This window comes from Stenotrophomonas sp. YJH_SMC_127 (assembly GCF_059372445.1).
Genome location: NZ_JCAFVO010000008.1, coordinates 111207 through 166170, shown reverse-complemented (window position 1 = coordinate 166170; position 54964 = coordinate 111207). Strand labels below are relative to the sequence as shown.

Annotated in this window: 57 protein-coding genes and 1 tRNA gene (1 of these 58 running past the window's edge); 14 read left to right on the top strand and 44 right to left on the bottom strand. The window is 65.9% G+C overall.

All coding sequences use genetic code 11. The annotated features are described in order from the left end of the window. Both AC5QAB_RS17260 and AC5QAB_RS17255 read right to left on the bottom strand, forming a co-directional pair. On the bottom strand, positions 1-287 hold the start of the coding sequence (locus AC5QAB_RS17260; protein ID WP_032956229.1) for a sensor histidine kinase. The gene continues 937 nt to the left of window position 1, outside the view; 287 of the gene's 1224 nt are visible here — the first part of the coding sequence; its start codon is at positions 285-287; its stop codon lies beyond the left edge, outside the window. Beyond that, on the bottom strand, positions 284-412 hold the full coding sequence (locus AC5QAB_RS17255; RefSeq protein WP_257473236.1) for a hypothetical protein: 129 nt from the start codon (positions 410-412) through the stop codon (positions 284-286). Before AC5QAB_RS17255 ends, AC5QAB_RS17260 begins: the two co-directional genes overlap by 4 nt. A 202-nt stretch (positions 413-614) precedes the next feature. On the opposite strand from AC5QAB_RS17255, the gene AC5QAB_RS17250 reads away from it, so the two are divergent. The 4 genes from AC5QAB_RS17250 to AC5QAB_RS17235 all read left to right on the top strand — a co-directional run bounded on the left by AC5QAB_RS17250 (position 615) and on the right by AC5QAB_RS17235 (position 5162). Next, entirely contained in the window at positions 615-1862 is a 1248-nt protein-coding gene (locus tag AC5QAB_RS17250) for an efflux RND transporter periplasmic adaptor subunit (protein ID WP_053495704.1), read from the top strand. A gap of 102 nt (positions 1863-1964) precedes the next feature. Continuing rightward, positions 1965-2654, top strand: coding sequence for an ABC transporter ATP-binding protein (locus AC5QAB_RS17245; protein ID WP_004137569.1), 690 nt, complete (start codon positions 1965-1967; stop codon positions 2652-2654). A gap of 14 nt (positions 2655-2668) precedes the next feature. Further along, the gene (locus AC5QAB_RS17240) at positions 2669-3826 is read left to right on the top strand and encodes an ABC transporter permease (RefSeq protein WP_014035671.1); all 1158 of its coding nucleotides are present in this window, start codon (positions 2669-2671) and stop codon (positions 3824-3826) included. Between the two features lie 13 nt (positions 3827-3839). After that, positions 3840-5162 (top strand): ABC transporter permease, encoded by a 1323-nt coding sequence (locus AC5QAB_RS17235; RefSeq protein WP_032956233.1) that lies wholly within the window; start codon positions 3840-3842, stop codon positions 5160-5162. Positions 5163-5258: 96 nt separating this feature from the next. Here the strand turns inward: AC5QAB_RS17235 and AC5QAB_RS17230 are convergent, their stop codons facing one another. Continuing rightward, positions 5259-5537: a YrhB domain-containing protein gene (locus AC5QAB_RS17230; protein WP_019661820.1), complete on the bottom strand. Its 279-nt coding sequence runs from the start codon at positions 5535-5537 to the stop codon at positions 5259-5261. 359 nt (positions 5538-5896) lie between these two features. On the opposite strand from AC5QAB_RS17230, the gene AC5QAB_RS17225 reads away from it, so the two are divergent. Continuing rightward, positions 5897-8722 carry a TonB-dependent receptor domain-containing protein gene (locus AC5QAB_RS17225; RefSeq protein WP_197561947.1) on the top strand — a complete coding sequence of 942 codons (2826 nt, stop codon included), beginning with the start codon at positions 5897-5899 and terminating at the stop codon, positions 8720-8722. A 207-nt stretch (positions 8723-8929) separates the two neighbouring features. On the opposite strand, the gene rarD is transcribed toward AC5QAB_RS17225, so the two are convergent. After that, entirely contained in the window at positions 8930-9826 is an 897-nt protein-coding gene (gene rarD / locus AC5QAB_RS17220) for an EamA family transporter RarD (protein ID WP_014645638.1), read from the bottom strand. After that, positions 9823-10728: a drug/metabolite exporter YedA gene (gene yedA / locus AC5QAB_RS17215; RefSeq protein ID WP_032956239.1), complete on the bottom strand. Its 906-nt coding sequence runs from the start codon at positions 10726-10728 to the stop codon at positions 9823-9825. The genes rarD and yedA overlap by 4 nt, the downstream gene beginning before the upstream one ends. Before the next feature lie 223 nt (positions 10729-10951). On the opposite strand from yedA, the gene AC5QAB_RS17210 reads away from it, so the two are divergent. After that, positions 10952-12286: an MFS transporter gene (locus tag AC5QAB_RS17210; RefSeq protein ID WP_014645636.1), complete on the top strand. Its 1335-nt coding sequence runs from the start codon at positions 10952-10954 to the stop codon at positions 12284-12286. Positions 12287-12353: 67 nt separating this feature from the next. After that, a complete protein-coding gene (locus AC5QAB_RS17205) occupies positions 12354-12650 on the top strand; it encodes a hypothetical protein (protein WP_014645635.1) in 297 nt (98 codons plus the stop codon). Between the two features lie 127 nt (positions 12651-12777). On the opposite strand, the gene AC5QAB_RS17200 is transcribed toward AC5QAB_RS17205, so the two are convergent. From AC5QAB_RS17200 to AC5QAB_RS17185, 4 genes are all read right to left on the bottom strand, one after another. Further along, positions 12778-14430 (bottom strand): M28 family metallopeptidase, encoded by a 1653-nt coding sequence (locus AC5QAB_RS17200; protein WP_014645634.1) that lies wholly within the window; start codon positions 14428-14430, stop codon positions 12778-12780. Positions 14431-14535: 105 nt separating this feature from the next. Continuing rightward, entirely contained in the window at positions 14536-15468 is a 933-nt protein-coding gene (locus AC5QAB_RS17195) for an MBL fold metallo-hydrolase (protein WP_197562204.1), read from the bottom strand. 150 nt (positions 15469-15618) lie between these two features. Beyond that, the gene (locus tag AC5QAB_RS17190; RefSeq protein WP_014645632.1) at positions 15619-15915 is read right to left on the bottom strand and encodes a hypothetical protein; all 297 of its coding nucleotides are present in this window, start codon (positions 15913-15915) and stop codon (positions 15619-15621) included. 204 nt (positions 15916-16119) lie between these two features. After that, on the bottom strand, positions 16120-17415 hold the full coding sequence (locus AC5QAB_RS17185) for a tryptophan--tRNA ligase (RefSeq protein WP_014645631.1): 1296 nt from the start codon (positions 17413-17415) through the stop codon (positions 16120-16122). A 108-nt stretch (positions 17416-17523) separates the two neighbouring features. Here AC5QAB_RS17185 and AC5QAB_RS17180 point away from each other — a divergent pair, with 108 nt between their 5' ends. Continuing rightward, complete coding sequence (locus AC5QAB_RS17180) at positions 17524-18330, top strand: hypothetical protein (RefSeq protein ID WP_142235561.1); 807 nt, start codon at positions 17524-17526, stop codon at positions 18328-18330. A gap of 72 nt (positions 18331-18402) precedes the next feature. On the opposite strand, the gene AC5QAB_RS17175 is transcribed toward AC5QAB_RS17180, so the two are convergent. The 3 genes from AC5QAB_RS17175 to rocF form a co-directional block, all read right to left on the bottom strand. Then, positions 18403-18624 (bottom strand): CsbD family protein, encoded by a 222-nt coding sequence (locus AC5QAB_RS17175; protein ID WP_004153772.1) that lies wholly within the window; start codon positions 18622-18624, stop codon positions 18403-18405. A gap of 203 nt (positions 18625-18827) precedes the next feature. After that, positions 18828-18965 carry an entericidin A/B family lipoprotein gene (locus tag AC5QAB_RS17170; protein ID WP_014035659.1) on the bottom strand — a complete coding sequence of 46 codons (138 nt, stop codon included), beginning with the start codon at positions 18963-18965 and terminating at the stop codon, positions 18828-18830. A gap of 160 nt (positions 18966-19125) precedes the next feature. Beyond that, complete coding sequence (rocF, locus tag AC5QAB_RS17165) at positions 19126-20046, bottom strand: arginase (RefSeq protein WP_032956249.1); 921 nt, start codon at positions 20044-20046, stop codon at positions 19126-19128. 274 nt (positions 20047-20320) lie between these two features. Here rocF and AC5QAB_RS17160 point away from each other — a divergent pair, with 274 nt between their 5' ends. After that, positions 20321-20770: a hypothetical protein gene (locus AC5QAB_RS17160; RefSeq protein ID WP_129407568.1), complete on the top strand. Its 450-nt coding sequence runs from the start codon at positions 20321-20323 to the stop codon at positions 20768-20770. A gap of 74 nt (positions 20771-20844) precedes the next feature. On the opposite strand, the gene AC5QAB_RS17155 is transcribed toward AC5QAB_RS17160, so the two are convergent. Next, complete coding sequence (locus tag AC5QAB_RS17155) at positions 20845-21615, bottom strand: DUF3011 domain-containing protein (RefSeq protein ID WP_197561970.1); 771 nt, start codon at positions 21613-21615, stop codon at positions 20845-20847. A gap of 607 nt (positions 21616-22222) precedes the next feature. Between AC5QAB_RS17155 and AC5QAB_RS17150 the strand changes: the two genes are divergently transcribed. Then, positions 22223-22624 carry a hypothetical protein gene (locus tag AC5QAB_RS17150; protein ID WP_197561969.1) on the top strand — a complete coding sequence of 134 codons (402 nt, stop codon included), beginning with the start codon at positions 22223-22225 and terminating at the stop codon, positions 22622-22624. Positions 22625-22796: 172 nt separating this feature from the next. Here AC5QAB_RS17150 and AC5QAB_RS17145 read toward each other — a convergent pair whose 3' ends face one another. After that, positions 22797-23099 carry an addiction module antidote protein gene (locus tag AC5QAB_RS17145; protein ID WP_032956253.1) on the bottom strand — a complete coding sequence of 101 codons (303 nt, stop codon included), beginning with the start codon at positions 23097-23099 and terminating at the stop codon, positions 22797-22799. Between the two features lie 58 nt (positions 23100-23157). After that, entirely contained in the window at positions 23158-23445 is a 288-nt protein-coding gene (locus AC5QAB_RS17140) for a type II toxin-antitoxin system RelE/ParE family toxin (RefSeq protein ID WP_129407413.1), read from the bottom strand. A gap of 231 nt (positions 23446-23676) precedes the next feature. On the opposite strand from AC5QAB_RS17140, the gene AC5QAB_RS17135 reads away from it, so the two are divergent. Together AC5QAB_RS17135 and AC5QAB_RS17130 are read left to right on the top strand one after the other, a co-directional pair. Beyond that, positions 23677-24276, top strand: coding sequence for a hypothetical protein (locus tag AC5QAB_RS17135; RefSeq protein WP_141098883.1), 600 nt, complete (start codon positions 23677-23679; stop codon positions 24274-24276). A gap of 22 nt (positions 24277-24298) precedes the next feature. Further along, the gene (locus AC5QAB_RS17130) at positions 24299-25423 is read left to right on the top strand and encodes an XVIPCD domain-containing protein (RefSeq protein ID WP_495233512.1); all 1125 of its coding nucleotides are present in this window, start codon (positions 24299-24301) and stop codon (positions 25421-25423) included. Positions 25424-25507: 84 nt separating this feature from the next. Here AC5QAB_RS17130 and AC5QAB_RS17125 read toward each other — a convergent pair. The 4 genes from AC5QAB_RS17125 to birA all read right to left on the bottom strand — a co-directional run bounded on the left by AC5QAB_RS17125 (position 25508) and on the right by birA (position 28184). Then, a tRNA-Thr gene (locus AC5QAB_RS17125) sits at positions 25508-25583 on the bottom strand. 40 nt (positions 25584-25623) lie between these two features. After that, positions 25624-26478, bottom strand: a complete 855-nt coding sequence (locus AC5QAB_RS17120) for an SPOR domain-containing protein (RefSeq protein WP_049441837.1) — start codon at positions 26476-26478, stop codon at positions 25624-25626. Between the two features lie 9 nt (positions 26479-26487). Continuing rightward, positions 26488-27219: a type III pantothenate kinase gene (locus AC5QAB_RS17115; RefSeq protein WP_049441835.1), complete on the bottom strand. Its 732-nt coding sequence runs from the start codon at positions 27217-27219 to the stop codon at positions 26488-26490. Further along, positions 27216-28184 carry a bifunctional biotin--[acetyl-CoA-carboxylase] ligase/biotin operon repressor BirA gene (birA, locus tag AC5QAB_RS17110; RefSeq protein WP_046428093.1) on the bottom strand — a complete coding sequence of 323 codons (969 nt, stop codon included), beginning with the start codon at positions 28182-28184 and terminating at the stop codon, positions 27216-27218. Before birA ends, AC5QAB_RS17115 begins: the two co-directional genes overlap by 4 nt. Before the next feature lie 144 nt (positions 28185-28328). On the opposite strand from birA, the gene AC5QAB_RS17105 reads away from it, so the two are divergent. Together AC5QAB_RS17105 and AC5QAB_RS17100 are read left to right on the top strand one after the other, a co-directional pair. Continuing rightward, the gene (locus AC5QAB_RS17105; protein WP_014645622.1) at positions 28329-28613 is read left to right on the top strand and encodes a hypothetical protein; all 285 of its coding nucleotides are present in this window, start codon (positions 28329-28331) and stop codon (positions 28611-28613) included. Further along, complete coding sequence (locus tag AC5QAB_RS17100) at positions 28580-29371, top strand: M90 family metallopeptidase (RefSeq protein WP_195840011.1); 792 nt, start codon at positions 28580-28582, stop codon at positions 29369-29371. Before AC5QAB_RS17105 ends, AC5QAB_RS17100 begins: the two co-directional genes overlap by 34 nt. A gap of 85 nt (positions 29372-29456) precedes the next feature. On the opposite strand, the gene AC5QAB_RS17095 is transcribed toward AC5QAB_RS17100, so the two are convergent. The 25 genes from AC5QAB_RS17095 to AC5QAB_RS16975 all read right to left on the bottom strand — a co-directional run bounded on the left by AC5QAB_RS17095 (position 29457) and on the right by AC5QAB_RS16975 (position 54592). Continuing rightward, positions 29457-30881, bottom strand: a complete 1425-nt coding sequence (locus AC5QAB_RS17095; RefSeq protein WP_014645620.1) for an ATP-binding protein — start codon at positions 30879-30881, stop codon at positions 29457-29459. A 25-nt stretch (positions 30882-30906) separates the two neighbouring features. Next, positions 30907-31590 (bottom strand): response regulator transcription factor, encoded by a 684-nt coding sequence (locus tag AC5QAB_RS17090; protein WP_004136763.1) that lies wholly within the window; start codon positions 31588-31590, stop codon positions 30907-30909. Between the two features lie 73 nt (positions 31591-31663). Beyond that, the gene (locus tag AC5QAB_RS17085) at positions 31664-32038 is read right to left on the bottom strand and encodes a hypothetical protein (protein ID WP_014645619.1); all 375 of its coding nucleotides are present in this window, start codon (positions 32036-32038) and stop codon (positions 31664-31666) included. 213 nt (positions 32039-32251) lie between these two features. Beyond that, positions 32252-33283 carry a tRNA dihydrouridine(20/20a) synthase DusA gene (dusA, locus tag AC5QAB_RS17080; RefSeq protein WP_049441831.1) on the bottom strand — a complete coding sequence of 344 codons (1032 nt, stop codon included), beginning with the start codon at positions 33281-33283 and terminating at the stop codon, positions 32252-32254. A 94-nt stretch (positions 33284-33377) separates the two neighbouring features. After that, complete coding sequence (locus AC5QAB_RS17075; RefSeq protein WP_197561473.1) at positions 33378-35768, bottom strand: VgrG-related protein; 2391 nt, start codon at positions 35766-35768, stop codon at positions 33378-33380. Positions 35769-35793: 25 nt separating this feature from the next. Further along, positions 35794-36150, bottom strand: a complete 357-nt coding sequence (locus AC5QAB_RS17070) for a lysozyme inhibitor LprI family protein (protein WP_065428057.1) — start codon at positions 36148-36150, stop codon at positions 35794-35796. A gap of 833 nt (positions 36151-36983) precedes the next feature. Continuing rightward, the gene (locus AC5QAB_RS17065) at positions 36984-37694 is read right to left on the bottom strand and encodes a hypothetical protein (RefSeq protein WP_197561474.1); all 711 of its coding nucleotides are present in this window, start codon (positions 37692-37694) and stop codon (positions 36984-36986) included. Beyond that, positions 37694-38023 carry a hypothetical protein gene (locus tag AC5QAB_RS17060; RefSeq protein ID WP_197561475.1) on the bottom strand — a complete coding sequence of 110 codons (330 nt, stop codon included), beginning with the start codon at positions 38021-38023 and terminating at the stop codon, positions 37694-37696. The genes AC5QAB_RS17065 and AC5QAB_RS17060 overlap by 1 nt, the downstream gene beginning before the upstream one ends. Then, complete coding sequence (locus AC5QAB_RS17055) at positions 38023-41511, bottom strand: TipJ family phage tail tip protein (RefSeq protein WP_197561476.1); 3489 nt, start codon at positions 41509-41511, stop codon at positions 38023-38025. The genes AC5QAB_RS17060 and AC5QAB_RS17055 overlap by 1 nt, the downstream gene beginning before the upstream one ends. Next, complete coding sequence (locus AC5QAB_RS17050) at positions 41508-42101, bottom strand: tail assembly protein (RefSeq protein ID WP_049405454.1); 594 nt, start codon at positions 42099-42101, stop codon at positions 41508-41510. Before AC5QAB_RS17050 ends, AC5QAB_RS17055 begins: the two co-directional genes overlap by 4 nt. Then, positions 42094-42834, bottom strand: coding sequence for a C40 family peptidase (locus AC5QAB_RS17045; RefSeq protein ID WP_014645609.1), 741 nt, complete (start codon positions 42832-42834; stop codon positions 42094-42096). Before AC5QAB_RS17045 ends, AC5QAB_RS17050 begins: the two co-directional genes overlap by 8 nt. A 62-nt stretch (positions 42835-42896) precedes the next feature. Next, on the bottom strand, positions 42897-43592 hold the full coding sequence (locus tag AC5QAB_RS17040) for a phage minor tail protein L (protein WP_014645608.1): 696 nt from the start codon (positions 43590-43592) through the stop codon (positions 42897-42899). After that, positions 43589-43909: a hypothetical protein gene (locus AC5QAB_RS17035; RefSeq protein ID WP_495202841.1), complete on the bottom strand. Its 321-nt coding sequence runs from the start codon at positions 43907-43909 to the stop codon at positions 43589-43591. The genes AC5QAB_RS17040 and AC5QAB_RS17035 overlap by 4 nt, the downstream gene beginning before the upstream one ends. Before the next feature lie 121 nt (positions 43910-44030). Then, entirely contained in the window at positions 44031-45143 is a 1113-nt protein-coding gene (locus AC5QAB_RS17030; RefSeq protein WP_495233511.1) for a hypothetical protein, read from the bottom strand. 202 nt (positions 45144-45345) lie between these two features. After that, positions 45346-46482 carry a hypothetical protein gene (locus AC5QAB_RS17025; protein WP_495233510.1) on the bottom strand — a complete coding sequence of 379 codons (1137 nt, stop codon included), beginning with the start codon at positions 46480-46482 and terminating at the stop codon, positions 45346-45348. Positions 46483-46513: 31 nt separating this feature from the next. Then, positions 46514-47665: a hypothetical protein gene (locus AC5QAB_RS17020; RefSeq protein ID WP_050483466.1), complete on the bottom strand. Its 1152-nt coding sequence runs from the start codon at positions 47663-47665 to the stop codon at positions 46514-46516. A gap of 117 nt (positions 47666-47782) precedes the next feature. Further along, positions 47783-48955 (bottom strand): hypothetical protein, encoded by a 1173-nt coding sequence (locus tag AC5QAB_RS17015; RefSeq protein ID WP_032956273.1) that lies wholly within the window; start codon positions 48953-48955, stop codon positions 47783-47785. 2 nt (positions 48956-48957) lie between these two features. Next, complete coding sequence (locus tag AC5QAB_RS17010; RefSeq protein ID WP_032956275.1) at positions 48958-49287, bottom strand: phage tail protein; 330 nt, start codon at positions 49285-49287, stop codon at positions 48958-48960. Beyond that, positions 49284-51941, bottom strand: a complete 2658-nt coding sequence (locus AC5QAB_RS17005) for a phage tail tape measure protein (RefSeq protein ID WP_495233509.1) — start codon at positions 51939-51941, stop codon at positions 49284-49286. Before AC5QAB_RS17005 ends, AC5QAB_RS17010 begins: the two co-directional genes overlap by 4 nt. A gap of 64 nt (positions 51942-52005) precedes the next feature. Beyond that, a complete protein-coding gene (locus AC5QAB_RS17000) occupies positions 52006-52317 on the bottom strand; it encodes a DUF1799 domain-containing protein (protein WP_219634491.1) in 312 nt (103 codons plus the stop codon). After that, positions 52314-52622 carry a phage tail assembly chaperone gene (locus AC5QAB_RS16995; protein WP_032956277.1) on the bottom strand — a complete coding sequence of 103 codons (309 nt, stop codon included), beginning with the start codon at positions 52620-52622 and terminating at the stop codon, positions 52314-52316. Before AC5QAB_RS16995 ends, AC5QAB_RS17000 begins: the two co-directional genes overlap by 4 nt. After that, positions 52622-53281, bottom strand: coding sequence for a phage tail protein (locus tag AC5QAB_RS16990; protein WP_495233508.1), 660 nt, complete (start codon positions 53279-53281; stop codon positions 52622-52624). Before AC5QAB_RS16990 ends, AC5QAB_RS16995 begins: the two co-directional genes overlap by 1 nt. A gap of 71 nt (positions 53282-53352) precedes the next feature. After that, on the bottom strand, positions 53353-53709 hold the full coding sequence (gene gp17, locus AC5QAB_RS16985) for a tail completion protein gp17 (RefSeq protein WP_014645597.1): 357 nt from the start codon (positions 53707-53709) through the stop codon (positions 53353-53355). 23 nt (positions 53710-53732) lie between these two features. Continuing rightward, positions 53733-54083, bottom strand: a complete 351-nt coding sequence (locus AC5QAB_RS16980; protein ID WP_014645596.1) for a head-tail adaptor protein — start codon at positions 54081-54083, stop codon at positions 53733-53735. Further along, positions 54080-54592: a head-tail connector protein gene (locus AC5QAB_RS16975; protein ID WP_014645595.1), complete on the bottom strand. Its 513-nt coding sequence runs from the start codon at positions 54590-54592 to the stop codon at positions 54080-54082. The genes AC5QAB_RS16980 and AC5QAB_RS16975 overlap by 4 nt, the downstream gene beginning before the upstream one ends. Positions 54593-54964 lie beyond the last annotated feature (372 nt).

Genomic DNA, 54964 nt, shown 5'->3' with positions numbered 1-54964 from the left:
TAGCGCGGAGCGTGATGGCGCGGCGCCACCATCACCTTGGCGTACAGCAGCAGGAACACCGGATAGCTGGCCAGCGTCAGCAGCAGCCAGCGCAGGGTGAAGCCGTGGCCAAGCAAGGGCGTCAGGAAGATCCACACCGACCACAGCAGGTGGACTGCCTCGCTCCAGGGCGATTTTCCCCGGCGCAGCGTATCGGCCACCGCCGAGTCCGGCGCGGGGCGCAGCAGCGAGGCAAGCCATGTCGACGGCACGGGCGGTTCCAGGCGGGGACGATCGCCGCCGATCATGCCAGTTCAGCCGCCTGCGCGCAGGCGCCACCACCGGCCGGGCGGCACCGGCGCAACCGAGCGCGGATCACGGTACGCTTGGCGGCGCGGCTGTGGCGGGCCAGCGACGGGGTGATCGGATCCATGGGCGGTACCGGTAGCGGGGACGTTGCCATCCTGTGCCGCCGTGGTCACGTTTCGCAGTTGCCGCCGTCAGTGTCATCGGGTGACAGCTGTCACTGCCGTCATCGCTGTGCCTGCCTGCATGCTGTGCCGCACGCTCCACCGCCGGAACCGCCGCCGTCCGCCCTTCCGGCCACACCCGCCCAAACGCCTGTGATGGACCGAATGAACGCTTCTGCCGAGCTGTTGAAGGAACTCCGTATCGACCGCAAATCGCCGCCGCCCGCCTCCGGCGGCAGTGGCGGTGGCCGCCGCTGGCTGTGGATCGCGATCATCGTGGTCGTGTTGTTGCTGGCCGCTGTCGGCTTCGCCCTGTTCGGGCGTACGCCGGCAGTGGACGTGGAAACCGCCCCCGCCGTGGCCATCCAGCAGGGCAGCGCCAGCAGTTCGGTGCTCGATGCCAGTGGCTACGTGGTCGCCCGGCGCATGGCCACGGTATCGGCCAAGATCACCGGCAAGGTGCGCGAGGTGATGATCGAGGAAGGCATGCGCGTGGAACAGGGCCAGATCATGGCCACGCTGGACCCGATCGATGCCGACGCGCAGCGCAGCCTGTATGCCTCGCAGCTGCAGGCCGCACGCAGCCAGGTGGCCGGGCTGGAAGCGCAGCAGAGGCAGGCGGCCGCTGAAGCCAGCCGCCTGCAGGCACTGGTCGGCCAGCAGCTGGTGTCGCGCTCGCAGTACGACCAGGCGGTGGCCCAGCGTGACAGCCTGCGTGCACAGCTGGACACCGCACAGCGCAACGTCAAGGTGGCCAACGACCAGCTGGCCATCGCCGATCTGGGCGTGGACAACAACATCGTGCGCGCGCCGTTCTCCGGCGTGGTCACTGCCAAGGCCGCGCAGCCCGGCGAAATCGTCTCGCCGCTGTCGGCGGGCGGTGGGTTCACCCGTACCGGCATCGGCACCATCGTCGACATGGACTCGCTGGAGATCGAAGTCGAGGTCGGCGAGGCCTTCATCGGCCGCGTGCAGCCGAAGATGCCGGTCGAAGCCACGCTCAACGCCTATCCGGAGTGGAAGATTCCGGGCGAGGTGATCGCCATCATCCCCACCGCCGACCGCGGCAAGGCCACGGTGAAGGTGCGCGTGGCGCTGAAGGTGAAGGACCCGCGCATCGTGCCGGAGATGGGCGTGCGCGTCAGCTTCCTGGAGCAGGCGCAGCCGCAGGCGGCCGCCAAACCGCAGGGCGTGCGCGTGCCGGCGGGCGCCGTGGTCCAGCGCGAGGGCGCCTCGGTTGCCTTCGTGCTGGGTGACGAAAGCCGCGTGCAGCAGCGCACGGTCGAGGCCGGCCAGGCGATGGGCAAGGACCGCCAGATCCTCAAGGGCGTGAGCGCAGGTGAATCGGTGGTGCTGAACCCGCCGGACAGCCTGCGCGATGGCGCCAAGGTGCAACAGAAACAAGCGCAGTAGCGGCCTGGCGCCCACGGGCGCCGCCGGCAGCACCGCTCGACGCACGCCTGCGGCCCCTGCCGTGGCGCTTCCCCGTTTCCCGCCTTCCGTGGAGAACCACCCATGTCGACCCTGGTTTCACTGCGCAACATCACCAAGACCTACCAGCGTGGCCCCGAGAAAGTGCAGGTGCTGCACGGCATCGACCTGGACATCGCCAGCGGCGACTTCGTCGCGCTGATGGGCCCGTCCGGCTCGGGCAAGACCACCCTGCTCAACCTGATCGGCGGCCTGGACAACCCCAGCGGCGGCGAGATCAGCATCGAGGGCGAGCGCATCGACCAGATGAGCGGCGGCCAGCTGTCGACCTGGCGCAGCCACCACGTCGGCTTCGTGTTCCAGTTCTACAACCTGATGCCGATGCTGACCGCGCAGAAGAACGTGGAACTGCCGCTGCTGCTGACCCACCTCAATGCGGCGCAGCGCCGCCGCAACGCCGAGATCGCGCTGACCCTGGTCGGCCTGGCCGACCGCCGCAGCCACCGCCCGAATGAACTGTCCGGCGGCCAGCAGCAGCGCGTGGCAATCGCCCGGGCGATCGTCTCCGACCCGACCTTCCTGATCTGCGACGAACCGACCGGCGACCTCGACCGCCAGTCCGCCGAGGAGATCCTCGGCCTGCTGCAGCAGCTCAACCGGGAGCATGGCAAGACCATCATCATGGTCACCCATGACCCGAAGGCCGCCGAGTACGCCACGCACACGGTGCACCTGGACAAGGGCGAGCTGGCCGACGCGCCGCTGGCCCACTGACGGAGGCCACGGCGATGAAATACTTCTCGTTGGTGTGGGCGCAGCTGTTCCGCAGCCGTACCCGCACGTTGCTGACCCTGCTCTCCGTGGTGGCCGCGTTCCTGCTGTTCGGCATGCTCGATTCGGTGCGCGTGGCATTCACCTCCGGCGGCAGCGTGGAAGGCGCCAACCGCCTGGTGGTCGCATCGCGGCTGTCGATCACCCAGTCGCTGCCGATCCGCCTGGAAGCCCAGGTGCGGCAGGTGGCCGGCGTGCGCGACGTGGCCTATGGCATGTGGTTCGGCGGCATCTACCAGGACCCGAAGAACTTCTTCCCGAACTTCTCGGTGTCCCCCAACTACTTCGATGTCTACCGCGAGCTGCAGATCGACCCGGCACAGCTGGAAGACTGGAAGCAGACCCGTACCGGCGCCATCGTCGGCGAAACCCTGGCCAAGCAGTTCGGCTGGAAGATCGGCGACACCATCCCGCTGCAGGCCACGATCTTCCCGCGTGGCGGCAGCAACGACTGGCCGCTGGTGCTCAAGGGCATCTACCGTTCCAAGGACCGTGCGCTGGCCGCCAACGAAGAACGCCAGTTGATGATGAACTGGAAGTACTTCGATGAATCCAACGACTACATCAAGAACCAGGTGAGCTGGTACACGGTAACGCTGGACAACCCGGACCACTCTTCGCGGGTGGCGCAGGCGATCGACGCGATCTCGGCCAACTCCGACCACGAGACCAAGACCCAGACCGAATCGGCGTTCCAGCAGGCCTTCGTCAAGCAGTTCGCGGATATCGGCATGATCGTCACCTCGATCATGGGCGCGGTGTTCTTCACCCTGCTGCTGTTGACCGGCAACACCATGGCGCAGGCCGTGCGCGAGCGCGTGCCGGAGCTGGCCACGCTGAAGACGCTGGGCTTCAAGGACAGCACCGTGCTGACCCTGGTGATGGTGGAATCGGTGCTGCTGATCGGCCTGGGCGGCCTGATCGGCATGGGCCTGGCCGCCCTGATCCTGCCGGCCATCGGCCCGAAGAGCATGGGCATGCTGCCGCCGCACGTGCCGACGCCAACCTGGCTGATGGGGCTGGGCCTGATCGTGGTGATCGGCATCATCGTCGGCCTGTTGCCGGCGCTGCGTGCCAAGCGCCTGAAGATCGTCGACGCACTGGCCGGTCGCTGAGGAGAACACAGACATGTTCAAGAGCAAACTCAAGAAGTGGCTGGGCAACGGCGTGACGGTGCTGCTGCTGGCGGTCGGCCTGGTGCTGTGGATCAGCCTGCCGTGGACCGGCGTGCTGGCCGTGACCGTGCTGGTGGCCCTGTGGCTTCTGCTGACCCGCGGGGGGCGACTGGCGCTGGCCGCCACCCGTATCGGCGTGGCCAGCCTGCCGCAGCGCTGGGGCGCGTCCTCGGTGATCGTGGTCGGCATCGCCGGCGTGGTCGGCGTGCTGGTGGCAATGCTGGCGATGGGCGAAGGCTTCCAGGCCACGCTCAACAACACCGGCGATGACACCACTGCCATCGTGCTGCGCGGTGGCTCGCAGGCCGAGACCAACTCGGTGATCACCCGCGAGCAGGTACCGATGCTGTCCACCCTGCCCGGCATCAGCCGCGATGCGCAGGGCCGGCCGCTGCTGTCGCCGGAGCTGTCGCAGGTGGTCAACCTGGTGTCGAAGTCCGATGGCACCGACGTCAACGCGCAGTTCCGCGGCGTGGGCCCGCAGGCATGGGCGGTGCATGACAAGGTCAGGATCGTCGAGGGGCGCAAGTTCGCCACTGGCCTGCGCGAGATCGTGGTCGGCCAGGGCGCCAAGGGCCAGTTCCGCGACATGGAGGTGGGCAGGACACTGACCCTGGGCAACCAGACCTGGACCGTGGTGGGTGTGTTCGCCACCGGCGATGCGCATGATTCGGAACTGTGGACCGACGCCGATACGCTGGCCACCACCTACCAGCGCAGCGCCTGGCAGTCGATCAGCGTGCGCACCGAGGGCAAGGCAGGCTTCGATCAGTTCAAGGCCGCCGTCGCCGCCGACCCGCGCCTGAAACTGGACGTGGAAACCACCCGCGTGTACTACAGCAAGCAGGGCGGCGGGCTGACCAAGTTGATCGACATCCTTGGCAAGGTGATCGGCACGATCATGGCGGTCGGTGCGGTGTTTGGCGCGCTCAACACCATGTATGCGGCCGTCGCCACGCGCGCCCGCGAAATCGCCACCATGCGTGCGATCGGCTTCCGCGGCCTGCCGGTGGTGACGGCAGTGATGCTGGAGACGATGCTGCTGGCGCTGCTCGGTGGCCTGCTCGGCTGTGCGGTGGCGTGGCTGCTGTTCAATGGCTACAGCGTGTCCACCATCGGCAGCAACTTCAGCGCAGTGGTGTTCAAGTTCCATGTGTCGCCGGAACTGCTGTGGACCGGCCTGAAATGGGCACTGGGCATCGGCCTGGTCGGCGGCCTGTTCCCGGCCCTGCGCGCGGCACGTTTGCCGATCACCACGGCGCTGCGCGAAACCTGAGCATCGCGCAGCGGTGGACTGCGCATCACGCAAGGGGACGGAGCGAAGGCTCCGTCCCTTTCACGTTGCCGAACTCAGAAATCCGCCGCCGCAGCATCAGACGGCGGGGCCGCGCGCGGCCAGATGCTGGCGAAGGACCTCCTCGGGCGGATACGCCGTGCCCAGCGCGTGCTGCTCGCCTGTGTGCCGGTCGACGAAGATCGGCCCATTGCCGGCCAATGCATCCGAGATTTCGCCGGATTGCAGGTAGCGCAGCGACTGGAAGCAGAACAGCCAGCCTTCGACCACTTCGTGCTCATGCGTGATGGCAACCGGCTCATCGTCGCTGGCAAGTGCAGCCTCCACGCGACGGCGTGCTTCTTCAAGCTGGATCATTCCTTCCTCTCCTGCCTTCGATGACAAGGCGAAGAGCATTTCATGCGGGCAGGTGCATCACAACGGCTGCGCGCCTGCATACAAGCGCGTACTGCGACGCGTTGTCGCAACCACTCAAGCGTGCCAGCTTCGTGCCGCTATCGATGCCTCTGCCCATCGCAAACGCAGCGCGCGTGACGCTGCGCACAGCGCATCTGTGGATTGTTGGTTGCGATTCATTTTCGCGCACGTCCAGCGGCGCCGAGACAAACAGTTACGAATGGAAACATTCTAGAATCGCGCCCCCCCACGTTGGTTTGCAGCACCCCACGCGCCCATAGAACGGGCGCTTGTTTTTACTGAAACACGAGATTTCACGGATGTCCCTGAAAACCAATCCGCTGCGCAACGCGATCGTCATCGCGCTGGCCGCCAGTTGCACCACCCCCGCCTTCGCACAGAGCGCCGGCGATACCCCGACCAACCTCGACCGCATCGAAATCACCGGCTCGCGCATCCGCCAGGCCAGTGTCGAAACCGCACAGCCGGTGGTCGCGCTCAACCGCGCCGAGATCGAGAAGAAGGGCTACGTCAACGTCGCTGACATCCTGCAGGACATTCCTGCCGCCGGTGCGCCGAGCATGAGCCGCGCCTCGTCGCTGACCTCCTCGCGCGACTTCGGCGGCATGTACGTCAGCCTGCGCAACCTGGGCCCGGAACGCAGCCTGGTGCTGATCGACGGCCGCCGCATGGGCGTCAGCGCCGGCGGTTACTCCGACCTGGCCTCGATCCCGTCGTCCATCGTCGAGCGCGTGGAAGTGCTGACCGACGGCGCCTCCGCGCTGTACGGCTCCGATGCCATCGCCGGCGTGGTCAACATCATCACCCGCAAGAATTTCGATGGTGGCGAAGCCAGCGTCTATGCCGGCCAGTACGGCCAGGGTGACGGCCAGAAGCGCGCCTACAGCGCGACCTTCGGCAAGACCTTCGAGCGCGGCTGGTTCAGCGTGGGTGCCGAGCGCACCAAGGAAGATGAGGTGCTGGGCAAGGACCGCGCGTTCAGCCGTTACACCAACGGCCCGCGCCACCCCAACGATGGCCTCAATGGCAACACCCCGTGGGGCTACGTCACCGTCGGTGGCAAGAACCTGACGGTGGGCCCGGGCGGCGACCCGGGCAAGGCCGGCAATTTCCATGCGCCGGACCCGGCTGATGGTGCAAACACCAAGTCGAACATGAGCCTGCTGACAGGCCTGGAACGCACCTCGGTGTTCGCCAACGGTGGCTTCTCGATCACCGACAACCTGCGCATCGTCGCCGACGCGTTGTACAGCAAGCGCGAGTCGACCAAGCACCTGGCCGGTTACCCGTACTCGGTCAGCGCCGCACAGGCCCGCAATGGCAGCCGTGCCGCCCTGTCCAAGGACAGCGCGTTCAACCTGTGGGGCCAGGATGCGCTGTTCGCGCACCGTACCGAGGAACTGCCGCGCGGCACCGAGAACAACCTGGAAACCAAGCGCGCCAGCATTGGTCTGGAAGGCAGCTTCGAAACCGGTTCGCGGTACTGGGACTGGAACGTCAACTACATGTACAACCGCAACGAAGGCGAGCGCATCGGTACCGGCAGCATGTACCAGCCGCACGTCAACCTGGCCGTCGGCCCGTCCTTCATGGACGGCAACGTGGCCCGCTGCGGTGCGCCGGGCGCGGTGATCGCCGGCTGCGTGCCGTGGAACCCGGCCGCCCCGATGGGTTACACCGGCCCCGGCTCGCTGAGCAACCAGGACGTGCAGGACTACCTGTTCACCCGCTTCGTCGACAAGATGCAGAGCACCACCAAGGTCGCCAGCGGCAACATCTCCGGCTCGCTGCTCACCCTGCCGGCCGGCGACATCCTGGCCGCGATGGGCTTCGAGCACCGCAGCGAAGAAGCCAGCTACACTCCGGACACGATGGTGCAGAAGGGCGAGATCGCCGGCACCAGCGGCCAGCCGACCCGCGGCAACTACTCGCTCAACGAGGTCTACCTGGAGCTGCAGGTGCCGCTGCTGGCCGACCTGCCGTTCGCCCGCGAACTGTCGCTGGACATGGCCGGCCGCTACTCGGACTACAACAACTTCGGTTCGACCACCAACAGCAAGTTCGGCCTGAAGTGGAAGCCGATCGACAGCCTGCTGGTGCGCGCCACCTACGGCACCGGCTTCCGTGCGCCGACCGTGGATGACCTGTACGGCGGCACCGTCAGCAGCCGCGACTCGTTCACCGATCCGTGCGATACCTCCTTCGGTACCGCCGCCACCAGCCCGACCGTCGCTGCCCGCTGCCAGGCGCTGAAGGTGCCGGCCAACTTCCGCCAGCTCAACAGCGATGGCAGCGTGGCCACCAAGCCCGGCCAGCAGGCCACCACCGATTTCAGCTCGGGTTCCAACCCGGGCCTGAAGCCGGAAACCGCCAAGACCTGGACCGTCGGCCTGGTCTACAGCCCGGACTTCGTGCAGGGCCTGGACGTCAGCCTGGACTGGTGGAAGATCCGCATCGACAACGCCATCGTCGGTGAGTCGGCCACCAACATCCTGGAACAGTGCTACGTGCAGGGTTCGGATGCCGCCTGCGGCCGCTTCACCCGTGGCAGCAACGGCCAGGTCAACTCGCTGGACCGCTCGCTGGTCAACGCGGGCTACCGCGAAACCGCCGGCTATGACATCAACGTGCGCTACCGCCTGCCGGAAACCGCGTTCGGCAAGTTCGCCGTCAACTGGAACACCACCTACACCGACTACCTGGAGCAGCGCAACGACAGCGCCGCCACCACCCCGGTGGAACAGCGTACCGGTTGGGCCGGCGACTTCCGCGTGCGCTCCACCTTCAACCTGGATTGGCAGTACGGCGACCTCGGCATCGGCTGGACCGCGCGCTACTACTCCAGCATGAAGGAGAAGTGCTCGTACATGGATGAGTGCAACCTGCCGGGCTTCAACTCGTCGTACACCAGCGCGTCGCCGACCAACAAGGTGGGCTCCAACACCTTCCACGACCTGCAGGTGCGTTACAGCCTGCCGTGGGATGGCACCGTGTCGCTGGGCGTGAACAACGTGTTCAACCACCAGGGTCCGATCATGTACAGCCAGCCGAACAGCAGCTTCACCTACTACGGTGGCTTCGACATCGGCCGCTTCATGTACATGAAGTACCAGCAGCGCTTCTAAGCCTGCAACCGCGTTCCCGCCACGGCCATCCCTCTCTCCTGGCCGTGGACGGAAGCAGAACGGCGCCCCTCGGGGCGCCGTTCTTTTTTGGGTGGAAGCGGGTCGGATCCCTTCGCCCTGCGAAGGGCTCTGACCCCAGGCGACGGATAGAACAGGGTCAGAGCCCTCCGCGTTGCGGAGGGATCCGACCCCGCAGCCCCGCCGGCGCTAGCGCTTGGCGCGCATCGTGCGGATGTTGTCGCCGACGAACAGGATCAGGCCGGCCCAGATCGCGGCAAAGCCGATCGCCTTGGCGGTATCGAACGCTTCGTGGAAGAAGAACACGCCCAGCAGCAGCTGCAGGCTCGGTGCGATGTACTGCAGGATGCCGACCAGCGACAGCGGAATGCGCTTCACTCCGTAGGCAAAGCCGATCAGCGGTACGGCGGTGACTGCGCCACCGAAGATCAGCAGCAGGTCGTTGCGCCAGCCCCAGCCATGGAAGAACGCACCGCCATGGCCGTTTTCCGCCCAGATCGCGAAGGCCAGCGCCGGCAGGAACAGGTACATGCTTTCCACGCCCAGGCCGGCCACCGGGTCGACCGAGACCAGCTTGCGCAACAGCCCATACAGGCCGAACGAACAAGCCAGGCCGAGCGCGATCCACGGCGGTGTGCCGGCGTCGATGGTCAGCCAGGCCACGCCCACCGCCGCCATCGCCACCGCCACCCATTGCAGGCGGCGCAGGCGTTCCTTCAGCACCAGCACGCCCAGCAGCACGTTCACCAGCGGGTTGATGAAGTAGCCCAGGCTGGTCTCGATGACATGGCCGGCGTTGACCGCCCAGATGTACAGGCCCCAGTTGAAGGCGATGGTCAGGCTCGACACCAGCAGGATCGGCAGCGCGCGCGGCTGCGCGGCGATCTTCTGCCACCAGCCCAGGCGCGAGCTGATCAGCAGCCAGCCCAGCACCAGCACGGTGCTCCAGATGATGCGGTGGGCGATGATCTGGAACGAAGGCACCTCGTTGAGCAGGTGCCAGTACACCGGCACCAGGCCCCAGATCACGAAGGTGGACGCGGTGACCAGCAGGCCCCGGCGCTGTTCTTTCTCGTCCATGCTCATCTCTTTCGCGTCCTTGCCATCGTCAGTACCACCACACCCAGGAGAATCACCGCCATCGCCAGCAGGTCGCGCCAGCCGAAGCGCTCACCGTTGAGCAGCGCGCCGAGCAGCACCGCGATCACCGGATTGACGTACGCATAGCTGCCGGCCAGCGCCGGGCGCACGTTCTGCAGCAGCCACACGTAGGCAGTGAACGCGACGATGGAGCCGAACACGCACAGGTAGGCCATCGCCAGCAGGCCACCGGTATCGGGCAGCGTGCTCGGGCGCTCGCCGACCGCCAGGCCGATCAGCACCAGCAGCGCGCCACCGCAGATCATCTGCCCGGCCGCGGTCATGAACGGGCCCGGCAGGTCCAGCCCGCGTGCCCACACCGAACCGAACGCCCAGCCGATCGGCGCGATCAGCAGCAGCACCAGCCCGGTCGGCGAGGCGGTCAGGCTGCTGCCGGCATTGAGCCAGACCACACCGAGGAAGCCGATGGCGATGCCCAGCCACTCACCGCGGCTGGCGTGCTGGCCGCGCAGTGCCGAGAACAGTGCCATCCACAGCGGCACCGAGGCCACCGCGGTGGCGGCGAGGCCCGAGGAGACCTCGCGCTCGGCCAGCACCACCATGCCGTTGCCCAGCACCAGCATGGTCACGCCCATGATGACCAGGTTGCGCCATTGCCGCAGGGTCGGGTTCGGCAGTTTCCAGAACAGGCGCAGCGCCAGGAACATCAGGCCGCCGGCAATGATGAAGCGGCTGCCGGAGACCATCGTCAGCGGCAGTGCGCCGCCGTGCAGGGCCTTGGCGATGCCCAGGTAGGTCGAGCCCCAGACCACGTAGACCAGCAGCAGTGCCAGCGCGACAAGGCCACCCCGGGGGGCAGCCGCAGACGAAGAGGGGGGAGCCGACATGACACACCAGGGAGCCGGGGGAAGGCGGATTCTAGGACGTTTTGAGTATGGTCCGGGACCCCATGCGGTGGCACGCTGTCATCCATCCATGAACCCTGCTCTGGTCTGCTACCCCGTGTTGACGGTCGATGCAGTACCAAGAGGGCTGCCCGGCCGCGCCGCCCCAAGGCCGGGCGCCGTTTTCCCTGCGCACGGACGCGCCGCATCGAGGATTCCCACCCAGATGAGCACCACGCCCCAACCTGCTGTCCCCGCGAACGACCGCGCCGCCCTGCGGCGGTCGATCTCCAACACCCTCAAAGGCTCCGCCGGCAACCTGGTGGAGTGGTACGACGTCTACGTGTACTCGGTGTTCGCCGTGTACTTCGAATCGCAGTTCTTCTCGCCCGACGACAAGAACTCCACGATGTACGTGTGGGCGATCTTCGCCGCGACCTTCCTGATGCGCCCGATCGGCGCCTGGTTCTTCGGCCGCTTCGCCGACCGCCATGGCCGCCGCCTGGCGCTGACCGTCTCGGTCACGTTGATGGCGCTGTGCTCGTTCCTGATCGCCATCACCCCCACCGCCGCCAGCATCGGCATCTGGGCCGCGGTCATCCTGCTGTTCGCACGGCTGCTGCAGGGCTTCGCCACCGGTGGCGAGTACGGCGCCAGCGCCACCTACATGTCCGAAGCCGCCATTCCCGGCCGCCGCGGCTTCCTGTCGTCCTTCCACTACGTCACCCTGGTTGGCGGCCACGTGCTGGCCCAGCTGACCCTGCTGCTGATGCTGACCTTCTGGGGCAAGCCGGAAATCTCCGAGTGGGGCTGGCGCATCGCCTTCGGCATCGGCGGCATCGCCGCGGTGGTGGTGTTCTGGCTGCGCCGTGGCATGGACGAGTCGCTGTCGGAGTCGTCCATCGAGGCCGCGCGCGAGGGCAAGGCGCAGAAGTCCGGTTCGATGTACGAGCTGTTCGTGCACCAGTGGCGACCGCTGCTGCTGTGCTTCCTGATCACCGCCGGCGGCACCGTGGCCTTCTACACCTACTCGGTGAACGGCCCGAAGATGATCCAGAGCGCCTTCGCCGGCAACGATCCGATGACCGGCACCCTGATCAACCTGGGCGTGCTGGCCTTCCTGATGGTGCTGCAGCCGGTCGGTGGCTGGCTGTCGGACATCATCGGCCGCAAGACCCTGCTGGTGTTCTTCGGCGTCGGCGGCGTGCTGTACAGCTGGTACCTGATCACCCAGCTGCCGCACCAGCATGACGCCACCCTGGCCTTCCTGACCCTGGCGCTGGCGTTCGTCATCCTCACCGGCTACACCTCCATCAATGCGGTGGTAAAGGCCGAACTGTTCCCCACCCATGTGCGTGCACTGGGCGTGGGCCTGGGCTATGCGCTGGCCAACTCGCTGTTCGGCGGCACCGCCCCGCTGCTGTACCAGGGCGCGCTGAAGACCGGCCACGTCGATTGGTTCGCCCTCTACGTGACTGCCACGATCGCGGTATCGTTGGTGGTCTATGTGTTCTTCCTCACCAACAAGGGCCCGAACTGGCTCGACGGCACCCGCAAGTAAGCGCGTTGCCCTGATCGCGGCCACCGGTGCAATGCCGGTGGCCGCTGCGTCTCCCGCTCCTCCACTGATGTGGATCGCGGTGACGCTGGCCGCAGCCACGGCACTGGCCTGGCTGCTGCGCCGCCCCAGCGCACAGGCCGCATGGCCACGCATCGGCTTCGGGATCGCCCTGCTGCTGTTCTGCGCCGCACTGGCGCTGCAGCTGGCAGTGGACCTGGGCAGCGGCCACAGCTCGCTGCAACTGCGCCTGCATCGCGGCGTCAACGGCGGATCGCTGGTCGGCCTGCGCACGATGGTGGCGTGCTATCTGGCAGCGCTCGCCGCCAGCGGCTGGGGCGCGTGGAAGCTGCTGCGCCGGCGCTGACGAACACCCGGTCGTGCCGCCCGCTGGCCGACACCTCCACATTCTTTCGGTCGTGCCGGCCGCTGGCCGGCAACCTCATGAACCTCCGGGAAGAGCAGCGAGTTGCCGGCCAGCGGCCGGCACTACCTCAGCGGCGGGCCGCTTCGCTCTTGTCGCGCGCGCCGCGGAACTCCGATTCCTTTTCCCACGTCGGCCAGCGGCGGCTGTTGGCCAGCTCCGCGCCCAGATCGTAGACCAGCAGGGTATCGGCAGCGTGGCCGCTCGGGTCCCAGCGCGGCGTCCAGGCATCGCAGGCCTGGTGGTAGCAATCGGCGAAGTACTTCTCGCGCAGCGCGCGGCCAGCTTCAACCCCACCGTCCAGCTTGTCCAGGCCCGGGCCGATGGTGATTGCCGGCACGCCCAGGCGGGCGAAGGCGAAGTGGTCAGCGCGGTAGAAGAAGCCCGCTTCCAGGTTCGGGTCCGGGCTGTAGCTGCGGCCGCGGGCCTTGGCCACGCGTTCCAGGTCGCCTTCCAGCGAGACCCGGCCCTTGCCCCACGACGCGATGTCGCGGGTCGGGCCATCCGGGCTGAACATTTCGATGTTCAGCACCGCGGCGGTCTTGTCCAGCGGCGCCAGCGGGTGCGCGGCGTAGTAGCTGGCGCCCAGCAGGCCCTTCTCTTCGGCGGTCAGCGCCACGAAGTACAGCGTGCGCTGCGGCTGCGGGCCGGCGGCGAACACCCGGCCCAGTTCCAGCACCGTGGCCACGCCGGTGGCGTTGTCGATCGCACCGCGGCGGATGCGGTCCCCCTTGGCGTCGGGCTGGCCGATGCCGAACGCATCCCAGTGCGCAGAGAAGATCACCGCCTCGTCGCCATGCTCGCCACCGGGCAGCTTGGCCACCACGTTGCGGGTCACCACCTGCTCGCGCTTCAGCGCGAAGTCCACGCTCAGCTTGGCGTTGTCCAGTGCCACAGGACGGAAGTCGGCGCGCATCGCCTTGCGCTTCTCGGCATCGAAGTCGAGGCCGGCGTCGGCGAAAATCGCCTCGGCCAGCTCGCGCTGCATCCAGCCACGCAGCGGCGTGTGCTGCGCCATCGCCTCGTCCTGGCCGCGCTCGATGTCGAACAGCGGCGATGTGCCCGAGCTCTTCACTGTGGCCCAGCCGTAGGCGGCCGGCGCGGTCTCGTGCACGATCAGCACGCCTTCGGCACCACGGCGTGCGGCTTCCTCGAACTTGTAGGTCCAGCGGCCGTAGTAGGTCACCGCCTTGCCGTCAAACGCGCCCGGCGCATCGGCCTCGAAATCGGCATCGTTGATCAGCACCACGGCGATCTTGCCGTGCAGGTCCACGTCCTTGTAGTCGTTCCACTGGCGTTCCGGCGCATCGATGCCATAGCCGACGAACACCAGCGGCGCATTCCTGATCTGCACGCGCTTGCGCGGCTGCAGGCTCTGCAGGGTCACGTCCACGCCATTGGCCAGCGCACGCTTGCCCTGCTTCAGCGACAGGCTGGCCTTGGCCGGGCCGTCCAGCTGCGCGCGCACCAACGGGACCGGCTGCACCCAGCTGCCATCCACGCCGCCGGGCTGCAGGCCGTAGCTGCGGAACTGCTCGATCAGGTACTGCACCGTGCGCTCTTCACCCTCGGTGGCCGGCGCGCGGCCCTCGAATTCATCCGACGCCAGAACGCGCACATGGCGCGACAGCGCCTGCGGATCGATGCCGCCACCCGGCAGGTCGTTGGCCGCATGGGCAAGGCCACCGACGAACAGGCAGGACGACAGCAGCAACACGCGCATCGGATTCACGGCAGTACCACGGCTAGCTTGGAAGTCACCAGAGTGTAACGTGGTCGTGACATCACGGCGCGGCTTGGGCCCGCGTCATCCACGCAGGGCGTGGATCTACCTGCTGATGCGATCCAGCCAGCAGGCCAGGCCCTGTGCATTGAGCTCGATATCCATCGCCAGCACGGTGGTCACTGCCGCATCGTCCAGCGCACAGCCATGCAGCTGTGCACGTTCCAGATACAGCGCCTGCAACGCGGCCAACAGGCAACGATGGCGGTCCGGTCGACCGTCGCACTGGCGGCCAATGGCAGCCATCGCATCGATCTGCTCGAACAGGTCGCCGGCCAGTTTCTCCACCTGTTCCACACGACCGTAGTGGGTCAGGTACATCGCCTGCGGGCCGTAGCCCAGCATGCGCTGGATCGAGGCCTTCATCGCCTCCGGGTCGAACTGCACCGGCGAGGAGGTCGGGAAGATGAAAGCGCCCTGCGCGCTGTCCAGCTCGCGGTAGGAGATACCGAAGGTATCGCCGGTGAACCAGCTGCGGCTGCGCGCATCCCACACGCAATAATGGTGCAGCGCGTGACCCGGCGTGTGCAGCAGCACCAGCTCGCGGCCGGCCAGATGGATGCGGTGGCCGTCTTCGGCCACCACCACGCGCGACTCCGGAATCGCCTCGATGCGGCCATAGCTGCGCGCGATCTCGTCGGCGCCATACACCGCCGTGGCACCGGCGATCAGCCGGGTCGGGTCGATCATGTGCGGCGCACCGCGCGGGTGCAGCACCGCCTTTGCGTTGGGCAGCTGCTGCATCAGCAGGCCGGCGCCGCCGGCGTGGTCCAGGTGCACGTGCGTGAGCAGCAACCAGTCCACCGCTTCCACGCCCAGGCCGGCATCCGCCAGCGCCTGCAGCATCGCCGGCACCGACAGGCCGGTGCCGCAGTCGACAAACGCGGCGCGGCCGTTTTCAACGATCAGGTAAGCCGCGTCGAAGTCCGGGCGCTGGAAGCCGGTATCGATGGTGTGGATGCTGGGGTCGGCGGTCATCGGCACGCACCTGGCAGGATCGGGAACAGACGCCCATGGTAGGCGCGCAGGCGGCCCGGGTTCGATGCGGCTTTGGTCGGGTAGTGCCGGCCGCTGGCCGGCAAACCTCGGCGCAGCCCGTTGAATGCAGTTGCCGGCCAGCGGCCGGCACTACCGGTCCAGCCAGCGCGGTCGCAGCAGCAACGCCAGCACCAGCACCGCCAGGAACGCGCCGTAGGCGTACAGCACCGCCAGCACCTGCGGCCAGATCGGGCCGGCGCCGGGTTGCACCACGCCGATGCGGTAGCCCCACAGCATCGACACGATGCTCAGCGCGAACGCCAGTACCAGGGTGGTGCCATCGAACAGGCGCCGCCGCGCGCTACGCGGCTGGCGCGGGAACAGCCAGTACAGGCTGCCCAGCAGCAGGAACCAGGGCAGGAACAGCAGCAGCGACAACCAGGCCATCGCAGACTCCATGTCATCGCGCCGGCGGCGCGTGGACATCATGCCATGGGTGCTGTGCCACGGTCGTGCCGGCGGGGGGCTTCCCTGTAGAGCCGAGCCCATGCTCGGCTGCTTTGCTACCCAGCCGAGCACGGGCTCGGCTCTACAGGGGCGGAGCAAAGTCGAGCATGGCTCGACTCTACAAAGGGCAGGCAGGCCCGGCGATCAGGCCGCTTCGCGCAGCACGGCCAGCGCGGCCAGCACGGCGTCCACCTCGGCGTCCAGCTTGAACAGCTCGCTCTGCAGCTGGTCGCCCTGCTCGGCCTGCTTGATCACGGCAATCAGCTGGCCGGCATCACGCGGCGAATCGAAGCCTTCGCTCTGGATCAGCAGCGTGCCGTCGCCGGCGGTCAGCTTGAAGTAGAACCGGCCGTCCTTCTCGCGGTACTGCTTGAACTGCGGCGGCGCCACGCGGGCCACGCCGGCATCTTCGCTGGCGATGTTGCCCGCCGTGGACAGGTCGCGCAGGCCCACGGCGTGGCGCAGTTCTTCCAGCAGCGGTGCCGCCAACTGCTCGCGCAGCTGCTGCCCACGGCGCTTGAGCAGCGCTTCGATCTTCTCCGGCTCGGCCATCAGCGCGTTGTAGCGCTCGCGCAGCGGCGACAGTTCACTGTCGATGCGCTCGAACAGCTGCTGCTTGGCGTCGCCCCAGCTGATGCCGGCAGCGAACGCCTTGGCGAACTCTGCGGTCTGTTCCGGCGTGGCGAACGCCTGGTACATCTGGAACAGCGCCGAGCCTTCGGTGTCCTTCGGCTCACCCGGTGCGCGCGAGTCGGTCAGGATCGAGAACACCAGCTTCTTCAGCTCCTCGCGCGGCACGAACAGCGGAATGGTGTTGTGGTAGCTCTTGCTCATCTTGCGGCCATCCAGGCCGGCCAGCGTTGCCACCTGCTCATCGATCACCACGTCCGGCAGCGGGAAGTACTCCTTGCCGTACACGTGGTTGAAGCGCTGGGCGAAATCGCGCGCCATCTCGATGTGCTGGATCTGGTCACGGCCCACCGGCACCTGGTTGGCCTTGAAGATCAGGATATCGGCGGCCATCAGCACCGGGTACATGAACAGGCCGGCGCTGACGCCTGCGTCCTCGTCCACGCCTTCCTCGCGGTTCTTGTCCACTGCCGCCTTGTAGGCGTGCGCCCGGTTGAGGATGCCCTTGCTGGCGATGGCGGTCAGGAACCACATCAGCTCGGTGGTCTCGCGGATGTCGCTCTGGCGGTAGAACCACACGTGTTCCGGGTCCAGGCCGCAGGCCAGCCAGCTGGCCGCGATCTCCAAGGTCGCGCGCTGGGTGCGCTGCGGGTCCTGCGACTTGATCAGGCTGTGCAGGTCGGCCAGGAAGAAGAAGCTCTCGATCCCCGGCGCGCGGCTGGCGGCGATGGCCGGACGGATGGCGCCAACGTAGTTGCCCAGGTGGGGCGTGCCGGAGGGGGTGATGCCGGTAAGGACTCGGGTCGTCATGACTGCGTGGGGTAACCTTCGATGAACGGGGCCAGTTTACCTTGCACGCCACCAACCCCGTCAGGGCCTGCGGCGCGTTCATTCACCCAACCCCGCTGGAGACGCCCGATGAAACGCCTGCTGCCCCTGCTGCTGATCCTGCCCCTGGCCGGCTTCCGCCCGGCGCCACCTCCGCCACCGGCCTACGAAGGCGGCCCGGTGCGCATGACCCTGGTCGACCGCGACCGTGGCACCGAACTGCGCAGCTACCCCGCCGAGGGCCAGCGCTGGGTGGCCGGCGAGCGCGGCCACCGCTACGCCGTGCGCCTGTACAACGACAGCCCGCGCCGGGTGCTGGTGGTGCTGTCTGTGGACGGCGTCAACGCCATCTCCGGCGAGGATGCCGATCCCTCGCAGACCGGCTACGTGCTCAGCCCCGGCCAGCGCGCCGACATCACCGGCTGGCGCAAGAGCCAGGACGAAGTGGCGCAGTTCGTGTTCAGCAGCCCCAGCGGCAGCTATGCCAGCCGCACCGGCCGCCCGGACAACATCGGCGTTGTGGGCGTGGCGGTGTTCGAAGAGGCACGTCGCTGGCGCCCCGAGCCGATCCTGCGCCGTGGCCTGCCGCTGCCGGCCCCGGCGGCCGAAGCGGCGGCCGATGCCAGTGCCAGTGCCAATGCCAGCCGCATCGAAGGCTACGCCAGCAAGTCGCAGGCCCCAGCGCTGGGTACCGGCCACGGTGCGCGCGAGCAGTCCTCGGTGCGCGATACCGACTTCGAGCGCGCCAGCCGCAGCCCCGCACAGGTATTGCAGCTGCGCTACGACAGCGCCCGCAACCTGCGTGCGCGCGGCATTCTGGTGGATTCGCCCTCGCGCCTGCCGCGCGAACCGCAGGCGTTCCCCAACCGCTACGTGCCGGACCCGCCGGCGCGCTGATCGTCCCGCGCAGACAACACGACGCCCGCAACCTCACGGTGCGGGCGTCGTGTTGTGGGGAAACCGAAGCGCTTACTTGTAGTCCGGGTAGTCCTTGCTCACCGCGTCCTGGAACTCGCGCACTTCCTTCTCCGCGCGGTCCTTGGCCCAGCCATAACGTTCCTGCAGGCGGCCGGCCAGATACTCGGCGTTACCTTCGGCCACATCGAAGTCGTCGTTGGTCAGATCGCCCCACTTGGCCTGGGCCTTGCCCTTCAGCTGCGACCACTTGCCGGAAATGATGTCTTTGTTCATTGCTGGGAGTCCTTGGTTGCAACGGCGTTCTTACCGTGGCTCCAGCTTCGCGCAGCGGCTGTTGAGTACCGGTCAACCGGCAATGAAATACATGCTCACCTGCTTGAATGGTTCACTCCGCTTCGACAGCCATGCGGCAAACAGCGCGCACAAAAAAGGCCGGGAAGATTCCCGGCCTTTTCGCTTTCCAATCCGCGCCGGGCTCACTTGCCCTTGGCGGCGTCCTCAACTTTTTCACCGGCCTTCTGCACGTCCTTGCCGGCACCGGCAACGGTATTGCAACCGGCCAGCAGGGCCACCGAGAACATCGACAACAGCATCAGGGCAACTACGCGCTTCATGGGCTTCTCCTTGGGTTCGCCGCTACACCGCTTCATTCGCGGATGGGGTTCTGTCGCTCGGCGGGAGGGCACACTGCCACCGCCGCCGCGTGAAGTGCAATCTGGCGGCAGCGGCGTGGAGCGGGTGTGAACGGATCGGCGATCCGTTCAGGCCAGGCCCTCAGTCGCGCATCAGGGTGGACTTGCCGAACAGGCTTTCGACCAGGTCCACGGCCAGTTCGGCGGTGGCATTCTGCTTGTCCAGCAAGGGGTTGAGCTCGACGATGTCCAGCGATCCCATGCGCCCGGTGTCGGCGATCATCTCCATCACCAGCTGCGCCTCGCGGTAGTTCACCCCACCCGGCACCGTGGTGCCCACGCCCGGTGCGATGCTCGGGTCGAGGAAGTCCACATCGAAGCTGACATGCAGGTGGGTGTTCTCATCGATGCCGGCCAGCGCCGCCTCCACCGCGCGCTTCATGCCGTTCTCATCGATGTAGCGCATGTCGTACACATCCACCTTGTGGGTCTTGATCAGGCGCTTCTCCTCAGGGTCCACCGAGCGGATGCCGATCTGGTGCATCTGCGCCGGGGTGATCGCCGGTGCGCTGCCGCCCAGGTGGGTCAGCGCCTCCGGGCCGAGGCCGCACAGGCAGGCCACCGGCATGCCGTGGATGTTGCCCGACGGGGTGACATCGCTGGTGTTGAAATCCGAGTGCGCATCCAGCCACAGCACGCGCAGGGTCTTGCCCTGCTCGCGGCACCAGCGCGCGACGGCGGTGATCGAACCGATCCCCAGGCAGTGGTCGCCGCCGAGCATGATGGGCATGCGGCCGGCCTGCAGCTCGGCGTAGCTGGCTTCCATCAGTGCATGGTTCCACGCCACCACTTCATCCAGATGGCGGTAGCCTTCCACCGGCGCGGTCCACGGGTTGCGCGGGCCATCCAGATTGCCCACGTCACGCACGTCCACACCACGCGCTTCCAGCGCCTCCGGCAGGCCCGCCACGCGCAGCGCCTCCGGCCCCAGCCGTGCACCGCGATGGCCCGCACCGACGTCGGTGGGAACGCCAATCAGGGATACGGAGATGGGATGGGCCATGGGTGCCTCCTGCGGTGGGGAAAAAGAAGCACAGTCTAGCCAGAGCTGTGTGACACCACTCGCGGCGGTGCAGCAGGGCAATGCCCGGATCGCCGCGAGCACAAAGGCGCCCCCGTCAGGCATTCCAGCGCTGAGCGGTCAGGAACCCGCCCTTCCTTGATCCACTTCACACCCGAGTCGGCATCGCCTCTTACCCACGGCGGTCCTTGTGTCCACTCTGCGTCGGCACCCGGACGGTGCGGCTTCATTTCCCCAACCCTGGAGAACGACGCACATGAAACATGCACTCAATGGATTTGCGGTACTGGCAATTGCCCTGGGCGGACTGTCTCCGGCAGCTGCCAATGCCTCCTCGCAACGCATCACGCATACGGTGACCACCGACGCGTATCCCATGCAGACGGCGAGCGCACGCCAGGTGCTCGACTGGGTGGCGCAGCGGGTAAAGCCGTCGTTCGCCCCACAGGGCTACGGCAACGTACAGGTGGAACGGCGTGCGTTCTCCGTAGGGCGCGCGTCTGCACGCTCGGATGAATCGATTCCCGGCAAGCTGCCGGAGCAGGGCATTCCCGGTGAGATCTACCGGGTGGAGAACCTGCTTCCCGACGGCTCCCTGCAGACGTGGGAATTCACCTGGGTGGAACCCTCGTCCGGCCATGGCGGCGGCTGGGATGTCACCGGGTACACCTACAAGAAGGGAAATGACCCGGTAAACCAGCAGTAACGGGACGGGGGCAACGCGTGCCGCATTGCCCCCTTCAGACACGCGGCCGACGGCGGGTTTGCCGCCGCGGCACCTCAACCGCCGCGGCGACGAACCGGCGTCAGGCTCTGCACCTGGCCGTTGTTGCGCATCATGCACAGGAAGCGGCCATCGGGATAATCGATGATCAGTTCCTGGTAATCGCTGCCCACCGGCATCTGGGTCACCAGCATGCCCTGCGCGCCCTTGCGCATGTTGCAGGAACCCAGCGCGGTATCGCCCGCCGGCGCGCTGTACGCCACCTTGGACACATTGCGGAACACCGCCCGGCACCCGCCGTTCACCCATACCGAGTGCCGCGACAGGCCCCAGTTCTGCCCTTGTTCGCAGCGGGTGTGGCTCAGCTGGCGCACCATCTCCACGTTGCCGCGCGTATCCATGTCGCACGACACCTGCTGCTGGTCGGTGGATTCGCAGGTCACCTCGCGTGGCAGCGCCGCATCGTTGTCTTCATCGTGGTGGCGGCGGTCGCGATGCTCCGCCGGCGCGGGCGTTCCGCTGGCACTGACCTTGCAGATGCCATTGGCGCCGCCACGGCCGGTATAGCTGATCTGCGGCGTGCCGTCGTCGCTGCGGCTGATCGACAACGTGATGCCACTGCTGGCATCGCGCGCTTCGACGTAGCGGTCGTTGAAGCGTTTCAGCGCCGCCTCGCGGCCCTGCACGTAGACGGGGCCGCCTTCGTCGGCGTGCACATCGATACCGCCCGGGCAGCTGGCGTTGAAGAACGGCACCGCGGCCATGGCCGGGGCCACGAAAGCGGTGGACACCAGTGCGACGGAGAGCGACAGGGCATGGCGACGCATGTGCGGATCCCGAAGGGGCCCAGGGTGGGCGTGTAGCGGCAGTATGCGGTGGGGCGCTGCGGCCTGTCCGTGAGGAATATCAAGAACCCGGCGGCGCGCTTGGGGATTCAGGTCTGATAGGGTGTTCCTGGAGCCCTGCCGGGGCGGTTAAGCCAGCTTTACGTCGTGGGCCACGATGGGCCGCGATGGGCCGTGCGACAGCAATGGCACAGCCGGATGTATCGTGGTTCGCGGCACTGCGCGAACTGTCGCTTCTGGCATTGCACTGCTCGAAACAGGCCAAACGCGATAATTCATTTTTCCTTTCAGATCACCCGATGCCATCGAAACAAACGACTGGCAGGCGGTGATTTCGCATGCGCATGATGAATTGCCACCTTCAGCGGGGTGGCCGGGATTTCCAACCCGAAGACTGAAAGCTGTATACGCTTGCCAGCCGGCGTCGACTTCTCAAAAGCGGCGCCGGCTGGCAATCCGTTCGCCGATCGACGGCGGGCGGTGCGTGGGGGCCTCGTGCCCACCGGCTCATTCAGTCCCGGGATTGGAAACCACGTATCGCCCGCCACCCTTCTCCGGTGGCACCTCTGTTCCTGACGAGGATGCCCGCATGTCCAGAACTCACCACCCCTACCTGACCGCCACCCTGGGCGAGGCCGCCCGGCGCCTGCCACCCGAACTGGCGCAGCCGTTGGAAGCCGCTTTCGCCGCCGCCAACGAGGCAGCCGCGCCGATCAATCTTCCCAGCTGCCTGCAGCGCATCCGCGCCGGTGATGCCGCCGATGGACAGCCGTGGACGGGGCCCGCCAGCACACCCGGCCAGGCCGTGGCCGCCGCACGCCGGGATCGCGCTGCGGTGGGTCTGGTGTCGTTGTTGGAGCTGTATCACGCCGCCGAACGCGTGCGCGTGGACGGGGAAGAGAAGGACGATATCGGCGATGGCACGCGCGAAGGACTGATGCTGGCCTGCCGGGGGCTGGCGGAGTATGTGGCGTTGCAGGTGCGTAGCTGAGGCTGCGGCGGTCGCAGTGTCTGTGCGGCGTTGATCGATGGATTTGCCCACGTCATGCATTGAGCTGGCTCAGCGGGTTGGGGCGAGAAAACTGGCGAAAGGCGGTTCCTTCATTTTCGTTCCACCGCCTTCGACCGACGCGGTGCCGACGCATCATGATCGGCGCATGCGCTTATGCCGCGCTGGCGTGCAATCGCACACCCAGGGCCCGGGTCACCTTCAGGATGGTCGCGAAATCAGGGCTGCGCTCACCGGACAGTGCGCGATACAGACTCTCGCGTGACAGGCCTGCCGCACGCGCAACCTTGCTCATACCCTGAGCGCGCGCGATGTCGCCGAGCGCCTTGGCGATGAACGCGGAATCGCCGTCGCTTTCGTCGATGCAGGCGTCGAGATAGGCGGCCATTTCTTCGGGTGTCCGAAGATGTTCGGCCACATCAAATGCTTTGAGTTCGACTTTTTTCTTAGTGGCCATGATGGAACAGCTCCAGTACTTCGGTATTGATTCGTTTCGACTACAGCCGGTTCGAAGCTCACAGGGCAAGTGCAATCTCCCTGGCCTTTTCGATATCGCGTTGCTGTGAGCTTTTGTCACCTCCGACCAAAAGAATCAGCAACTGCCTGCCGCGCTGGGTGTAGTACAGGCGGTAGCCCGGCCCTGCATCGATACGCAGTTCGGAAATACCGTCCCCCAGATAGCGGTGATCACCCGGCTGGCCTTCGGCGAGCCGACCGATGCGAGCCAGGATGCGAGCGCGTGCAGTTACGTCCTTGAGAGCGTCAATCCATGTCGCGAACTGACGGGTACGCTGGATCTTCATGGAGGACTGTAGCCTACCGGCTACAGTCTTTCAACTATCGGATTGCCCGCATGGAGGTGTGCTCGGCCTTCCGTCTGATGTTTCCTCCCTCGCAGCTGACGCCCCGTTTTTCAAACTGGAAAGTGGAACCGGGTGCGTTTTCAGTAGCTCATTTTTCACGGGAACCCGATCCGTACTCACAAAACGCTGTGCTAGATTCAAGAGCGTGACATTGGCGCGAGAGATGCTTTCATGGATGCGTGGGTCGAGAAATGCGATTCTTCATCAAAACGCGGACGTCGGCGCCGCCTCTGGATCGCAGCGCGTCGTCGCCTCGCGATCGTTATTCCGGCGCTTGTGCTGACAGCATGTTCGAGCGCCGCGACGTCGCCCCCATCAGATCATGTGAATCAAAGACAGGCCATCAAATCAGGGAGTGAAGCTGGTATGGAGCGATTCAAGAACAGCATCGAGCGATTGTCCAATGTGCGTTTTGGCGATATCGATGCATTGAACGAACAGCTTCACACGCATCTTGGAAAACCGGCTCGGCAGGGCCTGAGAGACGAGCGAACCGCAGAACGTGGAATGTTGGGCGGCCTTGAAGTTCGGAACATCACACTGAGAAGTGCTGTCGATAATCCTGCGCAGGCGAAGCTGACCTTCGATGTCGCGCCACCGAGCGTCGCGCTCAAAGAAGTCATCTGGGAGGGAACGGCGCAGTATCCACCTCGGCCTGATGCCCCTGACTCCCTCCCTTACTGGACCGCGCCGGTCAACGGGGCTGAGGTTGTACTCACTCTGGCCCCTGACAATGCGACATTGACCCACGTATTGATCAGTCAGCGTTGACCCCCTGGGCAGGAGCTCGAACATGGAACGTACTGAAGACTCTGAACTGCCGCAGCCGCAGGAGGGGCCTCGCCCAGGACCCGTACGTCGGCCGGAGTCCCCGTTGGCTGACCCTTCGTTGGCGCCGCTTCTGGCGAAATCCCCAACACTTCGGGCGGGTCTCGCACAGGCCGAGCGCGACGATGTGGATGTTGTCTGGGGACAAGCCGGTAGGGGCACCTATCTTGTTCCCGGTGAGAAGATCGTTATTGACGAGAACGCCGTTGGGCAAGGCCCCAGAATCGCGCGCTCTCTTTCCCATGAAGTGGGGCACCATCTCTTCACTGAACGTCCCGATCCGACGTCCAAGCAATCCTATGTAAACACCCTGCTACGCGGAGAAGCAGCTGCGACGCTCAGTAATGTCCAGGTCCAGCGTGAACTCATTGCAGCTGGTGGGCCGGACATTGGTGTGTCCGGCACGGGTAATCGTCCACAACAGTATGGAGCTATTGCCGTTGAACTCCAGGCCGGGCGGATCAATCGAAACCAAGCGCTTGGACAGATCGCTGAAGTGTTCAAAACAGAGGCTCCTTCTGTTGGTCCTCATGCGACATACGAGCTTTACTATGGCGCGCACTATGATCAGCACATAGGACCCACGCAGCGTCGACGTAGGCCCGAGCCAGAACTTGACGCCGAGCGCACTTCGGCTGCGGAAAGAGTCGCCGTGGTCGCCGACGACGCACTTTCGCTGCAACGAGCTACCTTCTCAGTAGCTGAACTCTGCGATGCTGACCGTTCTCTCTATAAGCAGATAAGAGCGGGTGTGGAACGCCTGGATGCCGAGAGCGGGAAGCAGTGGGATGAGTCGAGTCAACGCATGTCCGCGAGTTTGCTGGTGCTCGCGAAGGAGCAAGGGCTTTCAAGAGTTGACCACGTTGTAGTGAACAACCCGACAGAGTCCCTTGCACGTGGCGAGAGAGTATTCATCGTCGAGGGAGCGATGGACGATCCTGCCCAACGCCGTGGAACCATGAATACGATGGACGCGCTCCGCGCGCCTGAAGCAGAGTCACTTCATCGCGCTGATTCATTGGCAGCAAATCTTGAACAGCAGTCAGCGCAGCAGGTCCATGCGCAGGACGGACCATCATTCTCAAGGTAGTACTGCCGAGGCACCGGGTGTACCGCCTTTCGAACCACTGGGCGAGTACCTGGAGCAGCGCAAAGAGGCACTGACTCATGGGGATGGTGCCGCTTATCCGAATCGAACGGATGACCTACTGTTTACAAGACAGTTGCTCTACCAACTGAGCTAAAGCGGCATGGGTGGTGCACCGGCGGCATCGCCGTGGTCCGGGGATTCTAGCGCAACCGCGTGCATTCCAGCGACCGGCTCTGTGCCGCCCCGCTGCGCTGCTGGGCCTGGGCCGGCTGCGTGCCCGGCGCCAGTTGCGCTTCCAGCCACCACTGGCCGGCGTCGCCGCTGGCGACCAGGCGCGGCTGGAAGCCGGCGGCCTGCACCGCTGCCATGCGGCGCTCGGCGCCTTCGCGGTTGCGGTACTGGCCCAGCGCCACGGCGTTGGCCTCCTCGCCCTGGCTGATGATGTAGTAGTCGCTCAGGCCGGCGGCGACGATACGTTTCACGGTGGCCTGCGCTTCATCACGGTTGGCGGCGGCCGGCAGCATCACCCGGTAACGGGCGCTGCCGCTGGCAGCGGGCTGTTCGCGCAGGCGCGCCTGGCTGAGCAGCGCGCCGGCCTTGCCTTGCGCACCGGTCGCGGCGGCGCGGTCGGCGAACGGGCCCAGCGCGACGCAGCGCGGCGGCTCGGCGGCCGCGGGCGGGGTTACGGGCTTTTCCGGTGCCGGAACGGGTGCAGGCGGTGCTGCCGGCTTGGCAGCGGCAGCAATCGGCGTAACGTCAGCCGTCTGCGGCTTGGAAACTTCGGGCTTGGCCGGCCCGGCCGGCGCGGGTGCAGGCGTCGCAGCCACTGCGGTCTTCGCGGCCGGTTCGCGCTCCATCAGCGGTGCGGTCGGGGCGGCGGCGGTGGCCTCGGCTGCGGCATTGGCATCCGCGCCACCGGGCACCCAGCGCAGCTCGGCCACACCAGCGGGTTGCGGCGGCGGCGCAGGCTTCTGCGGTGCATCGCGCAGCAGCCACCAGCAGGCGACGCCAAGATTGAGAACGGCCAGTACGACGATCAGGGCACGGGTCAGCATGCGCGGATACTAGCCTGCGGGCTGGTGCACCGCCCAGCGGGCGAGGCCATCCAGCACCAGCGACGGGTGGTAGTCGGCGCCAGGCAGCAGCGGCATCAGCGCCGGTGCGCCGCCGCCGTGCACCAGCAGCGAGGGCGCTACGCCCAGCAGCGCGTGCGCCTGCTGCGCACTGCGTTCAATCAGCGCCACCGCAGCGCCATCGCAACCGGAGGCCAGCGCATCGGCGGTGTCGTTGGCGAACTCGCTGTAGTCGCCGCCGGTAGCCGGCAGCTGCACGGCGCGGGCGTGCAGCGCTTCGCGCATGGTCGTGGGCGACGCGGAAATGCGGCCACCATGGTGCTGGCCGTCGGCGTCGAGCAGGTCAAGCGTCAGCGCGGTGCCCACGCCGACCACCAGCACCGGGCGCTGTGCCTTTGCGGCAGCCAGCAGGGCCAGGAAGCGGTCGACGCCGAACTTTTCCGGCTTGGCGTAGGCAATGCGCACACCGGCGCATTCGGCGCTGGTGCGCACCACGTGCACGTTTTCGAAGCGGCGTTGCAGCTGGTCCAGCATGGCGCTGGTCAGCGAGGGTGCGGCCACGCTGGCCACGAACGCGGTGGTACCGCTGGGCAGGCTGTGCGGCGGCTGCCCGGCCATGCCTTCGGCGCCATGCGCCCAGGCCTGCACGTCACCGGCACGATCACCCTGCAACGGCGCGAACTTGAAGCGCGAGTTGCCGAGGTCGAACAACCAATCGCTCATGCTGCCCTCACGCTGACTTCGCCGGCGTGCAGCAGGCGTTCCTGGCCATCGATGCGCACGCGCAATGCGCCGTCATCGGCCAGGCCAAGCGCGGTACCGTGCTGCCACTGCCCGTCCAGTTCCACGCGTACTTCGCGGCCGGCCAGCATGTCGAAGGCGGCGTAGCGCGGCAGGAACGGAGCGAGGCCTTCGCGATCGAATTCCTCCAGCGCCGGCAGCAGACGGGCCAGCACGGCGGCAACGACCACGTTGCGGTCCACCGGCTTGCCGGCCAGGGTGTCCAGGTCCACCCACGGCTGGCTGATCTGCTCGGCGAACGACGGCGGCATGTGCGTGTTGATGCCGATGCCGATCACCGCGCGCGCCGGGCCGGCGTATTCGCCACCGCCCTCTGCGAGCAGGCCGACCAGCTTGCGCTTGCCATCGACGATCAGGTCGTTCGGCCACTTCAGCTGTGCCTGGGCATAGCCCAGGTCGTGCAGCGCTTCAGCCACGGCGATGCCGGCCACCAGGCTCAGCCCGGCCAGGCGGCCGAGGCCACCGGAGTACAGGCGCAGCACCGACAGGTAGATATGCGCGGCCAGCGGCGAGGCCCAGGTGCGGCCACGACGGCCACGGCCACCGGTCTGGCGTTCGGCCAGCAGCACGCTGACCCCGCGCTGGGGCGCGCTGCACCGCAGCAATTCAGCGTTGGTGGAGTCCACCGTCCAAGCCACCTGCAGGTCGTGCAGCAGCGGCAGGACCCCGGCCGGCAGGCCACCACGGATCGCCGCCGGGTCCAGCAGGTCAACCGGGCGGGTCAGGCCATAGCCCTCGCCGGCACGGCCCTCGACATCCACACCGGCGGCCCTAAGCCCTTGAATACGCTTCCAAATAGCCGCACGGGTCTGGCCCAGCTCACGGGCCAGGGCGTCGCCGGACAGGCGACCGGCAGCGAGTTTGGCCAGCAATTGGCGATCGTCCACGGCAGCTTCCACGAAGTCAGGCAGGAATTATGCGGGAAAGCCGCCAGCGACGCCCGCCACGCTGGGTTCCGCGGGGGCTTCCAACGGGGCGCCGGGTTCGGGCTAGAATCGGGAACTCACCCTCCCTTAACGTGGATGTCGTCAATGCGCCGTTATGCCCATTGCCTGATACTGCTGATGATGCCCTTCGCGGCGTCTGCGACGGCAGCGCTGGACGACAGCCGCGGCGCCTGCGTGTCCTCCAACGGTGATGCCGCCTCGCAGCGCGCGCCGACCGCGACTGCCTCGGCTGCGACCACCAAGCCGGCACCGGTACGCCCTGCGGCCAGCAGTGCCACCAGCACCGGGGGCGGCGGCAGCGACGATGACGTGCTGCAGCGCATCCGTGCGCCGAAGTGGCACAGCTACCTGCCGGGAATGTTCCGCTGATCAAGTCGTTGCTGCAGTGGCTGCGGCCTACGCCGCGGCCGATCGACGATGCACTGTGGGAACACGCCTGCCGCCGCGCGGCCTGGCTGCACGGACTGGACGACGAACGCCGCGCGCGCCTGCGCGTACTGGCCACGCGCTTCCTGCACGAGAAGACCATCACCCCGATCGGTGAGCTGCAGCTGCAGGCCGGTGACGGCGTGCTGCTGGCCGCGCTGTGCTGCCTGCCGCTGCTGGCGTTCGGTGAGGTGGGGCTGGAGGGCTGGTCGCAGCTGATCGTCTACCCCGATGCCTTCCGCGTGCACCGCAGCCACATGGATGCGGCTGGCGTGCTGCACGAGTGGGATGACGAGCTGATCGGCGAGTCGTGGGACAGCGGTCCGTTGATCCTGTCCTGGGCCGATGTGCAGGCCGACCTGGCGGCGCCGCACGAGGGCTACTGCGTGGCGGTGCACGAGATGGTGCACAAGCTGGATGCGCTCGATGGTGCGATGGATGGTACGCCGCCGCTGCCGCGCGAATGGCAGCGCGAGTGGGCGGGCACGTTCCAGCGCGCCTACGACGCGTTCTGTGCGCAGGTGGACGCAGGCGAAGAGACGCTGATCGATCCGTATGCGGCCGAGGCGCCGGAAGAGTTCTTCGCGGTGGCCAGCGAGTACCACTTCTCGGCACCGGATCTGCTGCAGCAGGCGTTGCCGGAGGTGGCGGCGCAGCTGCGACGGTTCTACGGCGAGCCGCCCAGGATCGCAATGCGGTAGTGCCGGCCGCTGGCCGGCAACCTCATGATCTTCGATGGCATTGCTTGGTTGCCGGCCAGCGGCCAGCACTACCGATCAACGAGGCTTACGGCCCTGGCGGCAGGCGCACTTCGAAGCGGGCGCCGCCCAGTTCGGCCGAACGGCCCACGGTCAGTTCGCCGCGGTAATCCTTGATCAGGTCCTGCACGATCGACAGGCCGATGCCGTGGCCCTGCACGCGCTCGTCGCCACGCACGCCACGCTGCAGCACCTTGCCGATGTCGTCCGGGGCAATGCCCGGGCCGTCGTCATCCACCGCCAGCAGCAGGCCGGCGCGGCGCGCGTTCGGGGCCGGCAGCGGCTGCGCGGTCAGCAGCACGCGGCGGTTGGCCCACTTGAAGGCGTTCTCCAGCAGGTTGCCGAGCAGTTCCTGCAGGTCGCCCGGTTCGCCGTGGAAGCGTGCGGCCGGATCGATATCGAATTCGCACAGCACGCCCTTGGAAGCGTAGACCTTTTCCAGCCCACGCACGATTTCCTCGGCATTGGACTCGATCGGCAGCGGCGCGGAGAACAGCTTGTGGCCCGAGGAGGCCGCGCGCGCCAGCTGGTACGAAACCAGGTTGTTCATGCGCTGCAACTGCACGTCCAGTTCTTCGCGCAGCGCGCCGTCGCCGGCACCGCTGTCCATCTGCGTGCGCAACACGGCAATCGGCGTTTTCAGGCTGTGCGCCAGGTCGGCCAGGGTGTTGCGCTGGCGCTCGAGGTTCTCGCGCTCGCTTTCGATGAAGGCGTTGATGCTGTCGGTCAGCGGTTCCAGCTCGCGCGGGTGGCGCTCGCTCATGCGCTCGGTCTCGCCGCGCTGCACCTTGGTCAACTCGGTGATCACCCGGCGCAACGGGCGCAGGCTCCACTGCAGGATGACGGTCTGCAGCAGCAGCAGGATCAGGCCGATGCCGCCCAGGTAGAACCAGACGCGGCCACGGAACACGCGCAGCTGGGCACCCAGCGCGCGCGAGTCTTCCATCACATAGATGGTGTACGGGAATTCGGTGGCGGGGTCGGCATCGGCGCCCCACACCAAGCCCAGGCCATAGCGGTACACCGAGCCCTGGCTGCCGTCGATCTGGATCATCGGCAGCGGGCCTTCGAACACTTCCTGGCGCGGTGCCAGCAGGCCGCCGCCCACGGTGGGCAGCATCGGGCCTTCGGCGGACATCGAATTGCCCTTGCCGTGCGGCATCACCACCTGCAGGTACAGGCCACTGCCCGGCACGTCGAAGCGCGAATCCGGCGGCTGCTCGCGGATATACAGCGAGCGGTCACGGGTGAAGTCGATGCCGGCCGCGTATGAGGTGGCGTAGTTCTTCAGGCGCTCGCGCAGGTTTGCCTTCGCCGTATCGGCGAAGGCGGCGTCGAGCGCGTAACCGGCCAGGGCCAGGAACGCCACCAGGCCCACGGACGCGGCGAGCATCTGGCGCGCCTGCAGTGAGCGCGGCCGCCAGCGTCGGAAGAACCACAGACGGCCGGACATCGTGTTATCGCCAGGGTGAGCCGGCTCAGCCCTCGTTGCGCGGGATCGCGAAACGGTAGCCGCGACCGCGTACGGTCTCGATCGGCTTCAGTTCGCCATCCGGGTCCAGCTTCTTGCGCAGGCGGCCGATGAACACTTCCAGCACGTTCGAGTCGCGGTCGAAGTCCTGCTGGTAGATGTGCTCGGTGAGGTCGGCCTTGGAGACCAGTTCACCGGCATGCATCATCAGGTACTCCAGCACCTTGTACTCGTAGCTGGTCAGGTCGACATTGCTGCCGGCCACGCTGACGGTCTGGGCGGCGAGGTCCAATGCGACCGGGCCGCATTCCAGGGTCGGCTTGCTCCAGCCGGCGGCGCGGCGCAGCAACGCGTTGACGCGGGCCAGCAGCTCTTCGACGTGGAACGGCTTGACCAGGTAATCGTCGGCACCCTGCTTCAGGCCCTCGACCTTGTCCTGCCAGCTCGAACGCGCGGTCAGGATCAGCACCGGGAACTTCTTGCCTTCATCACGCAGGGCCTTGATCAGCTCCATGCCCGACATCTTGGGCAGGCCCAGGTCGATGATGCCGACATCGAACGGAACTTCGCGCCCCATGTAGAGGCCTTCCTCGCCGTCCTGCGCAGCATCGACGGCAAAGCCTTCGCGCTTGAGCCGGGCTGCCAGGGTCTCACGCAGCGGGGCTTCGTCTTCGACCAGAAGGATACGCATGAACTCTCCCTAGTGTCCTGGGTGTGGCCCGGAGGCCTGTGGGGTACGGGTTGATAGCGACAACTATCCCTGTTCAGGGGTTATCGCCGCGTAGTGATGACATATCCGACCGCGGCGTGCGCGGCTGTGAACGCGACGGGGCGGGGTCGTCCATGTAGCGGACCCGGCCCCGGTCGTCCATGTACTTCACCCGGTTGATATCACGACCATCGAACGGCACGCGCTCGGCACCGAGGATGTGACCACCCGTGGTGCGCTGCACGCGGCGCACGGCATCGGACAGCGAACGCTCGTCGCCACGGTTGCCGCGCTCGCCCCGCTCCATCATCTCCGCACGCCCCTGCTCACCCCGCGGCGGCTGCTGTGCCAGCGCCGACGACAGCGGCACGGCCGACAGGACCACGCAGGTGGCCAGGGCAATGCGGCGATGGAAGGGAGCGGAAGACATCGATGCGATCCTAGCCGAGCACGGCGATTCGTTCAAAAGTCGTAAATCCGGATGCCGGGTTCGGGGCCCGGCGCTTTACAAATCCTTTGCAAATTCTTGGTTTGGGGCAGTGAATCCGGTCTGAACTTTTCCGGCCGCGACCCCGCGATGTTCAGCTAGGTGAACATTCGGAACGAATCGCCGCGCCTTGTCAAGTCAGGAATGTGACAGCGGTCACGCTGCGGCGCGATCAGCGTCGCGTTCGGTCGCGGCAAGCGCCTGCTCGACCAGGCTCCAATCGGCGCCCGGGCGGTGTGCGCCCTCGCTCAGCACCTGGCGGAATGCGCGGCCACCGGGCTGGCCATGGAACAGGCCGAGCAGGTGGCGGGTGATGTGCTTCAGCGCCAGGCCTTCGCCCAGGCGCGCTTCCACGTAGGGACGCAGCGCGCGCAGCAGGTCGCCGCGGGCCTGCAGCGGGGCGCCGGTCTGCAGCGCCTCCAGCTGATGCAGCAGGTAGGGATCGTGGTAGGCCGCGCGGCCCAGCATCACGCCATCGACGTGCGCGGCCTGCGCCTGCACCGCCTCGACGCTGGCCAGGCCGCCGTTGAGCACCACCGGCAGCGCCGGGCGCTCCTGTTTCAGGCGGTAGGCCCAGTCGTACTTCAGCGGCGGAACCTCGCGGTTCTCCTTCGGCGACAGGCCCTTCAGCCACGCGTTGCGCGCGTGCACCACCACCATCGCGGCACCTGCGGCGACCTGGCGGTCGACGAAGGCGGCGAACACGTCGTAGTCGTTGTCCTCGTCCACGCCCAGGCGGCACTTCACCGTCACCGGGATCTCGACGGCATCGACCATCGCCGCCACGCACTCGGCCACGAGCATCGGCTCGCGCATCAGGCAGGCGCCGAAGCGCCCGGCCTGCACGCGGTCGGACGGGCAGCCGCAGTTGAGGTTGACCTCGTCGTAGCCCCAGTCGGCAGCGATGCGCGCAGCCTGCGCCAGCAGCGCGGGATCGCTGCCCCCCAGCTGCAGCGCCAGCGGCTGTTCGCTGCGGTCGAAGCCGAGCAGGCGCGCGCGATCGCCGTGGATGACCGCGTTGGCGTGCACCATTTCCGTGTACAGGCGCACACCCGGTGCCAGCACGCGATGGAACACGCGGCAATGGCGATCGGTCCAGTCCATCATGGGGGCAACGGACAGGCGCAGGGAATCGGCGTAACGGGCGGTGGCGGACGTCATCGGGGTGTTGATCGTGGAGACTGGCATTGCCAGTGAGATCAATAGTTTACACCGGACGGCTGAATGGCGGCGGGTGGCTCCGGGGCTGGCCGCTCGACCGGCCCCGGGGACACCGCGTGGCTTACAACCCGCGGTTGCGCACCTGTTCCTGCTGCTGTTCCTGCGCACGCTGGTTGAACTGACTGTCCAGCGCTTCGCTCTGCCGGCTGCTGGCCTCGACCGAGTGCGACACCGCCTGCTGGCGGTCGACGAAGGTCCGCTGCGCTGCCGGGTCACCCAGCTCGCCCTGCACCGCGAACAGGCCGGTGCCGTCCGGGCGGGCCACGACATGGTCGATCTGGCGCATGCCGGACACCTTGCTTTCGTAGGCCAGCTGGCCAGCCGCTCGTTCGGCTTCCTGCGGGTTGGCGAACAGCGGCTTCAGGCCGGCCTGGGCGCGCTGCTGTTCGAGCGCCTGCAGCCTGTCCAAAGCCTGGCCGAAGCGCGCGTTGTCGGCATGCCCGGCGTCGCGCATGCTGGCCGGCGCTGCAGGTTCGGCCTGGGCCGGTGCCGCCGGCGCGATACCGGCCTTCACCGCGTTGGGGGCATCGACCTGCGCCAGGGTCCTGCGGCCGGCCTTGCCATCGTCGTCCAGGCCATTGTTGGCCTGGAACTGCTTGACCGCTGCAAAGGTGTCCTTGCCATACACGCCATCGGCGTGCAGCGGCTTGCCGTCGGCCCCGGCGTAGCCCAGCGCCGCCAGCTTGCCCTGCAGGGCCTTGACCTCATCGCCGCGCTCGCCCTGCTTCAGCACGCCATCGGCCATCGGCGCCTGCTGTGCACTGCGTGCGGCCTGCGCGGCCTCGGGGCCCTGCGCGTGGACCTTGCCGCCCAGGGTGATGCGGTCGTTGAGCATGTCACCCAGGAACCTGCGGTACTGATCGGGCTCGAGCTCGATATGCGCGTGCACGGCACCCGGGGTACCGGCATCGGACTGGCGGATCAACGGCGCACCGTACTCGACGAAATCACCGGTCTTGTAAGGGGTGGTTCCACGCGCACCGTGCAGCACCTGCCCGACCAGTTCGCGCTGCGGATGCCCGGCCGGATGGCTCCAGATGCTGATCGAATTCCACTTGTCATTGTTGACCTGGACATACCCGGCGACCGGATTGGGAATCATCACCTCCCGGTCGCCGCGCGCATTGCTCAGGATCAGATCCTTGTGCACCAGCGGGATGCCGTTGCGATCACCGCGGGTCCGTACCGTTTCCAGTTCGCCCTCGACCATGGCCGACGGGCGGTCAGCCTTGGCGGCATTGCCGGTGCGCACGGCCTCGGCATTGGTGTTGGGGTGATGGATCTTCAGTTCGCGATAGGCATCCTCGCCACTGGTGCCATGGCGCAGTGTGCGGTTGCTGCTGCCGTTGCCAAAGGGTTCGACCACGACGATGCGTTGGCCACCGGGCGCGGCGGCGGCATCGGGTTCCCGCGCAGTCGCGGGCGCGGGTGCCGCAGCAGGAGTGACCGGTGCCACAGGCTGCGCCGGCGTGTGCTCGCGTACCGCCGTATCCAGGGCCTGCAGGGTCTGCCGGCCGGCCTTGCCATCGACGGTCAGCCCATGCGCCTGCTGGAACTCGCGCACTGCATGCTCGGTATTGGCACCGTAGTGGCTATCGGCTGTCAGCGGTTGCCCGTTGCGACCGGTATGGCCGGCCTGGATCAGCTTGGCCTGCAGGGCCTGGACCTCGGTACCGCGCTCGCCGGGTGCCAGCACGCCGTCGGCCATCGCCGATGCGGCCGCACGCTGGCCGCGCTGGCCGGGCTCAGGTTCACCGAACACCTGCTGGTAATCCTTGCCCCGGTAAGCCTCGGGGTTGTGGTTGACCTGGTCGTAGCGCGCCAGCCCGACCAGTGCGGTCTTCTCGGTGAGCGCACGATCACGCAGCGAATCCCACAGGGTGGGCGAGCTCTGGAAGTGCACCTGCACATTGGCGTGCTTGTAGTCCTGCACCGCGCGGACAATCTGCTCGTCGCTCAGCTCAGTCAGCTTGAAGTCTTCGCCATAGGCCTGCTGCAGGCCCTTCTGGAACACCGACCGGGTCATGCCGCGGTACTGCACCGAGGTACTCCACAGCGCATCCTGCACGGCCGCACCACGGCCGGAGAGATCGATGCCCACATCCTTCAGGCGGCCCATCTGCACGTCGTAGTACTTGTGCTGGATGAAGTCGTGCTGGTCCCTGGCAAACCCTGCCGGATCGGCGGCCGCCACTTCCTTCCAGCGTTCGGTGAAGGCCGGGGTTCCTGCCTGCAGGCCGTTGAAGCGGTTGCCATAGCGCGAGGCGGCGACGTACTCATCCACGCCGCCAACGTTGGTGGCGTACTGGTAGCTGCCATACGACACGCCGCCATGGTCGCCCCTGCCGGTGGAAACGTGGCCGGGGCCGCGACCTCCGGTTTCGAAATGCGCCGACGTCTGGCCGCGATGCCAGTTGTCCATTGCCTGCTTTGCCTGGGTCACAACATCCATTTTCCTGCACTCCTTTGCGGGGGAATTACTTCGAGGTCAGTGCCTGCAGCACGTCGGCACGGTTGGCGGTGCGATTGATCCGGCAGGACTGCGCGTCCAGCATCTGCCCCTGCCCGTCTTCGGCAGGGTTCCAGCTGCAGTAGCGATTGGTATCGGACATGTAGGCGGCCTGCTCGTCCATCAGCCTGTCCTTGTCCTTGCCATCGGGACCGTCGACGATCTTCATGAAGGCCTGCTCGAGTCGCTGCTCCTGCCAGGCAAGCTCCTCATCGCCACACGCCTGCAGTGCGGGGGTCTCGCCGCCGCTGGAGTTCACGCACGTGGCGTACTGCGGCCGCAGCGTGGCTTTGTTGTAGGAATCATCCGGGCGCTGCGGCGGCATGTCCTGATCATCGGCATCGGCCGCTGTCGTGGCAGGTGCTGCGCGTGCAGGCTCTGCAGTGGCGGGCGGCGATGCGGTGGCGGGCGCGGCGGGCGCGGGGGCAGCTGCCGTATCCGCCTCCGGGCTCTTGGCCTGACATGCTGCCAGGCTGAGGCCCAGGGCCAGCGCAAGCGCGATGGCCCCGGCCCTGCCGAACGTTTCGCGGGGGGCCGCTGGAAGGTGGTTTGTTCCCTGCATTGCTTGCATCTCCTTGGCATCCAGGCACGTGGCCCGTCAACGCGGGGCCGTCCATCGGCCCCATCGGGAACTGCATGCTACGCGAGCGAGGATTTCAGATGCCTGACTGGATTCAGAATGCGTGCACGTCGTCGCAGATGCAGGACGCGTAAACCTCAATGCCCACCCGCGCGCCCGCCCACCTGTTCGATCAACGTCTGGCTGGCCGCATTCAAGCCCACCACCGTCACCTCCGCCCCATGCTTGGCGAGCTTCGGAGTCGACGCCGGGGATGAGCGAGAAGGCGATGGCCTCGGGAATCAGGGCCAGGGCGACGACCTTGCCGGACAACAGACCATCACGAATCTTGCCGAGCCATTGCTGGTGCAAGGGAGTCGGACGCTTGCGTGGGAAAACTCCGAGCGCACGCGGGCGTGGCCACATGGCGCTGCAGTGGAAAGACACGGGTTCCTGAGCCGGGCGGGCCGGCTGCCGATGTGCGGCAAGGGTCAGGGTGGCGTGATCACTGCAGTGCGCCGTCGAGGAGCGTAGCAGGGGCGCAGTCTATGGGAAGGGCCCAGGCGGCTCAAATGGCCGCCCGGGCCGGCAATCCCCGCTCAGTAGGTGTAAGCCGCAAGGACGAAGCTTGGCAGACGCGAGGCGAACGACTGATAGGACGCTCCACTGAGGGAACGCTGGCGATTGGCAGCTTGCCGGGTGAAGTTGACGCGCATCTGCGATGCGTTCGGCGTGCTGATGGCCGCCGCATAGCGCATGTTGGTACGGATGGTGGGATTACCGCTGGGCATCGCATAGACATCGTGACAAAGGCCGATGTCTGACAGCAGGTAGGCAAGATTGTCGCCCGGGCCGTTGATCAGGTCACCGGTGAGAATGTTCTCGTTGGACATCTCGCTGGGGAGCGGCGGTCGGGCGCCAGTCGTATTGACCAGGCCCGCCATGCGCAGCGGGCGGCTGCTCATGTCCCACTGCAGCGAACCGTCGGCGTTGTAGACCTGCATGCCAGTATTGTTGCTGGGAACCGCATGTCCCCATGCCCACCATTCAAAACTGGTGGTGCCCTGGGCCATGTTCCAGCTGAAACCTGCAGTGCCGGTGGAGATCCGCGTGGAGCCGCCATTGCAGCGGATGAACACCAGGTAGGGCACGCTCTGCGCGGGCAAACTGACCGATCCACGCTGGCCCAACGGCGACGTGTTGCTACCGATGGACTCCACCCCCTTGCCTGCCGCGAAGAAGGCAAGGGCGTGTGCGTTGACCAGAACGGGGACGCCGCTGTCGTTGGTGACTTCAAGGCCGACGGTCATCAGAAACTCCCGTAGAAGACATAGGCATTGGGATTGGTGGTCGTCATGAACGTGAAGTTGAGTGTGAGGTAGTCGCCCTCGGCGGCGCCTGGTTTGTTGAAGGACATGGATGCCATGTTCGGCGCGGAGAACTGGTTTCCATTCATGTCCTGCCAGCTGTCCCAGAAGGTGCTCGGCAGAATCGCGAATGGCTGCCCCATGCCCCCCATGCCCACATAGATGCTGTCTCTGGTGCTGACGTGCATCTCACCCATTACCTTGCCGACACGATCATTGGTGTCGAACCACATCTGCCCGTCCGGGCCGAATATCTGCATACCTGTTGCCATTACCAGATCCCCATGCGGACGCGGACGCGGCCGTTGCTGTCGTAAACGTGGATGACACTGTCATTGATGGTCAGGCGGCCGCCGTTCTCGGGGCCGTTCATCGTCAACGTGCCGTTCTTGTCTAGCCTCCATCGCGGTTGCCCGCCGGCACCAACCGCATTGGACTGGATCACGTCGCCGATCATGGCGTTCTGGATCCAGCCGTTGCCGATCAGTGCCTGGCTGATGAAGGTCTGCCCGCCCTGCACCACGAAGGGCGCACTGACCTGCCCGCTGTTGGTGTTGAACAGCGCGAAGCGATCAGCCTGCATCAGGATCTGGCTCTGGTAGCTGCCATCTGGCTGCTGCTCCACGCCCAGACCCATGCCGGCCATGTAGATCTGCCCGGCGCTGGTGATCTGCGCCTTGACCGTATAGGTCGCGCTGACCTTGCCATCCAGGTTCACCACGGCCTGCGAGACCTGCTGGACCGCCGCGCTCACGCCTTCGATCTTGCCCGGAACACCCTCGATGGATGCTTCGACCGTATCCACACGCTTGGCCAGCGCCGCGTCCTTCTCGGCCATCACGCTGTAGACGGTGATGGCACCGGCGCTGACATCGTTCTCGCCGACGTTGTAGTCCTCCTCGCCGGCAGTGTGGTCGCTGACCTGGGCAAACAGGCCGTCGACCTTCTGCCCCTGCGCAGCCACCTTGCCATCGACGTCGGTCACGTCCATTTCCAGCTGGTCGACACGGCCGACGATGGCGCCCGCCTCGGCGATCGCGTCGCCGATGTTCTTCCAGTGGCTGCCCGGCGGCGTCTCGTTGCCTGCAGCGGCGCCCTGCCAGCTCCAGATCCTGCCGTCGTGGATGACGGTCTGCCCTGGGCTGTAGGTTGCCTCGGCATTCCAGACCAGCGGCAGCACTTCGGTGACGCGCTCGATCTTGCCCTTCAGCTGTTGGCCCAGCGCGCTTTCGTTGATGCGGCCGGCGAAGTAGGCATCGTAGTCCGAAGGGTTGCTGCTGGACTCGCCCAGAACACCCGCCTCCACCGGATGCCACGGACCCACGTTGCCGCTGCGATCGACCAGGCGCCCCCAGAACCAGAAGCGTGCGCCCGCCGCGAGACCGTTCATCTGGTGCCGCGACTGTGGATAGGCGAAGTCGCCAAGCTTGATGGCCGCTGCGCGATCCGGGCTGGCGCTGTACCAGAGCTCCGTGCGTTCGGTATCCGTGGCGCCTGCCGGGAATTGCCAGCCCAGCTCGATGCCGAACACCCTGCTGCGCGCGGTCAGCGAGGTCAATGCCGGTGGCGGCGTCGTCTTGCCTTCAATGGTGGTGAGCATGCTGAGCGTCGGCTGCGATACGGCGCCCAGCGCATTGACCGCGCGTACGCGGGCCAGATACTCGCCTGCGTAGACGCCCCGCACTTCCAGGCTCTGCGTCCCGACGCGGCCAGCGCGGACCCAGTTGAGATCGCCACGGCGCCATTCCACGTCATAACCGATCGCCTTGTCCGCAGCATCCCACTCGATGGTGAGCACGGAGGTAGCGATGCCCTGGTCGACCACCACATGCGAGGCCATCCGCACGCTGGCCGGTGCCGGCTGCACGCTGGGCGGGATGATGCTGATCGGCGGCTGCTCCAGGCGCGTGCCATCGTCGATGGCGGCGTACTTGCCCGGCACGTGCTTGAGCGCGGTGATCTGATAGGTCAGGTCGTCGCCTTCGCTGATCGACAGCACGCGATAGTGCTGCAGGGCCAGCTCCGGCGATTCCAATGCCCAGACCGACTGCGCCACCGGCACCGCCGACCACGGCGCGCTGACGGTCACCGTCTCGCCGTCCACCGACTGCACCGTGCGTGCTTCGGTCTGCCCGCTGGGCAGGGTGGCACGCAGGGTGTCACCGGCCGCGATCTGTTCCGGCATGCGGTCCAGCACCAGGCTGCGCGCACCTGCACTGCGGATGCGACCCGCATTGCGGCGGCCGGCGCGGTTCGGGTCGGCCACCTGGATCACATCACCGGGCATGCAGCCCAGCGCATCCAGGCCCACCGAGAAGCTGATCGTCTCGGTTTCCAGCATCTCGGTATGCAGGATGTGGTTGCCCACGCGCTGCGCCTGCGAACGCGAGTGGCAGCCCACCGCCGTCACTTCGGTCTGGTTGATGCCGTAGCGGGCCACGCCAGGCAGGTGCTGCACCACTTCGACCTTCTGCCGGCCGAAGTCGTCCGGATCGATCCACGACACCAGGGCCACCGTGTGCCGCGCCGTGCGGCTGCTGCCGGCATAGTGGAAGCGCCCTTCGATGACGTTGGCCTGGCTGTAGGTCAGCACCGGGTCCTTGGGCATGTCGGCCGAGGCCATCACCTGCCCCGCCGCATAGAAGCTGATGCCGCGGAACATGGTGGCGATGTCCTGCAGCACGCGGTAGGCCTCGGCGCGGGTCTGCAGATACAGGCTGCAGGTGAAGCGCGGCTCCTTGCCGCCCTGGCCATCGCTGACCAGTTCATCGCAGTAGCGCGCGATCTGGTACAGCCGCCACTTGTCCACCCAGTCCAGCGGAACACGATGGCCCAGGCCGAAGCGATCGTTGGTGACGATGTCGAAGAACACCCAGGCCGGATTGTTGGTCCAGCCACTCTTGAAGGTACCGTCCCACACACCGCTGTAGAGACGGCTGAGCGGATCGTAGTTGGAGGGGATGCGTACGATGCGGCCCCACAGCTGGTAGGACCGGGTGGGAATGTTCTGGAACTGGCTGGCATCAACCTGCACCGCCGCCAGCGCACAGTTCGGATAGCGCAGCTTGGCATCGATGATCTCGGTCATCGACAGCACGTTGATGGTATCGGCGATGGTGCTGCTGTTGGCGTTGGCGGTCAGCCGGCGGATGCGCACCTGCCACTGGCTGCCGGCAGGCAGATCGATGCGGCGGCTGCGCTCGTACTGGCTGGTGGTCTTGCCGCTGAAGGCATCGGTCAGCACCGTGCTGAACGGGCCGCCGTCGGTGGACAGATCCACCGCGTACATGATCCGGTAGCCTTCAGTGTCGCCGTTCTCGGTGTTGGTCTTCTGCAACGCCGGCACCGCAAAGCGGATACGGACGGCTGACAGATCGGCACCCGATACGGTGCGCACCACCGGCGCATCGCTGCGCAGCTCGACGTTGACCCCGACTTCGTTCTCGATGGAGGGGAAGCCGCTGATGTGCTCCTGGTCCTGGGTGCCGGAACGCGTCTGCACGTCCACGCCGGAGAAGTTCAGCGTGCCGTCCGGATTCTCGATCGGCACCTGGTCCAGGTAGATCGACTGCTTGCCGGCGACCAGGCCACGGATCTCGCCCTCGCTGGCGAGGTCGATGATGCGGGCCACCGCCATCGAGTGCAGGCTGTCGGCGGTTTCGACCGGGGTCCGGGCGTTGCTCGCGCCCTTCTTGGCGCCCGCCAGCACTGGCGTGGCTGCGCCACGCGTGCGCGGCGTGGGATGAGTGGTCTGATTCAAAACTGGTCCTCCGCCAGGATGCCGCCGCTGATCACGGCCGAGCCGATGAACATGCCCTTGGTGTCATGGCCGCCATAGGCGACCGGCACGGGGTTGCCTTGCGCCTGCGTGTTGACGGTGCCGTTCATGCTGTAGCTGGGTGCGTTTTCGGGTGTGTCTTTGGCGCCCAGGCCTTTTGGCTGTGGGGAGAGCATCTGGGTGATCCCGCCAACCACCATGCTGACGCCGGTTGATACCAGTGCAGCTCCGCCAGCCCAAGATGTGTAGCTCCCCACAACGATCAGCACGATGCCAATGATGGTTTGCAGTACACCGCCCCGCTTGCTGCCCACCAGCACCGGCGCGATGCGGATGTCATCCTGTCCCGGCGGGTCGTGCAGCTGATCCCGCGACAGGTTCTGCCGCCCGTTGAACACGGCAAACTCCATGCCCTTGGCCTTTGCGCCCATCAGGTACTGCTGGAATCCCGGCAGCATCGTGCACAGCGCATGCACCGCCTCGGCCGGGCTGTTCACCGCCAGCCGGAACCTGCGCCCGAAGCGGGCACCCAGCTTGCCGTACAGGCGGATCGTACGAAGACGGTCAGTCATGGCGCACCTCGCGATGGCGGACGATGCAACGGGTGCGCTCGGCCCACATGCCGCCGTACGGTACGGTCTCCGACAGGCGGCCATGCAGGTGATGCAGCATCTGCCCGTCGCCGAGGTAGATGCCCGCGTGGTTGGTGACCGGCGAACGGATCTGCATCAGGATCATGTCGCCCCGCTGCGGCTCGCCCTCGATCAGGTCGAAGCCCTCGGCGTGCAGCCGTTCAAGGCTGTACAGGTCCTGGCCGTGGCTCCACCAGTCGTCCTGGCGTTCGTACTCGGACAGCGGGATGCCCAGTTCGCGTGCGTGGAAATCGCGGACCAGGCTGTAGCAGTCCAGCACACCGTGGGCGAACTGGCGACCGACCAACGGTGCCATGTAGCCAGTGGGATGCAGGGTCTGCAGATCACCGCACAGCGGTGCCTCGCCTGTTACCTGGCCGACGCTGACGATGTGCCAGGTCAGCCCGCTGCGCTCGCACATGACCCGATCGGCGTCGGACGGCGTTGCGGCGGCATCGGGATGGCTGTGCACCAGGGCCAGCACCTCGCCCTTGTCCTCGGCCACGGCATAGTCCTCAGCGGGCAGGCGGAAATGCTCGCTGGGCGTGGCGGCCACGTTGCGGCAGGGAAGATAGCGTTCGTGGCCTTCAATGGCCACGATCAGCCCGCAGCATTCGCGCGGGTACTCGGCCACGGCGTGCGCCTGGATGGCCTGCAGGGTTGTCGGTTGCATGTTTCACCCATGAAAAAGGCCCGCGCGGGCGGGCCTGGAAAGTGGAATCGGGAGGGAGTCGATCAGGAGCGCAACAGGCCCGCGGCGGGGAAGCCGCCATAGGGCAGCGGCTTGTCCTGGCCGAAGCGCAGCTTGCAGCTGCGTACCCGACCGCCGCACTGGTCACGCGCCGGATCATCGGTGGCGACGTCGTCGCTGTCGGCCACCGCTGGACCGTTGTAGCCGCAGTACGCGCCGCGATAGCCGCCACGCACCAGCCAGCCACACATGCCGGCGATGATCTGCCTGCCCGGCAGCTGCTGCCCATTGAGATCGATCGCGGTGGTCAGCTCGAATTCGACCATCTGCTTGTCCTCACCGATCTTGCGCTCGATGAACCAGACTTCATCAGGGAAGTGCTCGCCGGGATCCGCGCTGGGATTGCCTTCCTCGAAGTTGGCGGCATCCAGGTACTTGGCCAGTGTCTGCCGGCGGATGATGCGGGCACCGACCAGGTCATCGAACAACAGGCACATGGCGGTGATGCGGCCATCGATGTTGCTCACGCGCAGGCGCGGGTTCGGCGGTTGGTCGCTGGTGCGCTCGAAGCCGCTGGCCTCGATCGGCCAGGGGCCATATTCCTGGCCCTGCCACCAGATGAGGCCACTCTGCAGGTGCGCGTGGAAGAAGAGCTTGTCGGCGCCGAAACTGCTGGCGTCGAGTTCATAGACGGTGATGCGGCCACCCGGCTCAAGCTGCTGGGCATCGGCGGTGATCATGGGGTGTTCTCCTGTTTCGACCAATCGAACATGTGGGGCTGTGGAAGTGCCGTACGAACCTGCTCCCAGCTCTCAACGCCTGCAGGCCAATCTTCGGCAAGCTCCTCGAGCGCGACACTGACTGCGTCGCGCCAGGCGATCATGGCAGCGGCATTCTGTGCATAGCGGGGGACAGTACTGTTGATGTAGCTGCAGCAGTTCTCGATGCTGTCGTGGCCGAGGCGAAGCGCATATGGCGTCATCCAGTCCCATGCCAGGGAGCGCAACAGCTGATGACGGCGCTCCGACGTGATGCTGAGCAGAGATTCAGCAGCCACTGCGGTATTTCCGGCCGCCACCCACTCCTCGTAAAGGGCCCATGAGCGGTGCCCTCTCGGTATGAAGGTGGATGAGTCCGTGCACCTGACAATGTCTGGATTTCCTGTCAGTTGATACATTTCAGATCTCCGCGTCCGATGTCCAGTGCCACCACATTCCCCAGGCGCCACTGTTGTTGTTGCCGTAGAGTGAGAACCCCGATTGGGATGCGTCCTCGACCACGCCATTGATGTCGGCGTTGTTGTTCTGGCAGATTTTCCCTGCCGCTCCGGACTCGGAGGAGTAGAGGGTGACCGCCGCCGAGCTGCGTTTGGGAACCCGGTACTGCTGGTAGAAGAAGTTCAGAGCGTTCGCGGCGGTAGACTGTGCTACACAGCTCCGCCCTTGGCGGGTAACCGTTCCCGGGGGTACCGCCGCGGGGTAGCTCTTTTCGAAGTAGCGTTGGCAGAGCATCAGCTCAATCGAGTCTGGCCGCAGTTCATACTCTGTCGGCGTAGCCCCTCGCTCCAGCTGCATGCACGTCAGGGAGAATGAGCCCGATTGGGCGACGAGCTGACCGCCATAGGCCGCAGGCGTGCAGAAATCCACAATGACATGAAGCTTGCTGTTCGGCCCGACCGCTTTTCCCTGGATGCTTGGCAGATCAGCCGTGAAGTAGCGCAATGAAGATGCAGTGCCAAGTTCCTGGACACCTGCATAAACGGTCACATCCGGAGATCCACCCGATCCGAAAGATTGAATGAAGCGCACGCCGACTTTTCTTTCGGGTGAATCCGCCCATGCCTGCATGCTCAGGGTGACTTTTGACCCGGACAGCGTCTGCACGCCTTCGACCGGCTGCGTACAGAAGGCTTCCGTGGCAGCAGTCGCCCCGGATACATCGCAGCTCATATAGCCTGGAACGCCAAACGCGGGGGTTCCAAACTCTTTTCGAGCCACCCTGACCTGACCCGCCCCGGTACATACGATCTGATACCTGTCGGGAACATAGACTGCGAGTGGCGCAACCACCGTCCTGCTGCCGCCTCTTTGCCAAAAACGGAAGTCACCATTGATCAGAACATTGCGTCCCGTCAGCCTGCCTGCGATCCCCGCGAGCGTGGATTCCACATTACCCAGCCCGTCGTAGACCTCTGCAAAATTCGCATTGATCTTTGTGAACGCCGGGCGCTGTGTTTCACCCCGCTTGCCGTTCGCCTGAACGGTATCAAGGTCGATTATCTTTCTGCTCATTTAGCTTTCCTTGCCGCATCGTCGAAGCCTGCGGTCATGTTGTACTTCGGCCGGCTCATTCCGAAGGATGCCGGGCCACGGAGGGTTCATGGATCCCCTCAGGACTGTCGGTTGCATCTTCCATCCATGAAACAGCCCGTGTGGCGGCCAGGTGGCAATCGGAAGTGCAGCAGGCTCGTTTGTGGAGGGGCGGTTGCAGGGGTCAGAGCTCAGCGTCTGCGTGCACCAGGACCTGGGAGGTGGTCGACCACACCACCACCGCACCCCAGAGCTGCATGTTGTTCGGCATCGAGGCGATGACTGCCGCGTCAACGGTGGACTGCCAGCTGGGCGCTCCGCCGTCGAAGTTGACCAGGTTTCCGGCATTGCCGAAGCCCACCAGGTTCAGCGCGGTGGACGGCGAGGAGATTCTGGGTGCTGAGCGCTTGCGCACCTTGAACGGGATGCACGCTCGCGTGTCGCCGTTGGCGGTGTAGGTGATGCCGATGATCCGGTTTACATCCACCGTCTCGTAGTAGCGCTGGCACAACAGCAGCTCCAGTGCTTCGGACCGGCGGTCGAAGTCGGTGGCGGTATCGCCTTCTTCGATCTGCACTTCGGCCACTTGCACGCTGCCGCTCTTCTGCCCGGCGGCGAACGCGCGGCCGCCGAAATCGGCACCTGCGTCCAGCCAGAAGCTCAGTTGCAGGTAGCTGTCCGGGCCCAGCGTCTTGCCGGCAAGACCGGGAACTTCCACGGTGACCTGGTGCCATCGCCACAGCGTATCGAGCACGACCGAGGCGCCGATGCTGTCGCGCGCGGTAGACCCACCCGTTCCGTAGGACTGCTGCAGCTCCACGCCGATGCGGAAGTCGTCCACCGAGGCGCGCGCCTTGAAACTGATCGTGACGGTGCGCCCGGCCAGTGTCCGGACATCCTCGATGCGCTGTTGGACTAGCGCCATGTTGCCGGCACCGGCAACGCTCTGCACCTCCAGCCGAAGCAGGTGGCGCGACCCAGCCAGCAGGCGCCCTCCCTGGCCGCCGCCTGGAGGCACATCCTCGCGTGAGGCAGCCACCTTGGTGCCGATGGCATTGACCGCCCAGCGGTCAGCGATGTAGCGAGAGCCCGTGGATGCAGGGAACGCTGCACCGCGCTGCCAGAACCGGAAGTCGACGTTGATGAGGTAGTTGCGGCCAGCCATTCGGCCATCCAACCCATCCACCGCAGTCTGGACGGCATCCAACCCGCCATATACTTCGGCGAAGTTGTCGTTGATCTTGGTAAACGCCGGGCGCTGTGTTTCACCACGCTTACCGTTCGCCTGAACGGTATCGAGGTCGATGATTTTTCTCGTCATTGCTGTCGTCCTGTTCCCTGCGGGCGCCCCATCAAAGCTCGGCGTCGGCCCACCAATGCCACCAGCCGCCCCAGCGGCCTGGATTGTTGGTCCAGCTGACTTCGTACCCGGAAGGCGAGGCGTAGTTGACCAGGCAGGGCACGCGGGAGATGTTGTCTTCCGCGATGTGTCCATCCTGCTGGATGTTGTCGGCCGAGATGATCATCACGTAGGGATGAGCGCGCTTTGCCGTCTGGAATCGCACGCTCTGGTAATGCGCCATTCCCGGTGAGTTGATCGAGAATGCCTCGCGCCCTTCGTTGTGCGCCGTGTTGGGTACGATGTCGAGGTTGTAGCTCTTCTCGTAGTAGCGCTGGCACAACGCCAGTTCCACACCTGGCGGCCGCCAGTCGAAGCGTGTCGCTGCGCGGCCCGATTCGACCTGGAACTGGGTGAAGCCGAACGAGCCGTTCTGTGCCACCAGCTCGCCCTTCTGGCCAGTACCGCACAGGTCGAACACTACGTAGAGATGGTCGTTGCCGTTGCTGCCGAGCACCTTTCCCCGCGTACTCGGCAACGTCACCGTGATGCTGTGACGTTTGGCGGTGGTGCCCAGTGTGAGTACACCGGCTTCCAGCACCACTTGCGGCGAGGGTGAGCCGCCGGTTCCGAAATCCTGGATGACACGCACGCCCACACTGCGACCGGGCGCATCAGAGTTCGCCCATACCGAGATCGTGATGTCTCCACTTGCACTGCCGACACCCTCGATCTTCTGCCCCATCCAGGCGCCACTTCTGGCGATGGCCTCGGATACGGTGCAGACCAGAATCGACCGTGTATCTTCCGGAAATCCGGCCTGCCCGTCGTACGCCACGCGCTGTACGTCGTGGTTGCAGACCAGCGCCGAGTTCGTGAAACGGTCGGCGAAGAACACTTCCGCGCCCAGCGTCCCCGACCCAGTGCCGACACGACCAGATGTACGGCGCTGCCAGAACTGCAGGGCACCATTGATGAGCAGATTCCTGCCTGGAACGCGCTCGGTGATGGCATTCGCCACGGTTTCCGGGATCTTCGCGACCTCGGTCAACGCGTCGTAGACCTCGGCGAAATTCTCGTTGATCTTGGTAAACGCCGGGCGCTGTGTTTCACCCCGCTTTCCGTTCGGTTGAACGGAATCGAGGTCGATGATCTTTCTTGCCATTGTTGGCTCCTTGAACGAGGTGAATCGGCGGCGTCCGATCGGGGTCTGAGTACTTTCATTCCGTCAATGGGCGGATCTCACGGCTTTCCGCCCGATCCCGCAGACGCATGAATGCACTCAGAGTTCGGCATCGGCGGTGTAGTGGCCTGCCAGTAGAACAGAGCCGCTTACCAGGAAGCCCGCACCGCCTACGTCAGCCATGAACGCCTGGCTCGTTGCCATGACTACGTTAGTCAGCGTTCCCGCGCGCCATGTTCCGCCCGCGGCGTCGTAGTACCTCCAGAAGCTCGGCGATCCGATGTCACCACCTTCTCCGCCTGCATGGAACAGCAGCTTTGGCGTGCTGCGCATCGTGCCTTTGAACTCTGCAACAACCCGGCAGGTACCACTGTTGAAGGCCACGGCGTTCCGATGGACGGCGGAGCTGCTCCTGCTGTTGGGAACCTCTGTAACAGGAAAGGACTTCTGGTAGTAGCGCTGGCACAGCGCAAGCTCGTGGGCCGGTGATCTCCACTCGAAGCGGGTCGCCCGTGCGCCGGCTTCCCATTGCATTTCACCGAAGTACAACTGGCCTGCCTGCGCGCCGAGCCCTCCTGTGCGCGCGTTGAAGTCGCTGCCTGCTGAGAGCCATACCGCACAGATGACCGAATCATCGCCACCGCCAAGCGTCTTACCGTAGATGGAAGGAAGACTGACGGTCTTGCTGATCCGGTTCAGGCCCTGTGCGAGCGTGAAAACTTCCGGCTGGATCGCCGTGACAGTGGGGCTTCCGCCCGTTCCGAAGCGCTGCAGGAACTCGACTGCGATCTTTCTGCCTGCGGTGCCTGCGTTGTAGACCAGGAAGGATAGCGTGCTCTCCGATGCGGCAAAGGTCCGCACACTTTCCACACGCTGCTCGAACAGGAAATGGTGTCCGGCGGCGTTGTGATTCCCGTTGCAATTGGCGGCCAACGTAAACAGGCTTCTCGGGAAGTTCGAATCGCCCGGGGCAACGGGTGATTTGAATATGACTGCTCCGTCCATCCCTCCCTGCTGTGCAAAGAATCTGTCTGCACAGTAGGCAGCGGCGGCGGTGAAGTTGTCCCCACGCTGCCAGAGCTCGAAATTCCCATTGATCAAACGGTTCTTTCCCGAGACTGAGTCTGCGATGGCACCAGGCATTCCCTCCAGCGCAAACGCAACGTCCTGAAAGTTCTGGTTGATCTTGGTGAAGGCGGGCCGCTGGGTCTCCCCCCGCTTTCCGTTGGGCTGGATGGTATCCAGGTCGATTCGTTGAAGATCAATGCTCATGCCTACGCCTGGAAGGTCTGCTCGAAGGTGGCGGTGATGGTCGATACCTGGCCGCCGAGATGGCTGTCGGTGTAGGAATCACACATGTACAGCCCCTGCCCCAGTGGCCCTTTCCACAGGAAGCTGCGGCCGGCATGACCATCCAGGAAGGTCACGATCTCGTTGATCGTTTTGCGGTTGCCGACGAACTGCAGCTGGTAGCTGCGCGAGGTGGCATTCAGGCCATCGGCAGCGGCCTGCGCATAACCATCACCGAACTTCGCGCGCTTCACGGCGGCGGTGGTGGTTCCGGTGCTCTGGCTGGTTGCCGGCCAGGTGAATGTGTCTGTCATTGCATGGCACTCCTGCTGAGCACACCACCTGCCTTCAGGTCACGACTCTGCAGCTCGCGGTACTTGCGTTCCACGAACTGGCCGATTTCGTTGCCGAACTGCTGCAGCATGCTTTCGTTGGTGGTGACTTCCTTGCCACCGTTGTTGTCGATGCGGATGCTGACTCCCACTCCGCCACCACCGCCGCCACCGTGCGCGGCCACACCCAGGCGGCCGTCCGGCCCGCGCCGCAGCGGCATGATCGCTTCCGGTCCCGCTTCGCCGAACACGCCAGCGCCCTTGGCGAAGGCGAACAGTTGCGGGGTGTTGTAGATGCCACCGGAATAGGCAGAGAGACTGGGTGAGGCATAGACGCCTCCCAGGGCATGAGGCGTCATGTTGCCGCTGGTCAGCCAGCTGGTGTTGTTGCCGAAACCGGCGGCGAATCCCGTCGAGGGAGCTGCGCTGGCACCCCCGCCCATGCTTCCGGCGAAGGCACCTACCACACTGTTGATGATGCCCATCAGGGCCTGCTGCGCTGCGATTCGTGCCAGGTCCGCGATGATCGAATCGGCCAGGTCGCTGAAGTTGAGCTTGCCGGTAAGAACGAACTTGGTCAGAGCATCTTCAGCGCCTTTGAATGCCTTGCTGAACAGCTCCTGGGTCATGCCGGCCGTATTGGAGGCGGACTCGTTGTAGTCCTCAAAGGCACTGCGCGCGCCATTGCGCCAATCGCCCATCTTCTCCATCCGACGGCCCTGGTGGTCCTGCTCATCCTTCAAGCGTCGATCCCGGCTTGAACGCAGCGCGTTCGACTGGTCGCGGAAGCTCTGACTGCCTTCGGGCGCGCCGCTATCGCGCAGCGCCTTCATCCCTTGATCGTACTCACGCTGGATGGCATTGACGCGGGCGAGCCGTGCAGTGGCTTCCTTGCCGAGACCGAAGCCCATGAGTTCCTGCTCGTTCGCGCTGCGACGCGCTTCTTCTGCGTCTCCCAGCGATCTGTTGAGCTTCTCCAGTTGGGCGGCAGCCGCAATCTCTTCCTTCTTCTGCGCAAGCGCCTGATCGCTGACTTCCAGGCTGGCACGTGCCGTTTTCAGACGTATGACGGCAGCCGTGTCACCTTTCTCCTCCGCATCCTTCAGCGCAATGGTAGCTTCGTCAAGAAGGCGCGTGCTTGCGGTCTTCTTGTCTATCCCCAACCGCTGGATATCGTTCTGGTCGATCTGCTTCTGGATGCGCTCGAACAGGGTGGGTTCGGCCGGCACAGATGGGAGACGTGGAACTGCGGCAAGGGACGGCCCGCGCGCGGGTGGGTCTGCCGATGGAGGGCTGGCAGGCAACGTCGCTTCGATCAGGATCGGCTTTATGTTCTGCTGTACTGCGCGCAGCGCTCCCTTGGCCTCTTCCAGCTCTTTCTTGGCACGAGCATATTCGGCAAGGCTGTAGCTTGAGCCCGTGGTCCCGCCCAGGGTGGTGTTGTGCCAGCGACGCAGGTTGGTTTCGGCATCTGCGATGTTCTTGCGCAGATCGTCGCCGCTGTCTGCCCGGAACGGCTCCTTCACCATGTCCCACAGCTCGGAGAAGACGGTCTTCGCCTTGCGCCACGCGCCTTCCATCAATGTGGCGCTTTGGATGACCTTGGGGGCCACCTCTCCGATCTTGCCTGCATACGCCTGCATCAGCAGGGCCGAGGCGTCGGCCTGGTTTCCCTGCGCGATAAGCGATTGGATCTGCTTTCGCTGTGCGTCGGTGAGCACATCGGTCTGCTGCTCCAGCTCCCTGAGTGCTGCAACCGGGTCCTGCCTGATCTTGACGAACGATGCGATGACCTCTTCCGCGCTGCTGACACCTGCGTCCTGCCACTGCAGCGCGGCCTGCGCGACCATCCGCAGTTCGTCCCCGGCGAACTGACCTGTCATGGCGACCTGGTTCAGTGCTTCGGAGGCTTCACTCATGGTGATGCCATCAATTCTGCTCATGGCCTGCGCATAGCCGGTCAGCTGCGGCACGTTGGCGCTGAGCCGATCGCCGACGATCAGCAGCGATCGCTCGAAGGATGCCGCCTCGTCACTGGCGGAGTTCCAGGCGACGGCTACGCCCCCCACGGCGGCAGCCAGTGCCGCCGCCGCCGCTGCCATGGGATTGGCCAGCGCGGGGAAACGGCCAACCAGCCCGGTAAGAACCTCGGCGGCATCGTCGTAGGCACCCTTCAACTCCGTCGCTTTGCCGATCTGGTCGGCAAATGTCGAGCCACCCCCATCGGCTCCAGCGGCTCCAGCGGCTCCAGCGGCTCCGCCGAATGTTGCGGCCGGGCTGCCCGACGCGCTGGCCGCCGCTTCGGCTTCATTGCGGTAGGCACGCAGTTCATCGCGCGCTGCGCGGATGGCGCGTTCGTTGCTGGCCATCTGACGGGTCATTTCGTTGATCAGTACTGCGCTGGCCTTGAGTACGGCATTGAGCATCTCCTGCTCCAGCCGCATGCTGTCCACCTGCGCGCTTTGCTGTAGCAGCATCTGCAGGCGTGCGCGTTCAGCCCTGTCCAGTTGCTGATACTGCTGCTGTGCGGAGGCGGTCATGTCGGCCAGGCTGCGCTTGGCAGCCTGCGTGGCGGCGCCGAGGTTGCTGTTGACCTCGATATCCACCCGCGCAACACCGAGCGGTGTCTCGCTCATAGGGGTTTCCTCAGGAAAAGGTGACCCCGCCGGCTGGCGGGGTCGGAGTGAGCCAACAGGTGGCTCATTGGCTGTGCATCTCGTCGAGGGCAGCCCGCTCTATCACGCGGATGCCTGCCATTACTTCTGCGTGCTTTTCGGCAGTAAGCCCTTCACGCTCGAGCTCCCGGTAGACCACGTTGTAGTCCAGACCCGTCGGGCCACCGGCGCCGGTGCGCCACTGGGTGGAGACCCGCGAGAAGATGTCGATGGGAAGTGCACATTCTGGCCATAGTTCGATCTGTGGCGGCTGGAAGTGCTTTGCCTTCAGGCCGAGCTGGTTCAGTTCGGCCTCGGTGGGGGCACGCCAGTACAGTGCCCCCACCGCCTCGATCAATTTCCCTTGCGTGCGACCTGCAGAGCCTGCACGTAGCCACCTACGATGGCGCCGTCCAAGCCGATCTGCTGCTGAAGTGCCAGTTCGACACCTGCCGTATCCAGCGCTACATCTGCATCCCACTCAGTGACGATGTCCAGGATTGCCTGGGCAGGCGTCACCTCGCCGGCCGCCAGGCGCTGCAGCAGGTCCGCGTACGCGGCCTGCTGCAGGTGACGGTAGGTCAGGTTGAGCTTCTGCTCGCGGCCATGGCCGGCAATGGTCAGGGTGCTCTTGAAGGTCTCAGGTGCCTTGACCTGGAACATCAGACGCCCTCCACCAGGATCGAGTCGGCCAGCGCGGTGAAGGTCGCGGTGGTGCCCATCGGGGTGTTGGCGGCCATGGTCGGGTCGCCGTTGTAGCTCAGGTAGCCGTACCAGTACAGCACGTCGCCACCGACCAGCTTGGCCCGCAGGATCACCGGCTCGCCCTTGGCGTCAGCGTTCTTCAGTGCCGAATACCACGGCTTCTTCGGATCGTAGAACAGCGGCAGGGTGATGGTCTTGGCGTTCTTGAAGGTCGGCATCTGGACCTGGCGACCGGTCGGGTCTTCGAGCAGCGTGCCGCTCCAGTACTGCTGCTCGCCACCGGCGGTGGTCGGGTCGCCCTGCTGGTCCAGGTCGACGAAGGCGCCCGCCTTGCGCAGTACACCGGCACCGCTGGTGCCGGGGAACAGCACGGTATCGGTGGTGTCGATGCCCAGCAGTTCAACGCTGCCGGTGGCTTCAGCACCGGCGCGGATGGCGCGGTTGTTCAGGGCCGGCCAGCCCGGCAGTTCGATGACCACCACATCGCCGGTGTCGACGCTGTTGGCGGCAACGCTGGCCAGCGCCGGCGCGGCCTTGGAGATCGCGCTGGTGGCGATCGCGGTGGAGACGACCGGTGCGAAGCCGAACTGGGTGCCCTTGGGAAGCTTGAGTGCCATGGTGTATTTCCTCGTTGGATAAAAAAAAGCCCGGCGAATGCCGGGCTGGGGTGTTGCACGGGTGATGCGGTTTACGGGTCGACGTACCACAGGCCGAAATCGAGCCGCGCGCCGTACTTGTGCAGCATCGGCTCATGCACGGCGATTGCAGCGCCGAACGATTCGGCGGTCGGCAATCCTGCGCATACCTGATCCTCGATGTTGCGGATCAGGGTGTTGGCCTGGGCGCGGCTGTCTGCCCAGACGGTCAGCTGCACGCGAGCGTGCTTCTGTTCGGGAATGGAACCTTCGTTGAACCACACGGACTGTCCACCCATCTGCTGGTAGACGGCACACGGATAGATGACCGGTTCCGGCGGAAGGTCGGGATACAGCCGGCCCTGCAGCAGCGGGGCCAGCAGCGCGTGCAGCTGTGCTTCGTAACTCATCGCGGTGTCCTGGTTGGCGTCGCTCAGGCGATGCCTGAAGACTGTTCGGTGAACAGCACCGTGGTCTGGCGCCGGCTGAAGTCGGGCGCAACGCCGGTGATGTTGAAAACACGACCGTCATGCACGATGCGCATGCCGGCCTGGATGCCTGCCTGTCGTGCGGCTGCCAATCGGACATGGAAGCGCTGGCGCCGGATCGTTGCCGGCAGGCGGCTTTCCAGCGTCAGCCGCTGCACGCTGTCTGCGCGGTCGGCGATGATGGCGGCCCACAGTTCTGCCACCGGCTGCCAGGCGTCCAGCGGCTGCCCCCACGCATCGAGCTGGCCGTCCTGGCGCTCGATGCGGATGCGGCGATTGAAGTGGCCGGCGTTCATGGCGTTGCTGCCGATCGGTACGGATCAAGCAGCGCGGCCACGCCGAACGGCAGCTCCATTGCGATGGCAGCGGCGCCTGCCGGTGCATCGAACGTCTGCGCAGAGACGACCACGGCTTCGCGATGGGCGTACAGGTGGCCCAGCAACAGGCGCACCGCTGCACGGATGCTGTCGTTGACCGGCATGCCCTGCAGCAGGCGCGCACTGCGCGCGGTCGCCACGGCCAGGCGGCGATCGGCCACATCACGCATGGCCTTGGCCTTGGCCGCGTTGGTCTCGGCATTGGCGGCGGCAACCGCGGCTTCATGCCCGGTCACCGCCGCCGCCATGTCCTGCGGCAGCTGGTCCAGCGCCTGGTCCAGCGCGGCCTGATCGGCGTACAGCTCGCGGCCCAGATAGGCCGCGGCTGCGTCGCTGGCTGCGGCCAGCAGGTCACCCAGGATGGCGTCGTCAAAATCGCCGTCGATACGGCAGTGCGCGCGGCACTGCTCAAGGGTCAGCAGGGGCATCGAATCCTCCTTCGTTGATGGATGTGGAGTGCCCCGATCCTGCGCGCACGGCGGCGCCCCACGCGATCACCAGGACGGCGCGGGAAAGGCAGGATCGGGGCGGAAAACAGAACGGCTGCGACGGGGACGTCAGGGCCGGTGGCGGTGACCTCGCAGCGCGCGACGGCGCAAACGAAAGAAGCCCCCGGGGTCACCGGAGGCTTCTATGTCATCGTGGTACAAACGATACGCTTCGGGTGTGCACCCGTCAATCCGCAAACGGTTACCAGTCTGGTGACTTTTCCAGGCGCTGTGCGGGCGTGGTCATGGCGACGTGCCGCAGGCTGGATAGAATGGCAACGCGCTGCTTCCGCAGCCCATTTCCCGCTGGAT

Excerpts from the sequence above, each read along its gene's own strand:
- AC5QAB_RS17255 (WP_257473236.1), bottom strand. The coding sequence starts at position 412 with ATGGATCCGATCACCCCGTCGCTGGCCCGCCACAGCCGCGCCGCCAAG.
- AC5QAB_RS17250 (WP_053495704.1), top strand. The coding sequence starts at position 615 with ATGAACGCTTCTGCCGAGCTGTTGAAGGAACTCCGTATCGACCGCAAA.
- AC5QAB_RS17245 (WP_004137569.1), top strand. The coding sequence starts at position 1,965 with ATGTCGACCCTGGTTTCACTGCGCAACATCACCAAGACCTACCAGCGT.
- AC5QAB_RS17240 (WP_014035671.1), top strand. The coding sequence starts at position 2,669 with ATGAAATACTTCTCGTTGGTGTGGGCGCAGCTGTTCCGCAGCCGTACC.
- AC5QAB_RS17235 (WP_032956233.1), top strand. The coding sequence starts at position 3,840 with ATGTTCAAGAGCAAACTCAAGAAGTGGCTGGGCAACGGCGTGACGGTG.
- AC5QAB_RS17230 (WP_019661820.1), bottom strand. The coding sequence starts at position 5,537 with ATGATCCAGCTTGAAGAAGCACGCCGTCGCGTGGAGGCTGCACTTGCC.
- AC5QAB_RS17225 (WP_197561947.1), top strand. The coding sequence starts at position 5,897 with ATGTCCCTGAAAACCAATCCGCTGCGCAACGCGATCGTCATCGCGCTG.
- rarD (WP_014645638.1), bottom strand. The coding sequence starts at position 9,826 with ATGAGCATGGACGAGAAAGAACAGCGCCGGGGCCTGCTGGTCACCGCG.
- yedA (WP_032956239.1), bottom strand. The coding sequence starts at position 10,728 with ATGTCGGCTCCCCCCTCTTCGTCTGCGGCTGCCCCCCGGGGTGGCCTT.
- AC5QAB_RS17210 (WP_014645636.1), top strand. The coding sequence starts at position 10,952 with ATGAGCACCACGCCCCAACCTGCTGTCCCCGCGAACGACCGCGCCGCC.
- AC5QAB_RS17205 (WP_014645635.1), top strand. The coding sequence starts at position 12,354 with ATGTGGATCGCGGTGACGCTGGCCGCAGCCACGGCACTGGCCTGGCTG.
- AC5QAB_RS17200 (WP_014645634.1), bottom strand. The coding sequence starts at position 14,430 with ATGCGCGTGTTGCTGCTGTCGTCCTGCCTGTTCGTCGGTGGCCTTGCC.
- AC5QAB_RS17195 (WP_197562204.1), bottom strand. The coding sequence starts at position 15,468 with ATGACCGCCGACCCCAGCATCCACACCATCGATACCGGCTTCCAGCGC.
- AC5QAB_RS17190 (WP_014645632.1), bottom strand. The coding sequence starts at position 15,915 with ATGGCCTGGTTGTCGCTGCTGCTGTTCCTGCCCTGGTTCCTGCTGCTG.
- AC5QAB_RS17185 (WP_014645631.1), bottom strand. The coding sequence starts at position 17,415 with ATGACGACCCGAGTCCTTACCGGCATCACCCCCTCCGGCACGCCCCAC.
- AC5QAB_RS17180 (WP_142235561.1), top strand. The coding sequence starts at position 17,524 with ATGAAACGCCTGCTGCCCCTGCTGCTGATCCTGCCCCTGGCCGGCTTC.
- AC5QAB_RS17175 (WP_004153772.1), bottom strand. The coding sequence starts at position 18,624 with ATGAACAAAGACATCATTTCCGGCAAGTGGTCGCAGCTGAAGGGCAAG.
- AC5QAB_RS17170 (WP_014035659.1), bottom strand. The coding sequence starts at position 18,965 with ATGAAGCGCGTAGTTGCCCTGATGCTGTTGTCGATGTTCTCGGTGGCC.
- rocF (WP_032956249.1), bottom strand. The coding sequence starts at position 20,046 with ATGGCCCATCCCATCTCCGTATCCCTGATTGGCGTTCCCACCGACGTC.
- AC5QAB_RS17160 (WP_129407568.1), top strand. The coding sequence starts at position 20,321 with ATGAAACATGCACTCAATGGATTTGCGGTACTGGCAATTGCCCTGGGC.
- AC5QAB_RS17155 (WP_197561970.1), bottom strand. The coding sequence starts at position 21,615 with ATGCGTCGCCATGCCCTGTCGCTCTCCGTCGCACTGGTGTCCACCGCT.
- AC5QAB_RS17150 (WP_197561969.1), top strand. The coding sequence starts at position 22,223 with ATGTCCAGAACTCACCACCCCTACCTGACCGCCACCCTGGGCGAGGCC.
- AC5QAB_RS17145 (WP_032956253.1), bottom strand. The coding sequence starts at position 23,099 with ATGGCCACTAAGAAAAAAGTCGAACTCAAAGCATTTGATGTGGCCGAA.
- AC5QAB_RS17140 (WP_129407413.1), bottom strand. The coding sequence starts at position 23,445 with ATGAAGATCCAGCGTACCCGTCAGTTCGCGACATGGATTGACGCTCTC.
- AC5QAB_RS17135 (WP_141098883.1), top strand. The coding sequence starts at position 23,677 with ATGGATGCGTGGGTCGAGAAATGCGATTCTTCATCAAAACGCGGACGT.
- AC5QAB_RS17130 (WP_495233512.1), top strand. The coding sequence starts at position 24,299 with ATGGAACGTACTGAAGACTCTGAACTGCCGCAGCCGCAGGAGGGGCCT.
- AC5QAB_RS17120 (WP_049441837.1), bottom strand. The coding sequence starts at position 26,478 with ATGCTGACCCGTGCCCTGATCGTCGTACTGGCCGTTCTCAATCTTGGC.
- AC5QAB_RS17115 (WP_049441835.1), bottom strand. The coding sequence starts at position 27,219 with ATGAGCGATTGGTTGTTCGACCTCGGCAACTCGCGCTTCAAGTTCGCG.
- AC5QAB_RS17105 (WP_014645622.1), top strand. The coding sequence starts at position 28,329 with ATGCGCCGTTATGCCCATTGCCTGATACTGCTGATGATGCCCTTCGCG.
- AC5QAB_RS17095 (WP_014645620.1), bottom strand. The coding sequence starts at position 30,881 with ATGTCCGGCCGTCTGTGGTTCTTCCGACGCTGGCGGCCGCGCTCACTG.
- AC5QAB_RS17090 (WP_004136763.1), bottom strand. The coding sequence starts at position 31,590 with ATGCGTATCCTTCTGGTCGAAGACGAAGCCCCGCTGCGTGAGACCCTG.
- AC5QAB_RS17085 (WP_014645619.1), bottom strand. The coding sequence starts at position 32,038 with ATGTCTTCCGCTCCCTTCCATCGCCGCATTGCCCTGGCCACCTGCGTG.
- dusA (WP_049441831.1), bottom strand. The coding sequence starts at position 33,283 with ATGCCAGTCTCCACGATCAACACCCCGATGACGTCCGCCACCGCCCGT.
- AC5QAB_RS17075 (WP_197561473.1), bottom strand. The coding sequence starts at position 35,768 with ATGGATGTTGTGACCCAGGCAAAGCAGGCAATGGACAACTGGCATCGC.
- AC5QAB_RS17070 (WP_065428057.1), bottom strand. The coding sequence starts at position 36,150 with ATGCCGCCGCAGCGCCCGGATGATTCCTACAACAAAGCCACGCTGCGG.
- AC5QAB_RS17065 (WP_197561474.1), bottom strand. The coding sequence starts at position 37,694 with ATGACCGTCGGCCTTGAAGTCACCAACGACAGCGGCGTCCCCGTTCTG.
- AC5QAB_RS17060 (WP_197561475.1), bottom strand. The coding sequence starts at position 38,023 with ATGGCAACAGGTATGCAGATATTCGGCCCGGACGGGCAGATGTGGTTC.
- AC5QAB_RS17050 (WP_049405454.1), bottom strand. The coding sequence starts at position 42,101 with ATGACTGACCGTCTTCGTACGATCCGCCTGTACGGCAAGCTGGGTGCC.
- AC5QAB_RS17045 (WP_014645609.1), bottom strand. The coding sequence starts at position 42,834 with ATGCAACCGACAACCCTGCAGGCCATCCAGGCGCACGCCGTGGCCGAG.
- AC5QAB_RS17040 (WP_014645608.1), bottom strand. The coding sequence starts at position 43,592 with ATGATCACCGCCGATGCCCAGCAGCTTGAGCCGGGTGGCCGCATCACC.
- AC5QAB_RS17030 (WP_495233511.1), bottom strand. The coding sequence starts at position 45,143 with ATGAGCAGAAAGATAATCGACCTTGATACCGTTCAGGCGAACGGCAAG.
- AC5QAB_RS17025 (WP_495233510.1), bottom strand. The coding sequence starts at position 46,482 with ATGACGAGAAAAATCATCGACCTCGATACCGTTCAGGCGAACGGTAAG.
- AC5QAB_RS17020 (WP_050483466.1), bottom strand. The coding sequence starts at position 47,665 with ATGGCAAGAAAGATCATCGACCTCGATTCCGTTCAACCGAACGGAAAG.
- AC5QAB_RS17015 (WP_032956273.1), bottom strand. The coding sequence starts at position 48,955 with ATGAGCATTGATCTTCAACGAATCGACCTGGATACCATCCAGCCCAAC.
- AC5QAB_RS17010 (WP_032956275.1), bottom strand. The coding sequence starts at position 49,287 with ATGACAGACACATTCACCTGGCCGGCAACCAGCCAGAGCACCGGAACC.
- AC5QAB_RS17005 (WP_495233509.1), bottom strand. The coding sequence starts at position 51,941 with ATGAGCGAGACACCGCTCGGTGTTGCGCGGGTGGATATCGAGGTCAAC.
- AC5QAB_RS16995 (WP_032956277.1), bottom strand. The coding sequence starts at position 52,622 with ATGTTCCAGGTCAAGGCACCTGAGACCTTCAAGAGCACCCTGACCATT.
- AC5QAB_RS16990 (WP_495233508.1), bottom strand. The coding sequence starts at position 53,281 with ATGGCACTCAAGCTTCCCAAGGGCACCCAGTTCGGCTTCGCACCGGTC.
- gp17 (WP_014645597.1), bottom strand. The coding sequence starts at position 53,709 with ATGAGTTACGAAGCACAGCTGCACGCGCTGCTGGCCCCGCTGCTGCAG.
- AC5QAB_RS16980 (WP_014645596.1), bottom strand. The coding sequence starts at position 54,083 with ATGAACGCCGGCCACTTCAATCGCCGCATCCGCATCGAGCGCCAGGAC.
- AC5QAB_RS16975 (WP_014645595.1), bottom strand. The coding sequence starts at position 54,592 with ATGCCCCTGCTGACCCTTGAGCAGTGCCGCGCGCACTGCCGTATCGAC.